The 57,671-nt window shown below is 68.9% G+C and carries 46 protein-coding genes and 2 pseudogenes (1 of these 48 running past the window's edge); 9 read left to right on the plus strand and 39 right to left on the minus strand.

Annotation, left to right across the window (positions count from 1 at the left end):
* The first annotated feature begins 567 nt into the window (after nucleotides 1-567).
* Both ACFZCD_RS30035 and ACFZCD_RS30040 read left to right on the plus strand, forming a co-directional pair.
* Nucleotides 568-1,107 carry a DEAD/DEAH box helicase family protein gene (locus tag ACFZCD_RS30035; protein ID WP_391836208.1) on the plus strand — a complete coding sequence of 180 codons (540 nt, stop codon included), beginning with the start codon at nucleotides 568-570 and terminating at the stop codon, nucleotides 1,105-1,107.
* Nucleotides 1,104-3,059: a Helicase associated domain protein gene (locus ACFZCD_RS30040; protein ID WP_391836209.1), complete on the plus strand. Its 1,956-nt coding sequence runs from the start codon at nucleotides 1,104-1,106 to the stop codon at nucleotides 3,057-3,059. Before ACFZCD_RS30035 ends, ACFZCD_RS30040 begins: the two co-directional genes overlap by 4 nt.
* Before the next feature lie 48 nt (nucleotides 3,060-3,107).
* Here the strand turns inward: ACFZCD_RS30040 and ACFZCD_RS30045 are convergent, their stop codons facing one another.
* From ACFZCD_RS30045 to ACFZCD_RS30195, 31 genes and pseudogenes are all read right to left on the minus strand, one after another.
* Entirely contained in the window at nucleotides 3,108-4,097 is a 990-nt protein-coding gene (locus ACFZCD_RS30045; RefSeq protein ID WP_391836210.1) for a BtrH N-terminal domain-containing protein, read from the minus strand.
* Between the two features lie 89 nt (nucleotides 4,098-4,186).
* The gene (locus ACFZCD_RS30050; RefSeq protein ID WP_391836211.1) at nucleotides 4,187-5,965 is read right to left on the minus strand and encodes a carbamoyltransferase; all 1,779 of its coding nucleotides are present in this window, start codon (nucleotides 5,963-5,965) and stop codon (nucleotides 4,187-4,189) included.
* A 15-nt stretch (nucleotides 5,966-5,980) separates the two neighbouring features.
* Nucleotides 5,981-6,376 carry a pentapeptide repeat-containing protein gene (locus ACFZCD_RS30055; protein WP_391836212.1) on the minus strand — a complete coding sequence of 132 codons (396 nt, stop codon included), beginning with the start codon at nucleotides 6,374-6,376 and terminating at the stop codon, nucleotides 5,981-5,983.
* A 15-nt stretch (nucleotides 6,377-6,391) separates the two neighbouring features.
* Nucleotides 6,392-7,429: a DUF4872 domain-containing protein gene (locus tag ACFZCD_RS30060; RefSeq protein ID WP_391836213.1), complete on the minus strand. Its 1,038-nt coding sequence runs from the start codon at nucleotides 7,427-7,429 to the stop codon at nucleotides 6,392-6,394.
* 4 nt (nucleotides 7,430-7,433) lie between these two features.
* Nucleotides 7,434-8,186: a DNA alkylation repair protein gene (locus ACFZCD_RS30065; RefSeq protein WP_391836214.1), complete on the minus strand. Its 753-nt coding sequence runs from the start codon at nucleotides 8,184-8,186 to the stop codon at nucleotides 7,434-7,436.
* Nucleotides 8,183-9,682, minus strand: coding sequence for a B12-binding domain-containing radical SAM protein (locus ACFZCD_RS30070; protein ID WP_391836215.1), 1,500 nt, complete (start codon nucleotides 9,680-9,682; stop codon nucleotides 8,183-8,185). The genes ACFZCD_RS30065 and ACFZCD_RS30070 overlap by 4 nt, the downstream gene beginning before the upstream one ends.
* Nucleotides 9,683-9,697: 15 nt before the next feature.
* Nucleotides 9,698-10,531, minus strand: a complete 834-nt coding sequence (locus ACFZCD_RS30075; protein ID WP_391836216.1) for a carbon-nitrogen hydrolase family protein — start codon at nucleotides 10,529-10,531, stop codon at nucleotides 9,698-9,700.
* On the minus strand, nucleotides 10,531-11,235 hold the full coding sequence (locus ACFZCD_RS30080; RefSeq protein WP_391836217.1) for a class I SAM-dependent methyltransferase: 705 nt from the start codon (nucleotides 11,233-11,235) through the stop codon (nucleotides 10,531-10,533). Before ACFZCD_RS30080 ends, ACFZCD_RS30075 begins: the two co-directional genes overlap by 1 nt.
* The gene (locus tag ACFZCD_RS30085) at nucleotides 11,225-12,604 is read right to left on the minus strand and encodes a coproporphyrinogen-III oxidase family protein (protein ID WP_391836218.1); all 1,380 of its coding nucleotides are present in this window, start codon (nucleotides 12,602-12,604) and stop codon (nucleotides 11,225-11,227) included. The genes ACFZCD_RS30080 and ACFZCD_RS30085 overlap by 11 nt, the downstream gene beginning before the upstream one ends.
* Nucleotides 12,601-13,575 carry an ABC transporter ATP-binding protein gene (locus tag ACFZCD_RS30090; protein WP_391836219.1) on the minus strand — a complete coding sequence of 325 codons (975 nt, stop codon included), beginning with the start codon at nucleotides 13,573-13,575 and terminating at the stop codon, nucleotides 12,601-12,603. The genes ACFZCD_RS30085 and ACFZCD_RS30090 overlap by 4 nt, the downstream gene beginning before the upstream one ends.
* Nucleotides 13,568-14,344 (minus strand): ABC transporter permease, encoded by a 777-nt coding sequence (locus ACFZCD_RS30095; protein WP_391836220.1) that lies wholly within the window; start codon nucleotides 14,342-14,344, stop codon nucleotides 13,568-13,570. Before ACFZCD_RS30095 ends, ACFZCD_RS30090 begins: the two co-directional genes overlap by 8 nt.
* Entirely contained in the window at nucleotides 14,344-15,195 is an 852-nt protein-coding gene (locus ACFZCD_RS30100) for a carbon-nitrogen hydrolase family protein (RefSeq protein ID WP_391836221.1), read from the minus strand. Before ACFZCD_RS30100 ends, ACFZCD_RS30095 begins: the two co-directional genes overlap by 1 nt.
* Nucleotides 15,192-16,373: a tyrosine decarboxylase MfnA gene (mfnA, locus tag ACFZCD_RS30105; RefSeq protein WP_391836222.1), complete on the minus strand. Its 1,182-nt coding sequence runs from the start codon at nucleotides 16,371-16,373 to the stop codon at nucleotides 15,192-15,194. Before mfnA ends, ACFZCD_RS30100 begins: the two co-directional genes overlap by 4 nt.
* A 1-nt stretch (nucleotide 16,374) precedes the next feature.
* Nucleotides 16,375-17,163: a carbon-nitrogen hydrolase family protein gene (locus tag ACFZCD_RS30110; protein WP_391836223.1), complete on the minus strand. Its 789-nt coding sequence runs from the start codon at nucleotides 17,161-17,163 to the stop codon at nucleotides 16,375-16,377.
* Nucleotides 17,160-18,098: a carbon-nitrogen hydrolase family protein gene (locus ACFZCD_RS30115; RefSeq protein WP_391836224.1), complete on the minus strand. Its 939-nt coding sequence runs from the start codon at nucleotides 18,096-18,098 to the stop codon at nucleotides 17,160-17,162. Before ACFZCD_RS30115 ends, ACFZCD_RS30110 begins: the two co-directional genes overlap by 4 nt.
* Nucleotides 18,099-18,167: 69 nt before the next feature.
* Nucleotides 18,168-19,220 (minus strand): hypothetical protein, encoded by a 1,053-nt coding sequence (locus ACFZCD_RS30120; protein ID WP_391836225.1) that lies wholly within the window; start codon nucleotides 19,218-19,220, stop codon nucleotides 18,168-18,170.
* Nucleotides 19,217-22,249: a flavin reductase gene (locus tag ACFZCD_RS30125; protein WP_391836226.1), complete on the minus strand. Its 3,033-nt coding sequence runs from the start codon at nucleotides 22,247-22,249 to the stop codon at nucleotides 19,217-19,219. Before ACFZCD_RS30125 ends, ACFZCD_RS30120 begins: the two co-directional genes overlap by 4 nt.
* Nucleotides 22,246-23,748, minus strand: coding sequence for a 4-hydroxyphenylacetate 3-hydroxylase N-terminal domain-containing protein (locus tag ACFZCD_RS30130; RefSeq protein ID WP_391836227.1), 1,503 nt, complete (start codon nucleotides 23,746-23,748; stop codon nucleotides 22,246-22,248). Before ACFZCD_RS30130 ends, ACFZCD_RS30125 begins: the two co-directional genes overlap by 4 nt.
* A gap of 11 nt (nucleotides 23,749-23,759) precedes the next feature.
* Nucleotides 23,760-25,229 carry a hypothetical protein gene (locus ACFZCD_RS30135; protein ID WP_391836228.1) on the minus strand — a complete coding sequence of 490 codons (1,470 nt, stop codon included), beginning with the start codon at nucleotides 25,227-25,229 and terminating at the stop codon, nucleotides 23,760-23,762.
* A gap of 7 nt (nucleotides 25,230-25,236) precedes the next feature.
* Nucleotides 25,237-25,485 (minus strand): ferredoxin, encoded by a 249-nt coding sequence (locus ACFZCD_RS30140; protein WP_391836229.1) that lies wholly within the window; start codon nucleotides 25,483-25,485, stop codon nucleotides 25,237-25,239.
* Nucleotides 25,475-26,854 carry a phenylacetate--CoA ligase family protein gene (locus ACFZCD_RS30145; protein ID WP_391836230.1) on the minus strand — a complete coding sequence of 460 codons (1,380 nt, stop codon included), beginning with the start codon at nucleotides 26,852-26,854 and terminating at the stop codon, nucleotides 25,475-25,477. The genes ACFZCD_RS30140 and ACFZCD_RS30145 overlap by 11 nt, the downstream gene beginning before the upstream one ends.
* Entirely contained in the window at nucleotides 26,851-27,837 is a 987-nt protein-coding gene (locus tag ACFZCD_RS30150) for a BtrH N-terminal domain-containing protein (protein ID WP_391836231.1), read from the minus strand. Before ACFZCD_RS30150 ends, ACFZCD_RS30145 begins: the two co-directional genes overlap by 4 nt.
* Nucleotides 27,824-28,501 (minus strand): hypothetical protein, encoded by a 678-nt coding sequence (locus ACFZCD_RS30155; RefSeq protein ID WP_391836232.1) that lies wholly within the window; start codon nucleotides 28,499-28,501, stop codon nucleotides 27,824-27,826. Before ACFZCD_RS30155 ends, ACFZCD_RS30150 begins: the two co-directional genes overlap by 14 nt.
* Nucleotides 28,498-29,187, minus strand: coding sequence for a class I SAM-dependent methyltransferase (locus tag ACFZCD_RS30160; protein WP_391836233.1), 690 nt, complete (start codon nucleotides 29,185-29,187; stop codon nucleotides 28,498-28,500). The genes ACFZCD_RS30155 and ACFZCD_RS30160 overlap by 4 nt, the downstream gene beginning before the upstream one ends.
* Nucleotides 29,180-31,237 (minus strand): molybdopterin-dependent oxidoreductase, encoded by a 2,058-nt coding sequence (locus ACFZCD_RS30165; protein WP_391836234.1) that lies wholly within the window; start codon nucleotides 31,235-31,237, stop codon nucleotides 29,180-29,182. The genes ACFZCD_RS30160 and ACFZCD_RS30165 overlap by 8 nt, the downstream gene beginning before the upstream one ends.
* Before the next feature lie 11 nt (nucleotides 31,238-31,248).
* Complete coding sequence (locus ACFZCD_RS30170) at nucleotides 31,249-32,277, minus strand: BtrH N-terminal domain-containing protein (protein WP_391836235.1); 1,029 nt, start codon at nucleotides 32,275-32,277, stop codon at nucleotides 31,249-31,251.
* Between the two features lie 55 nt (nucleotides 32,278-32,332).
* Entirely contained in the window at nucleotides 32,333-33,604 is a 1,272-nt protein-coding gene (locus ACFZCD_RS30175; RefSeq protein ID WP_391836236.1) for a TrpB-like pyridoxal phosphate-dependent enzyme, read from the minus strand.
* Between the two features lie 422 nt (nucleotides 33,605-34,026).
* On the minus strand, nucleotides 34,027-34,959 hold the full coding sequence (locus ACFZCD_RS30180) for a ParB N-terminal domain-containing protein (RefSeq protein WP_391836237.1): 933 nt from the start codon (nucleotides 34,957-34,959) through the stop codon (nucleotides 34,027-34,029).
* A gap of 559 nt (nucleotides 34,960-35,518) precedes the next feature.
* Nucleotides 35,519-35,917 (minus strand): annotated as a pseudogene (locus ACFZCD_RS30185) (transposase family protein); the annotation flags it as partial.
* A 259-nt stretch (nucleotides 35,918-36,176) separates the two neighbouring features.
* Nucleotides 36,177-37,597, minus strand: a pseudogene (locus tag ACFZCD_RS30190) (NF041680 family putative transposase).
* Nucleotides 37,598-37,632: 35 nt separating this feature from the next.
* Nucleotides 37,633-38,109, minus strand: coding sequence for a GNAT family N-acetyltransferase (locus tag ACFZCD_RS30195; RefSeq protein ID WP_391836238.1), 477 nt, complete (start codon nucleotides 38,107-38,109; stop codon nucleotides 37,633-37,635).
* On the opposite strand from ACFZCD_RS30195, the gene ACFZCD_RS30200 reads away from it, so the two are divergent.
* Nucleotides 38,099-38,752 carry a WD40 repeat domain-containing protein gene (locus tag ACFZCD_RS30200; protein ID WP_391836239.1) on the plus strand — a complete coding sequence of 218 codons (654 nt, stop codon included), beginning with the start codon at nucleotides 38,099-38,101 and terminating at the stop codon, nucleotides 38,750-38,752. The two genes, ACFZCD_RS30195 and ACFZCD_RS30200, sit on opposite strands and share 11 nt — an antisense overlap.
* A 75-nt stretch (nucleotides 38,753-38,827) precedes the next feature.
* On the opposite strand, the gene ACFZCD_RS30205 is transcribed toward ACFZCD_RS30200, so the two are convergent.
* Entirely contained in the window at nucleotides 38,828-39,196 is a 369-nt protein-coding gene (locus ACFZCD_RS30205; protein WP_391836240.1) for a hypothetical protein, read from the minus strand.
* Nucleotides 39,197-40,345: 1,149 nt separating this feature from the next.
* Here ACFZCD_RS30205 and ACFZCD_RS30210 point away from each other — a divergent pair.
* Nucleotides 40,346-44,233: a helix-turn-helix domain-containing protein gene (locus ACFZCD_RS30210; protein ID WP_391836241.1), complete on the plus strand. Its 3,888-nt coding sequence runs from the start codon at nucleotides 40,346-40,348 to the stop codon at nucleotides 44,231-44,233.
* A gap of 239 nt (nucleotides 44,234-44,472) precedes the next feature.
* Here the strand turns inward: ACFZCD_RS30210 and ACFZCD_RS30215 are convergent, their stop codons facing one another.
* The 5 genes from ACFZCD_RS30215 to ACFZCD_RS30235 all read right to left on the minus strand — a co-directional run bounded on the left by ACFZCD_RS30215 (nucleotide 44,473) and on the right by ACFZCD_RS30235 (nucleotide 51,040).
* Nucleotides 44,473-45,969 carry a M1 family metallopeptidase gene (locus ACFZCD_RS30215; protein ID WP_391836242.1) on the minus strand — a complete coding sequence of 499 codons (1,497 nt, stop codon included), beginning with the start codon at nucleotides 45,967-45,969 and terminating at the stop codon, nucleotides 44,473-44,475.
* A gap of 783 nt (nucleotides 45,970-46,752) precedes the next feature.
* Entirely contained in the window at nucleotides 46,753-47,955 is a 1,203-nt protein-coding gene (locus tag ACFZCD_RS30220; RefSeq protein ID WP_391836243.1) for a methyltransferase domain-containing protein, read from the minus strand.
* Nucleotides 47,956-48,228: 273 nt separating this feature from the next.
* The gene (locus ACFZCD_RS30225; protein ID WP_391836244.1) at nucleotides 48,229-48,606 is read right to left on the minus strand and encodes a toxin Doc; all 378 of its coding nucleotides are present in this window, start codon (nucleotides 48,604-48,606) and stop codon (nucleotides 48,229-48,231) included.
* Between the two features lie 5 nt (nucleotides 48,607-48,611).
* A complete protein-coding gene (locus tag ACFZCD_RS30230; protein WP_391836245.1) occupies nucleotides 48,612-48,866 on the minus strand; it encodes an antitoxin MazE7 in 255 nt (84 codons plus the stop codon).
* A 1,679-nt stretch (nucleotides 48,867-50,545) separates the two neighbouring features.
* The gene (locus tag ACFZCD_RS30235) at nucleotides 50,546-51,040 is read right to left on the minus strand and encodes a transposase (RefSeq protein ID WP_391836246.1); all 495 of its coding nucleotides are present in this window, start codon (nucleotides 51,038-51,040) and stop codon (nucleotides 50,546-50,548) included.
* Between ACFZCD_RS30235 and ACFZCD_RS30240 the strand changes: the two genes are divergently transcribed.
* The 4 genes from ACFZCD_RS30240 (at nucleotide 51,039) to ACFZCD_RS30255 (ending at nucleotide 55,175) form a co-directional block, all read left to right on the plus strand.
* Nucleotides 51,039-51,971, plus strand: a complete 933-nt coding sequence (locus ACFZCD_RS30240; protein WP_391836247.1) for a hypothetical protein — start codon at nucleotides 51,039-51,041, stop codon at nucleotides 51,969-51,971. The two genes, ACFZCD_RS30235 and ACFZCD_RS30240, sit on opposite strands and share 2 nt — an antisense overlap.
* A gap of 367 nt (nucleotides 51,972-52,338) precedes the next feature.
* Nucleotides 52,339-53,817, plus strand: coding sequence for an MFS transporter (locus tag ACFZCD_RS30245; RefSeq protein WP_391836248.1), 1,479 nt, complete (start codon nucleotides 52,339-52,341; stop codon nucleotides 53,815-53,817).
* A 268-nt stretch (nucleotides 53,818-54,085) separates the two neighbouring features.
* Nucleotides 54,086-54,211 (plus strand): hypothetical protein, encoded by a 126-nt coding sequence (locus ACFZCD_RS30250; protein ID WP_391836249.1) that lies wholly within the window; start codon nucleotides 54,086-54,088, stop codon nucleotides 54,209-54,211.
* Between the two features lie 835 nt (nucleotides 54,212-55,046).
* The gene (locus tag ACFZCD_RS30255) at nucleotides 55,047-55,175 is read left to right on the plus strand and encodes a hypothetical protein (protein WP_391836250.1); all 129 of its coding nucleotides are present in this window, start codon (nucleotides 55,047-55,049) and stop codon (nucleotides 55,173-55,175) included.
* A gap of 165 nt (nucleotides 55,176-55,340) precedes the next feature.
* Here ACFZCD_RS30255 and ACFZCD_RS30260 read toward each other — a convergent pair whose 3' ends face one another.
* A complete protein-coding gene (locus ACFZCD_RS30260; RefSeq protein ID WP_391836251.1) occupies nucleotides 55,341-55,994 on the minus strand; it encodes a hypothetical protein in 654 nt (217 codons plus the stop codon).
* Between the two features lie 540 nt (nucleotides 55,995-56,534).
* Nucleotides 56,535-57,110 carry a hypothetical protein gene (locus ACFZCD_RS30265; protein ID WP_391836252.1) on the minus strand — a complete coding sequence of 192 codons (576 nt, stop codon included), beginning with the start codon at nucleotides 57,108-57,110 and terminating at the stop codon, nucleotides 56,535-56,537.
* Between the two features lie 334 nt (nucleotides 57,111-57,444).
* Here ACFZCD_RS30265 and ACFZCD_RS30270 point away from each other — a divergent pair, with 334 nt between their 5' ends.
* On the plus strand, nucleotides 57,445-57,671 hold the beginning of the coding sequence (locus tag ACFZCD_RS30270) for a hypothetical protein (protein ID WP_391836253.1). It continues 481 nt past the right edge of the window; the window shows 227 of its 708 coding nt (coding positions 1-227); the start codon lies at nucleotides 57,445-57,447; the stop codon falls past the right edge of the window.

Below are 57,671 nucleotides of genomic sequence, written 5' to 3' on the forward strand. Positions count from 1 at the left end.
CGCGCGGTCTGCTCCGCAGACACGACGCGCCGTCGCTACGCGACGGAACCCCATTGCCATCACTCCGTGATGGCCCGGGACTCCGTCCCGGAAATCCGGGCCACTCCGTGGCCCGGGAGGCCAACTCCGTTGGCCTCGGGCTCGGATCGCTCCGCGATCCGGCCAGGCGGAACGCGCTCCGCGCGTTCCTGATGCCGGCAGCAAGGGGGTGGGGTAGCGGCTTGGAGTTGATGAGGATTCAGGGGGCCTGTCTTATCCGGCCGTTTGAATGGGCACGGACAGGAGCAGCAGACAAACGCTCGCCGCAACCACTCCAGGATATTAGAAACGAACGGATTAGAACACTTGAACCCAACGGGTGCGTCATCCTGCTTGGCCCGCTACCTTATGGAGAAATAAGGCACATCCACCGCGACCTGCGGAGCCATCAGAAGGCCACGGGTAATCGCCCACAAAACCGATTCTGAGGACTCAATAAAAGCCTACTGGCCAGCTCCCAGACTTCCAGAACAACCAGATTACAGCGGCCTCGAAAAATACGTCAGACAACGACGAATGGAAAATTGCATGCCGGGTGCAGAACTGTTTCCGCATCAGGTGGAAGCTGTCGACGCCGTCCTCCGTGTTCTTCAGACGCCCGCCGACGGGCGCCTGCCGGCCGAGGGGCTGCGGGCCCAGGTCATCGCTGCGACCGGCTCGGGCAAGACACTGATCGCCACCGAGGCCGCCCAAAAGCTCGCTGCCCGGCGGGCCCTGGTCCTCGTGCCGACTCTGGATCTCCTGGCCCAGAACGCAGCCGCATGGCGGGAGGCCGGCCGTACCGGGGCAATGGTCGGAGTCTGCCGACTAACAGCCGAGGACGCTGACGGCATGCCCTGTACGACGGATCCGGGCAAGCTCGTGGCCTGGGCACAAGGGCTGGAACGGGTGACGGTGTTCGCCACCTACGCTGCCGTGGGCCTCGGCATCCTCCAGCGCGCCCATGCCCAGGGCTTGGGTGTGTGGGACCTGATGGTCGTGGACGAGGCGCATCGGACCAGCGGGGACGCGGGCAGGGCAGCAGTGCACGATCAGGGCAAGATCCCGGCGGCCGCCGGCTCTACATGACCGCCACAGCCAGAATCTGGGAGGCCCCCGAAGGCAGCCGCGACAAGGTACCCCGGCTGATCGCAAGCATGGACCCCGACTCTCCGCTGTTCGGGCCCGTGGCGTTCAAACTCACCCTGTCCGAGGCCATCAGCCGCGGCCTGGTCGCGCCCTACCAGGTCGTGTGCGTCGACATCACCGACCCCGAACTCCACCAGGCGCGCCAAACGGCCGGACCCGGTTCGGACGCGGTACGCGGAGCCAGGCTCGCAGCGCTGCAGACCGGCGTCCTCACTGCAGCGGCGCAGGAGCGGCTGCGGAAGGTCCTGACGTTCCATAGCAAGATCACCGAGGCCGAGGCCATGGCCGAAGGCGTCGTCGAGGTCGCGCAGCGGCTCTGGCAGGACGACCGGCGCCGGTTCCCGACGCCGGAACGGGTCTGGGCCGACTGGCTGTACGGCGAGCACTCCCCCAGTCACCGGCGCGCCGTGCTCGCCGAGTTCGCCTCCGACGTCATCGAGGACGAGGACGGGCTGCGGCCAGCCGCACTGCGCGTGCTCAGTTCCGTGAAGGTGCTCGGCGAAGGGGTCGATACAGCGAACTGTGATTCCGTCGCCTTCTGCGATGCCCGGGGGTCGATGGTCGACATCGTGCAGATGGTCGGCCGCGCACTCCGCATGAAACCCGGCGAGGGAAAAATCGCATCGTTGATCGTCCCGGTATTCCTCGCGCCGGGTGAAAGCCCCGGCGTAATGCTGACCTCACCGGCCTACGAAACCCTGGCAAAGGTTCTCGGAGCGCTCCGCGCGCACGACGCCGACACCATCGAAGCCCTCACCGACCCCCGTGTGCGCAGCGGGAGCTACGGGCCGGAGGAGGAGGCCGGTGAAGGCGACCATGAGCGGCCGGATGGGGAGCAGGGGCCGCGTGCGCCCGCGCGGGAGCTGCTGAGGTTCAGCACGCCCCGGGATCCGGCGCTGCTGGCCCGGTTCGTGAAACTGCGAGTGATCGAGCCGGAGAACGCCTTCTGGCGGCGTGGGATCGAGGCGTGCGTGCGGTATGTGAAGGAGACCGGCGCGGAGCAGCTGCGGGTCCCGTACGACTTCGTCACGCCGTCGGAGTGGTCGCCTGCGGGGTTTCCGCTGGGGACGTGGCTGGCGGACCAGCGGCGTTTCAACATGGCCGGACGCCTCGCCGCGGCCCGCGTCACCGAGTTGGACAGGCTCGGGATGGTCTGGTCCCATCAGGACGTCGCGTTCGAGGAAGGGCTCACTGCCGCTCGGGCTTGGGCTGCTGTCCACGGGCACTTCCTGCCGCCGGCTACCGCCGTCTGGGATGGCTACCCGGTCGGGAGCTGGGCGAAGAACCAGCGCACCGCAGCCCGGCTCGCGGACACCGTCGCCGAGCGGCTCGAAGCCGGCCTCCCTGTCGCCTCCAGTGCCAAGGCACTCACCGAAGCGCGCCGGGAGGCGCTGGACGAGATTGATCCGGGCTGGTGCCCGGTGTGGGATGCCGGATGGCAGCGCTGCTTCCGCCTCGCCCAGGCCCGCTTCCAGGCCGGCGGGGCGGTACCGACAGCGCCGGGCGAGGTGATCGTGCAGGGCGAAGACCTCGGCCGCTGGGCCCGGGCGTGCCGCCTCGGCTGGGACGCGCTCCTGCCCGTCCAGCAGTGGCTCCTCGAGAACGTCCTCGGCCTCGCCCCGGCTGAAGGGCACGAGCGGCCCGTGAAACGCACGCAGGAGGACAGGTGGGCCCTCAATCTCCGGGCGGCACGTCAGTTCCACGCCCGCGAAGGCCACCTCCAGGTGCCTCGGAAGCATGTCGAGCGCCTGGAGTCAGGAGGCCGCCGGGACAGCGCGGAGGAGCTCCTGACGGTGAAGCTCGGCATGGTCCTCGACAACATCCGCAAACGCGCCGACAAACTCATCGAACAACGTCGCGCCGACCTCAATGCCCTCGGCATGCGTTGGTGAGGCCAGGCCGGGTGGAAGCCGCGGTCGGGGACCGCGCCGGCGGCTCTCTCAGCTGGACAGCTCCAGCAGGCGTTGCATCAGCCGCTGCTCTTTGTCCGCGGCCTCACGAACGATCTTCGAGGCGCTGTTGAGGGATTCCCGGGAAGACGAGGCTCCCGCCTCGTTCACGAGGGCTGCTACCTCGGTCCATTTCTTCGACACGTCATGGTATGCGTCCGAGGCTTCCTGGAATTGTTCGATCCCGGTGATCTTGGCGGTTTCCGCGAGGAATTCCGCCCACATCTTGCGGAACAGGCCTCCGCCGGTACCGGCGTCTTCCATGATCGTGGCGATTTCCGCGAGCCCGTTGGCGGGCGATTCGAGGTCGTCCAGCCACTGGGGCATCAGGTCGGCGACTTTGTGTATGCCCTTGTAGCCGAAATTGGAGATCGGCGGATTCAGGAAGGTCTCCGCCGCCGTTCTGATTCCTTTGCGGGCCGCCTTTCCGAGATCGGGAAGGCCATCCTTCGGGAGGTCGAGCGTGAATGCGCGATTTTGGGAACTCATTGGGCCGCGCGGGTTACGTGCGCTCGCGAGGGATTCGGCGGACGCCCATTGCAGGCCGAGCGGCTGCGTCTCGACCAGAGCGAAGCGGTCCTTGTCGTCATGCCCGACGCAGGCGACGTAGTGGGCTGCGAAACGGAAGTCGTCGGTCGAGTAGTCGAGGCAGTAGCGGTCGAGCTTGAGTCCGACAACGGTGCCGGAAGCAAGCTCGGCCAGCAGATGGTCCCTCGCCCGCTTCGCCGAGGACGTCTCGTGCACGGACAGCCGGAGTTTCAGAGCCTGCGCGAGGTTTTCCGTCAGCGTATCGGGTTTGATGCGGCCACCGACGAACGGCGTAGGCATCTGTTTCGTCCGCCAGTAGATGAACGACAGGCCGCCGGCAAGGCCGAAGACGAACGGCTCCGAGATGTCGACTTCCCGCTGCCGCAGCAAATTCACAAGCGTGGTCGATTCACAATGCTGACCGGTGTACGGTTCTGCTTCTAAGAGCGCCATCTGTTCACGTCTCCCTTCCGTCGCGTAGAGCGTAGCGCAACCTGTGAAAGTTCGATTGCGGACGCATGGATCAGGGAGGCTTCGTCAACTCAGACGCGGGACACCAGGTAGTTGCCCAGGAACAGGTGATCCATTTCCGTTTTGAGGAAGCAGGACAGGGCGTCCGCGGGCGAGCAGACGATGGGTTCCCCGGCGACGTTGAACGAGGTGTTGATCAGGCAGGGGATGCCGGTCAGTTCGTTGAACTCGCGCAGGAGCCGGGCGAGCAGGGGGTTGCTCTCGTCGGTGACCGTCTGGATCCGTGACGTGGCGTCGACGTGGCAGGCGCCCTGGATCTTCTCCTGGTACTCGGGCCGTACCGGGACCACGAACGTCATGTAGGGCGACGACGTCTTCTTGCCGAGTTCGAAGACTTCCGGTGCCAGGTGCTCCAGCACGACGGGGGCGAAGGGCCTGAACTGCTCGCGGTGCTTGATGCGTTCGTTGATGATGTCCTTGATGTCGGGGAACTTCGGGTTGGCCAGGATGCTGCGGTTGCCCAGGGCGCGCGGCCCGTACTCCATACGCCCCTGGAACCACCCGATGACGCACCGCTCCTGCATCAGGGTCGCTGCCTCCCGCGGCACATCGGAGGGGGCCAGCTCCCGCCAGACGACCTGGTCGGGGAACTGCTCGAGCGCCGCCCGGATCTCCTGTCCGTCATAGCCGGGCCCCAGGTAGGGAGAGGTGCTGATCCTGGGCGGTGTACCGGCCTGCCCGCTGGCGAACAGAGCCGCCCCGATGGCCACGCCGACGTCGCTCGCGCCGAAACTGACGTCCATCTCGGTGAAGCGTGAATGCTCCAGCAGTTTGCTGTTGTTGACGCAGTTCAGGGCCAGACCGCCTTCGAAGATCACGCGGGGGAGATCGCTGCGGGCTTCGAGTGTGCGCATCTGCCCTGCGGTCACCGTCTCGAGCATGTGCTGCGCGGCGCCAGCCACGCGGACCCGGTAGTCGAAGTCCTCGCGGCTGTGCTCGTCCCCGCCGAAGATGCGGTCGAAAAGTTCGTAGTAGGCGGGTACGGCGTTCGCCGGGAACGGGATCCGGTAGGTGCCGTCGGGGCACGTCTCGACCACGTGCTCGAGCAAGGGGTTGGGCTCCGGGGGCGTGCCGTAACCGGCCAGGCCCATCACCTTGTACTCGTCGTTGTTCGGGACGAATCCGAGGTAGCGCGTCACCACGGAGAAGAGCATCGCCAGCGAGTGCCGCGAGTCGATGGTCATGTCGTCGAAGATCTTCACCTCGCCGTCGCGCACCTCCCCCGTGATCGCGGAGAGCCATTCGGCGCGGCCGTCGCTGACCAGGAAGGCCGCGTCCCCGCCGCCTGCGAGGTGGTACCCCGTCATCAGGTGCGCGAGGTGGTGCGGGACCCGGACGAGCTTGTCCGGGTCGAGCCGGTGTCCCGTGTGCTCCAGGAAGTCAGCCCGGGTCGCGGTCTCGCTGAACATGGCGGTGTGCGTCTGCGCCAGGCGCTGCAGGCGTGCGAACTTCTGCTCGACGGATGCCGCGGGATCCTCGGTGATCTCGGTGATCATCTTGTTCAGCACGTCCTCGGAGAACTGCCAGGAGAACGCGAAGGTGTCGACGTCGTCGAACGATATCCCGGCCGAGTCGAGGCACCAGCGCATCGCATTGACCGGGAAGCTCGACGTCTTCTTCTCACGGTTGAGCCGTTCTTCCTCGACGGCGGCTACCAGCTCGCCGTCGACGAGGAGGGCGGCGGCGGAGTCGTGGCCGTAGAGCAGATGGCGGTCGATGCCGGTGGCGCGAAAGAGGCGTCCGAAGATTTCCGCAGACTTGCCGAACCCGTTGTAGCCCAGAACGATCATGAGGAGCTCCATTCGCTATGGCCAGATCGTGAGGTAGTCCGAGATCACGGCGGACCGCCGGAAGTCCGGGTCGAGGACCGCGCCGGTCAGATCGGCGCCGCTGAGGTCCGCGCCGTCCAGGTTCGCGCCCACTAGGCGGCAGCCGGTCAGCTCGGCCAGGATGAGATATGCCTCGCACAGATCGGCGCCCTCGAGGTTCGCGCCCCGCAGATCCGCGGAGATCAGGTACGACTCGGTCAGCACCGCGTCGGTGAGGTCCGCGTCGGCGAGTTCGGCGCGCTGCAGATCGGCGCCGTGCAGCACCGCCTTGCGCAGATCGGGACGGAAGGTGCCCCGTGCCCGGCGCCGGCGGGCGTGCTCGTTCCAGTGCCGGGGCCCCTGGAGCAGTATGGTCTCGTCCTCGGTGGGCATGTCTCGACCTCGCGTCTACAGAGGGGTGAGGGCGGTCAGCGCCCGCTTCTCGACATCCAGCGCGGATCGCGCCGTGTCCGACACGGCGTCCACGAGCGTTTTGAGGTCGCTCCGGGCGGCGACGGTTCCCGCCGTCAGCAGCGCGGAGCCGAGGTCCGACCACAGTCGGCCGCTGTCGGCGAACCGCCCGGCCGCCTCGGCGTAGCGAGCCTCGCCGGTGCTGTCGGCGACCCTGTTCAGGTAGCGGCCGATCATCGGGCGGAACAGGCCGCCTCCGGTTCCGAAGGACTCGATCTGCCGTCCCAGATGCAGCAGTTGACGCGTCAGGGCGTCGGTGCGTATCACCCGGCCGGTCAGGTCCACGTCCTCGACCTCGCCGCGTTTGGAGTCCGGCCAGGACGGGGCAGTGGCGGCGAGCTGCTTCATCCCGGGTATGCCGAGGTTCCGGCTGCCGGGCTTGAGGACCTCGCGGCACAGGGTGCGTACGGCCACGGGGCCGACGCGGTCGAGCTGCGGGGTACGTCGCGGTGCGCCGAAGACGTAGACCTTCCTGTCCGGGTTGAGCGGTGGGGAGTTGCGGCTGGACCGGGCCGCCTGCAGCTCGGCCGTGGCCACGGTGACGGGCTCGTCGAACGCCGGGTCCGACACCTCGAACGCGTCTGCTCCGAGGGGACGGACGACGTTGACGAAGTACCCGCCGAAGGAGGAGCGCCCCTCCAGTCCCCAGTACGGCAGCAGGCCGAGGTCGACCCGGGTCATGACGGCCGGCGCCGACTCCAGCAGCCCGGCCAGGCCTGCGCCGGACTTCGGAGTGTGCGTGAGGACCTCGACTCCCATCAGCCGCGCGGCCCTGAGCGGCATGACCGCTTGCTTGCCTACGGCGAGGTCCGGGGCGTTGCCGGCCGCCGGGAAGAACGAGAACCCAAAGCCCCCGTCCAGCCCGAACACGGTCTCCTCGTCCACCTCGTACCCGCCGGCCGCGAGGACGGCGCACTGGCAGGCCGACTCGCAGTGGATGCCGCGCCGGTGGACGTAGCGGCCGGTCGCGTTCATGACGTCACCCCTGTCCCAGTTCCATCAAGGACCGCCGCAGCCGGGGGTCCATCTTCTCCACCGCGTACCGGAACGTGTCGCGGGGCATTTCCTTGTGCCAGGTGCGCAGGAACGCGGCCACCTCGTCGGGATGGACCTCGGCGGTGACCTTGAGCAGCCATCCCGAGCCCTTCTGCACATACGTGTCGCCGTCGTGCATCAGCCGCACGCAGTTGTCGAAGACGTGTGAGGTCGGCAGTTCGAAGACCCTGCGGCCCACCTTGCGCCGCACGAACTTCACGACGGACACGTTCGCCGCGCGCCGGACCCACGGGGAGGCGGAGCCCGTCCAGTCCCGGGTGCGCCGGATCAGCTCCAGGTGCCCGAGGAAGAACGGGTACAGCAGCTTCAGGCACATGTCGTCGCACTGCGCCCAGTTGGACACGTACGTTCCGAGCCAGTGCTCACAGCGGTCGAGCAGTTCGGGTCCGAGCCCGGTTTTGGCGACCTTGTGCAGGACCGCGAAGCCCAGCAGCACCTCCTCGTGGTACGCGGCGCGCGACAGCACCTCCTCCGCCAGGTGCAGTCGCGTGGCCGCGGGGATGCCGGGCCGCTGGCGGAAGTAGTGGCCGGCGATCTCGTCCACTGCGGCGTTGCTGACGCCGAGAGCCCGGATCTCGTGCGGGAAGTACCGCTGCATGCGCACGGCGAAGTCAGGGTCGGCGCGGGCCGCCAGGGCCTTCACCAGTTCGTCGGCGGCGGCTGGAACATTGGTCACGGGGTGCCGATCGTGAGTTTCAGGGTCTGGGTCGGGAGCGGTTTCGGTGCGCGTTCCAGCCGGGGCTTGCCTTGCATGACGTACTCGTACTCCTGTTGCATGTCGGCCACGGCCTGGATGGTGTCCTTTGAGCGGTCCGTCAGGTTCTGCCCGCCCAGGCCCCACCACAGGTACCAGTTCTTGTGGCTGAGGTAGGCGTTGCGGACGAAGTCCAGCGTGTCCCGGTCGGCGAGGATCGCGGGCTCCACGTAGAAGGCCGGGACGAACGTGCCCTGGCCCTCGCGCAGGATCCCGGTCTTGACGGCCTGGCGCTGGAGTTTGGTGCCGCTGAGGATGCGGATGCCGAGGTTGGCGTAGATCTGGGCCGGGTTGAGGTACTGCTCGGTGAAGCGGATGGACTCCCTGAGCGCCTTCGGGGTCTCCCCCGGCCCGCCGAGGAAGATGCAGTGGGTGTGCTCGATGGGGCTGGCCGTGAACAGGCGGTCGATGTCCAGGACGCGGGCCATGTCGAAGCCCTTCATCAGGTCCGCCAGGGCCTCGTCGGTGAGCGCGTCGGTGCCGAGGTCCACGCGGATGCACCCCGCCGCGTGCAGCAGCTTCACGAACTCCGGTGTGACCGCGTTCGGCGTCAGCTGGCAGTACCAGGGCACGTCGAGCTTGGCGCGGATCATCTCCTCGCACACCTCGGCGGCGTACTCCATCGGGTAGTTGAAGGTCGCGTCGACGATCTCGAACTCCCGCACGGCCGGGTTCTCGGCCATGGCCCGCTGGATCTCGCCGACGACCTCGGCGGGTTCCTTGAAGCGGTCGCCCTTGCCCTCGGTCTTGCGGATGATGCAGTAGGAGCAGAACAGCTTGCAGCCCCGCTTGGTCTGCAGCGTCTCGATGGCCGGCTGGTGGTCGCGGGTGAGGTCGGAGGCGGCCGAGACGCCCTCCTCGAAGTACCGGGGGTCGTAGACGGTACGGTCGGGCTCCAGTGCACCCAGGTCGAAGGCCTGACTCGACTGGTTCTGGCAGAACTTGCCGTCATCGTCGAGATAGCAGAGTCCCGAGATCGACTCGGGCCGTCCGCCGGACTCCAGGTAGTCCAGCAGCTGGACGATGCCGGCCTCGCCCTCCCCGGCGATGCCGTAGTCGGGCTGGGCGTACTCGAAGAACGACAACGGCTCGACCGAGAAGCCCGATCCGCCGAGGACGACGGTGGCGCTGGTGTACTTGCGGACGCACTGGACGATCTTCTCGGTCATCGGGCCGAAGAACACCGGGTCGATGAACGTCAGGTTGTCCAGGTTGCGCACGGCGATGCCGACCACGTCGTACGTCTCGGCGGTCAGCTTCTCGCGGACCGCCTTCAGTTCGCGTGACTCCCAGAGCAGGTCCAGGACGTCGACGTGGTGCCCGGCGTGCTTGAGCGCGGCGCTGATGTAGGCCATGCCGATGGGCAGCGCGGGCCGCGGGACCCGGATCTTGTTGGTGGAGATGAGCAGTACGCGCATGGGCCTTCACTCTCGTCAGGGCTGCCAGTACGTCGCCGGCTGCAGATCGCCGCTCAGGGTGGCCTTGGCTCGGTAGCGGCGCATGCGCTCCAGGTCGACCTCGGCGACGCCGACACCGGGCTCCTTGCCGAGGTCCACCATCCGTTCGTCGCCGTCGACGAAGTCGAACCGCTCGGCCTCCAGGAACAGCGGGTCCGCCAGGATCTGGCTGCGTCCCATGTAACCGAATCCGGCGTAGAGGTTGTTGCCGATGCCGGAGGCGAACGCGACGAGGCACTCGGCGTCCACGGCCCTGACCGGCAGCCGCATGTTCGCCACGTAGGCGAACATCTCCGGCACGAGCGCGGAGCACACGATGATGTCGACTCCGCGGCGGCAGTACTCCCGCGCGACCTCCGCGAAGTTGATGTCGTACCCCTGCATCAGGCCGATGCGGCCGAACTCCACGTCGAAGACCGGGTATTCCGATCCGCTGGTGAGGTAGCGCGCCTCCAGTTCGTGGCAGTGCACGCGCCGGTAGCGCCCGAGCACGGTTCCCTCGGGGCCGCACAGGACCGAGGTGCTGTAGTACTTGCCGTCGTCGCCGCGCTCCAGCAGGCCGGCCACGAGGTGCACGCCGGCCTGTTTCGCCTGCTCGCACAGGAACTGGGTCTCCGGCCCCGGGACGGGCACCGACACGTCGGCGACCTCCAGGATGTTGCCGGAGGTGGAGAACGCCTCCGGCAGGCAGATCAGGTCCGCCCCCTGCGCGGCGGCCTCACCGATGTAGTGCTCGGCGCGGCGCAGGTTCTGGGCCGGCTTGCCGAGTTTGGACTCCATCTGGACCACGGCGATCTTCGTCCCGGGCATCACATGCTCACCGGTTCGAGGGGCCGCGAGGAGATCACCAGGCCGAGGTCCTCCTCGGCCACCTGCCAGTCCGTCAGGCCCGCCTCTCGCAGGAGTGCGGCCGCCTCGTCGGGGGTGTAGGCGGCCTGCAGCGAGCGCATGAACTCGTCGCCGCCCTCCTTCACGAACTGCAGGATGAAGGTGATGTGCCCCTCCTCGGCGTGCCGGTTCATGTCCTCGATGATCACGATGCCGTCGGGCTTGCAGATGCGGGCGCACTCCTTCAGCGTCTCGACGGGCCTGCGCCAGCGGTGCAGCGAGGAGAACGAGAAGACGATGTCGGCGGAGTCGTCCGGGAAGGGCAGCCGGTTCAGCTTGGCCATCTCGAACTCGACGTCGCCGGCGCTGTTGGCCCAGACGGCCAGCGTCAGGTTGTCCTCGGCGACGTCCACGAGGTTCTGGTTCTCCTCCGCGCCGGACACGGCCAGGTCCGGCAGCTTGCCTGCCACGTGCAGCGACAGCAGGCCGGTGTTGAAGCCGACCTCGACCAGGTCGGTCATGCCCTTGCGGACGTTGGCCAGGATGCGGTCACTCGGCCGCTTGTACGCCATCAGGGCCGAGCGGCGCATGCCCAGGTCGTAGAGGCGCACCTTGTCGATGTCGTCGTGCGGTGAGGCCTGCGGTACGCGCTCGCTCAGGTTCAGCAGTCGGCTCTCAGTGGTCACAGCCGGCCTCCTGGTCCTTCGGGCGCGTGGTGAGCTGCAGGGGGATCGGCTGGCGCGAGATGAAGTTGGAGATGTCCGCTCCCAGGTGCTGCGGGTAGCGCCGGTACTCCGGCGAGTAGAACGCCTTGGATATGTTGTCCAGGTAGTACCAGCCTTTGGGGCCGGTCACCTCAATGCCGTTCTCGTCTGCGGTGATCAGTTCCTTCTCGACGAGGTCGTCGATCTCCGCGCGGAACATCTCCGTGAAGTCCACGCCGTGGAGGCGCCGGAAGCGCTCGCGGTTGACGCGTCCGGCCTTGACCCCGAGGACCATCGAGCGCCGGATCGACTCCGCCTTGGTGATGTGCTTGCCCATGGAGATCGGCAGCCGGCCTTCCATCACCGTCTGGATGTAGCGGCCGATGTCGGGCTCGTTGAAGTACCAGTGGTCGCGCAGGTGCCCGGTGGCGGTGGGGCCGAGCGGGATGATGGGGATGTCCTCGCTCCAGGACGTCTCGCCGTACTTGGGCTGGTAGCCGGGCTTGGCGAAGCAGTCGCCGTAGTAGCCCAGGAAGCCGTTCTTGGACAGCTTCTGCGCGGCGAACAGGAACATGTCGTCGACCACGGCCTTCTCGGGCACCGGCGGCAGCTTCCTGCGCTTGGTGGAGACCTGGGCGAACTCCATGTACGTGTAGAACGAGATGCAGGTGACCCCGAGGTCGATGGCGACGTCGAGGCTGTGTTCCCAGCTCTCCATCGTCTGCCCGTTGATGCCGTGCATCAGGTCGATGTTGATGTTTTCGAAGCCGCAGCGGCGCAGCAGCCGGATGCTCTCCTTGAGCATCTCCGGGTCGTTCGGCCGGCCGATGTTCTTCAGTTCCTCCGGTACGAAGGTCTGCACGCCGAGGCTGATGCGCCGGATCCCGTGTTCCAGCAGGACGTTGGCCTTGCGCTCGGTGATGTCGACCGGTGTGGTCTCGATGGAGAAGTCGGCGCCCTCCTCGACGTCGAAGCTGCTGAACATGTGGCCCAGCAGGTCGTCGAGCTGGGGGGCGGTCAGTGCGGTCGGGGTGCCGCCGCCGATGTAGCCGAGGGTGATGACGTGGTCCTGGATGTAGGGGCGCTCGGCATAGTTGGTGATCTCCGTTTTCAGCGCGTCGAGATACGTGCGGGTCAGGTCCCGGTCCGTCTGGTGCTTGATGTAGGGGCAGCTGAAGCAGAGCCGGTTGCAGAACGGGATGTGGACGTACACGCCCATGGGTTTGCGGGCGAACACCTCGTCCTCGTTCACCGGCACGTGTTTGGTCGGGTACTGCCGCACCCACTCGCTGTCGCGCTCCGGGTACTCCTTCCAGAACGGCATGCTCGTGGTCGTGGTGGTGATGCTCATGCGATGTCCTCCGGTTCGACTCGGTCGACGATGGAACGGACGACGTCCGCCAGAGTGGGCTGGAAGTAGGACGCGGAACGCAGTGCGAGGCCGGCTGCGTGGGCCCGGGCGACCACCTCGGCCAGGGTGTCCTGGTGGTCGCCGTCGGCCAGGTCGAGCCGCACGCCCTGGTCGGCGGTGTCGGCGGAGCGGATGAGGCCGCCGGCTCGCGCCTGCTGCTCTGCCCAGTCGCGCAGCCGCACGAGGTGCGTGTCGGTGAAGGCCTCGAGGATCAGGCTGGAGCGCTCGCCCCACCGGGTGACGGCGTCGAGCGAGGCGTCCTCGATCTGCCGTCCCTGGTGGAGCACCACGACCGAGTCGGCCAGCGCGACCAGTTCGTCGCGGTGATGGCTGGCGAAGAGCACGCCGACGCCGTCCTTCTTCAGGCCGGCCAGCAACTCCAGCAGCGTCTCGCGTGCCGCCGGGTCGAGGCCGGTGGTCGGCTCGTCGAGGATCAGCAGGTCGGGCCGGTGCGCGACGGCGCAGATGACGTGCAGCTTGCGCTGGCTGCCGCCGGAGAGGCTGCGCACGTACTGGTGTCGGTAGCGCTCCAGGCCGGCCAGGGCGATCAGCTCCTCGTACCGGCCGGGGTCGGCCCGCCGGAGCTTGAGCTGGTGCTTGACGTAGGTCTCGACGCTGACGCCGTCCGGGAGGTCCTTGGCCTGCTGGACGTAGCCGATGTGGCGGCCGACCTGGCCCCAGCGGCGGGGCGGGGTGCCGCAGATGCGCACCTCGCCGCCGGAGGGGCGCAGCAGGCCGGCGACGAGGCGGATGAGCGTGGTCTTGCCGGCGCCGTTGGTGCCGATGACGGCCACGCCCTCGCCCGCGTGTACCGAGAAGGTGAGGGAGTGCAGGGCGAAGTCGGGGCTCACCCGGTGGTCGAGGCGGGTGACCGACAGGACCGGTGCTGCGGTGCTCGTGGGGTCAGCCATGACCGATCCTCCTGCGGAAGGCCCATGCGGCGACGGACAGGGCCAGGAACGAGTAGGCCACCGCCAGCACCGACGCCCCGGTGGCCGAGACGTTTGGCGAGGTGGCGGCGCGGAACATATCGACGTGCACGGCGAGGGGCAGCTTGTCGAAGACGTCGCCCAAGGTGCCGAGGTTGCCGAGGGGGAAGAAGATGCCGGCGAAGTACATGAGCGGGATCACGATGATGTTGACCACCGCCGGGAAGGAGATCTCGTTGGTGTAGGTGGCGATGAGGATCCCGAGGCCGGCGAAGGCCGTGCAGGCGGTGAAGAAGCCCAGCGTGACCATTGGCACCGACTCGATGCGGGCGTCGAAGACTCCGACGCCGAGCAGCAGCACCAGCACGAACTGGAACAGGCACTTGAGGACCACGCCGGTGATCCGGGCGAGCAGGAATCCCGAGTACGACAGGGGCGAGAGGATGAGGTCCTCGATGGTGCGGCGGTTGCGGTCGATGATGACCGTGTAGCCGACGGTGTACGTGCAGCTGAACATGATGCCGGCGCCGATGATGCCGGGGAAGACGAAGCCGAAGTAGCTGGCGGCTGTCGGTGCCGGGCTCGCCATCTGGTCGGTCGCCGCCCCGAAGGCCAGCACCATCGAGACGGACGTCAGCAGTGTGGATACCGCGAACAGACGGTTGTCGAAGAACTGTCGCATGTCCATGACGACCAGGCCGAGCACGTCGCCGAGCCACCCCGACTCCGGCTGCATACGCGTTGCCCTCATCAGGCGTGCCCTCCGTGGATCGTGGTCCAGGTCGAGCGCAGGTCGTCGTGGAAGGGCAGCCCGGCGCGGATCTTGCGCCGCTGCCTCCAGTGCACGTCCGCGTGGATCACGGTTTCCTGACTGCCCGGGGCGGCCTCGGCGAGGATGTCCGTGTCCTGGTCCTCGCGGGCGTCCTGCACCAGGCCGTCGACGATCATGCTGCGGCCGACGTAGGTCATGTTCGCGAAGCGGTTCTCTCCCACTCCGCTGGCGAACACCAGTGCGCACTCGTTGTCCGCGGCCCGGGCCCGGCACAGGGAGCGCAGCGGGTGGGAGAACGGCCCGAAGAGGTTCGCCACACAGACGACGAGGTCGGCGTCCTGGGCGAGGTATTGCCGGCTCGCCTCGGGGAACCGCAGGTCGTAGCTGACCTGCAGGCCGATCCGCCCGACGGGGGTGTCGATCACCTCGCCGGGCGAGCCGGTGGAGATGTAGTCGAGCTCCCCCGCCCACACGCAGGCGCGGTGGTACCAGCCGAGCGGGTCTCCGCCGGGGCCGACGAGCACGGCGGCGTCGTAGACGTCCCGCCCGGCGGAGAGCAGGACGCCCGCGGCGATGTGCATGCCGAGGGTGCGGGCCTGCTCGGCGAGGAACTCGACGACCGGACCGTCCTCGGGGGTCGCGTCGGTGCGCAGGGTGGGGAAGTTCAGGCCGGTGGCGAAGGTGGCCGGCAGGCACGCCAGGTCGGCCTCGCTTTCGCGGGCGGTGGACAGCAGTTTCGCGGCCCGCGCCAGGTTGCCGTCTCGCTGCCCGGGCTCGGTCCGCATCTGCAGGGCGGCGAGCCGGGTCCGGGCGCCACGGAAGAGACTCATCGCGGTGCCACCTCTGCAGCCACATCCCGGCAGGCCCGTTCCAACTCGGGGAGGAACTCGTCCACCGTTTTCGGTGTCACGTGCCGGGTGACGACCAGCCGCAGGGTTTCACCGAACCGTTTCGACGTGGAGACGATCCAGCCCCGCGACTCCAGCAGCTGGGAGATCCGCACGGCGTGCGGCATCGTGACGACGACGATGTTCAGCTGCGGTTCGGTGAACAGCTCGTGTCCCGCCGCGCGCAGCCCGTCCACCAGGTACCGCGTCACCTCGTAGTTGGTGCGGGTGAGGCCGAGGAAGCCGTCGCGCCCGAGGTGCTCCAGCACGGCGTAGGCCGACACGGCGGCCGAGCCGGGGCGGGTGCCGAGCAGGGTGTTGTGGACCGGTGTGTCGATGAAGAAGGAGTCGACGGCGAAGCGTCCGGCGTCCTGTGCGCCGCGGAACAGGATCGCCCCGGCCGGGACGTTGGCCAGTCCGTACTTGTGCGGGTCGATGGTGATCGAGTCGACGCCTGCGACGGTGAAGTCGAACTGCGGCAGGTCGTGTCCGAGTTCGCGGGCGAAGGGGATGATGAACCCGCCGGTGGCCGCGTCGACGTGCAGGTGCACGCCCCGTCCCGCGATGACCGGCCCGATCTCGTCGACCGCGTCGACCACGCCGAACTCGCTGCTGCCCGCGGTCGCGACGACCGCGACGGTGTGCTCGCCGATGCTCCGGGCCACCTCGGCGGCCGGCAGCCGCAGGGACTCGTCGACGGGCACGACGACCGGCGTGAGGCCCAGCAGGGAGAAGACCTTGGTGAAGGAGAAGTGCACGGTGCTGCTGACGACGACTTCGGGCCGGTCGGTCAGCCGCCCCCGGGCACGGGCCGCCTCGCGGGCCACCAGCATGGCGATCAGGTTCGCCTCGGTCCCTCCGGACACCAGGCTGCCGGATCCGCCGGGGTTGCCGAGCAGGTCGAGCAGCAGGCCGACGACCTTGCGCTCGATCCTCTTGGTGCCGCGGAAGATGCGCACGTCACCCAGGTTGGTGTGCGCGGCGGCGGAGGCCATCTCCACGCCCAGCGGATGGGGTTCGGTGCAGATGGAGTTGAGCACCCTCTCCCACGGCACGTCGTCCGCCATCTCGGCGGCGATGCGCCGCCGGACGTCGGCGGCGGGGGCACCGGCTGCGCGCATCTCAACTCACCTGCGCCGTCAGGCCCGTGTACAGCTCGGTGCGGCGCGCCCACAGCCCGAACCACAGGGTCTGCTGGAAGCGCAGGTCGGGTTCGCGTAGTCGCCGGATCTTGTCCACGTCCCAGGGCGCTTCTACGACGCCCTCAGCGGTGCCCGCCTCGGTGACGAATCCCTCGGGCACCGCCACGGCACTGCCCCCGCCGCACCGTTCGCTCAGCGCCCCGGCGAACGCGACGGCGACGGTGTTGAGGGTGGCGATGCCCCACACCGCGGCCCGCTGCGACTCCTGCTGCCTGCCGTCGAGCGACCCGGCGACCAGCAGCAGTTCGGCACCGGCCAGGCAGGCGATGCGCGGCGGTTCGACCAGCCAGAAGTCCGGTCCCAGGAACACCCCGACCTTACCGAAGGGCGTCTCGACGACCGGGAAGTCGTCGCCGGTGCCGGTCGTCCCGTCGGCGAGGACGGGCCGCTCGACCCGGGCGCACTCCGATCCGCTCGGATCCAGCAGTCTGGCCACCTGCACCAGGGCGCCTTCCGGCCCTTCCTCCGCCCAGGAGCCGGTGAGCACGTAGGTGCCGCGGGCGCGCGCCAGTGCCGACAGGCGGGCCAGGCAGCGCTCGCGCAGCGGCAGGGGCAGCGCCCGGACGTCGCCTTCGGCGGTGAACGCGTTCTCCGGCAGGACGACGAACGACGCCTCGTCGGTCACCAGGCCGTCCAGATCGTCGAGTACGGCGGAGGCCGTCGTCTCCGGTGTGGCCCGGCGGGCGTGCTGCGCTATGAAGATGGTCACGAACGAGTCCCCTCATGTGTGCTGGTCGCGGCGACGGCCCGGCCCTGCTCGGGACCGCCGCCCCCGGTCAGGCTCGCCCGCAGTTCGGCCGCGAGGTCCCGGTCCGCTCCGGCGTACGGGGTCAGCAGCGCCCGGTACGCCTCGGGCCTGCGCAGTTGCTGCCAGCGGCGGCCGTCGCCGGCTGCGGGCTCCTCGATGTCGACGACGAGGGTCTCCGGCTCGTCACTGCCGGCCTGCGCGATCACGCCGTCCGGACTGGCGACCAGGCTGGTGCCGGCGAAGTGGATCTCCACGAGCCTGTCCCCGCGCTTGCCACGGACGACGCCGACCGAACTGGCGTAGACGATGTTGACGTCGTTCAGGTAGGCCGCCGTGCGCAGGGCGTTCACCATGAGCGGCTGGTTCTGCCCGAGCGTGCCGCCGGGCACGAAGACCGTCCGCGCCCCGGCCAGCGCCAGTATCCGGACGACCTCGGGGATCCAGAAGTCCGAGCACACGGCGATGCCGATCTGCCCGAACTCGGTCGACAGGACGCCGAGGGAGTCGGTCTGGCGGCACACCACCATCTCGTTGCCGAAGGCGTGTGCCTTGACGGCGCGTCCGGTGATGACGCCCTGCCGGCCGATCAGCAGGGACGTGTTGCGGTAGGTGCCGTCCTGCAGGTCCTCGACGAGCGAACCGAGCAGGATGTGTGTGTTGAGCTTGCGGGCCAGGGACTGGAAGCCGTCGACGACCGGTCCCGGGATGGGTGTGTCGGTCAGCCCCCTCCGCCCGTCCTGCCCCGGCATGTACCACGGTGGGCCGAGCAGGAACTCGGGAAAGCACACCAGGTCGGTGTCGCCGGCACCGCAGACGTCCTCGATCGCCTGGTAGGCGTTGCGCACGCCGTCTTCGTGATCGTCGGCCCACTGGGTCTGTACTACCGCTACCCTCATGCGTCTTGTCTCCTCGGGATGCCACCGGTGGATCGGCCGCGGCGGCTGCCTGCCGCGGCCGGGTGCGGGTCATGACGTGGCGGTGCTCCAGTCCTGCACGCCGACGACGGTGACCTCGGCCTCGACTCCGAGTGCTTCGCCGATGCCGCCGCGGACGGCCCGGCGCAGCGCGCCCACGTCGACCGCTCGGGGGTCGGGCACGGCGCAGGTCACGTGGAAGGTGTCGTCCCGGAGGACGCAGACGAAGTGCGGCGCGAGTCGTCCGTGGCCGAACACGATCCGCTCCACGTCCAGCGCCGTGACCAGTCCGTCCGGTCCGCGGACCGCCGAGGTCATGCTGCCGAGCGGCACCAGGACCGGGCTGGTGGAACCGCAGTCACAACGGTGGTCCGCCGGGCACAGCTCGACAGCCTCGCCGGTCGGGATGCCGTCCAGGAGCAGTTCGCCCCGCCAGCCGCCGCGCACCTCCGCCCGCAGCCGGTGGTCGCACAGGTGCAGCGCGCCCTGCTCGCAGGTCACGGCAACCGTCGGTGCCGTAGGTGTCCCGTAGAGGGCGCAGGTGCGCGCCGCCCAGGTGGTGCCGATGCGGTCGAGGCGTTCGGCGGAGGAGACCTCTCCCACGCAGATGATCCTCCGTATCGCCGTGTCCTGCGGCCGCTTGCCGAGGGACTCCGCGAGGCCCGCCAGCTCGGCGGCAAAACGCGGCGAGCACACCAGGGCCGTCACCTCGTACTGCTCGATCAACCCGAGCAGGCGCGGCATCGGGCAGATGGTGCCGCTGGTCCCGACGCTGATCACCGAGGCGCCGACCATCTCGATCACGCGGTCCACCTCGGCACCGATGAATGACAGCTCGTAGGGGACGGCCGAGACGACGACGTCATCCTCGGTCAGCAGCCGGTCCAGCGCGAGTGTGAGGTCGATCTGGTTGCGGATCCATTCGTCGCGGGTCAGCACGATCGGTTGTGTTCCGCCCGAGGGGTCGACCCGTTCGCCGTAGCGGGCGTGGACCGTGTCCCGGCTGTCCGCCGCGGCGGGGGTCCGCGCGGGGCCGTGGGCGTCCCGGGTCAGCAGGCTCAGGAAGTGCTCGTAGTGCGTCGTGATGGACGCGGCCGTCGTCACCGGGCCTCCGCTTCCCGGGCGAACCGGCGCCACCCGTAGTCGTCGAGAGTGCTGTCACCCTGTTCGGCCCGCAGCAGGGGCCGGCGTCCGGTGCCGGTCTCCATGTCGACGCCGGCGACTGTCGCCAGCACGAATTCGTGGTCGCCGATCCGGTAGGACGACTTCAGGTCGCAGTCGATGGTGCCGAGGGCATCCGAGAGACGCGGGCATCCGTTGGCCGAGGGTGTCCAGGTCAGGGCGTCGAAGCGGCTGTCCGGCCTGCCCTGCGAGAAGGCCTCGGAGACGGTGCGCTGGTCCTCGCCGAGGATGTTGACGCAGAAGCGGCCCGTGTCCGCGATGGCGTTCCAGCTGGTGCTGCCCGAGCGCACCAGGAAGCCGATCAGGGCCAGTTCGTCCGAGACGACCGTGAGGGAGCCGATCACCAGTCCGTACGGTGTCGGCCCTTTCCGCTCGGACTGCCGGGTCGTGCCGGCGACCACCGTGACGGCCCTCGGCAGGAGTTCACCGATGACCCCGAGGTCCGGGGCCGCACTGGCCGGTGAGCCTTCCTCGGGTGCGGGCAAGGGCACCGCCGCGGCGGGTTCGTCGCGCAGTCGGCGTACGAACCGGCCGGTCACGCTGGCCGGGTCGGCCGCGAGTTCCCCGGGTGTCCCGCTGTGCACCACACGGCCGCCTTCGCGGCCGGCGCCGGGTCCGAGGTCGATGACCCAGTCGGCCAGGGCGATCACCTTCACGTTGTGCTCGATGACCACGATGGTGTTGCCGGTGGAGATCAGCCGCTCGAACAGGGCGAGCAGATGGCGGATGTCGGCGGTGTGCAGACCGCGGGTCGGCTCGTCGAAGATGAACAACGTGCGGCTGCGGCGCTGTTTGAGTAGTTCGCTCGCCAGGTTGAGCCGCTGCGCCTCGCCGCCGGACAGGGTGGTGGTCGAGCAGCCGAGCTGCAGGTAGCCCAGGCCGAACTCGCTGAGGACACTGAGCGCCTGGACGACCTTGGGACTGCTCTGCGCGTCGAACCACGCGAGGGCGTCCTCGACGGTCATCGACAGCACGTCGTGGATGTTCCTGCCGTTCAGCCGCACGTCGAGGACGTGCTCCTGGAAGCGGCGGCCCTCACACTCGGGGCAGACGATGAACTCGCTCTTGAAGAGGGTCATCTCGATCTCGGCCAGCCCGAGTCCCTTGCAGGACTCGCACCGGCCGCCGGCGACGTTCGGGCTGAACTCGCCGCGTCCGAGCCCGCGTTTGACCGCCTCTTCACTGGCGGTGAAGGCGTCGCGGAGGTGGTCGCTGATGCCGATGTAGGTGACGAGCGTGCTCCGGCTGGAGCGGCCGATCGGCCGTTGCTCGACGTGGATGACGTCGTCCAAGAACTCGGCGCCCTCGATGCCCGCACTCTCGGCCGCGCCGGTCGACCGCTGGGTGATGGCCCGGGAGACGGAGGCGTGGATGCCGGCCACCAGTGAACTCTTGCCCGCGCCGGACACCCCGGAGACGCAGGTCAGTGCGCCGAGCGGGAATCTCGCCGTCTGGTCGAGCACGTTGTTGCGGGTGATGCCGCGCACCTCGAGCCAGGGCGCGCCGGACAGGTCGGTCCTGGTGCGCGCAGGTCCGTGCGAGGCCATGGCGGCCGCGGTCGGGGAGTCGCCGCACTTCAGCAAGTCGGCGAAGCGGCCCTCGAAGATGATCTCACCGCCGCGGGACCCGGCGCCGGGTCCCAGTTCGACGACCCAATCGGCGGCTCGGATCACCGATTCGTCGTGCTCGATGACGATGACGGTGTTGCCGAGGTCGCGCAGTCGCCGCAGCGAGTCGAGGATCCTGCCGGTGTCGGCCTCGTGGAGACCGGCGGTCGGCTCGTCCAGCACGTACATGACCCCGGTCAGGTCGCTGGCCAGGTGCTGGGCGAGCAGCAGCCGTTGCAGTTCTCCGCCGGAGAGGGTGGTCACCGGCCGCCGCAGCTGGAGGTGCCCCAGGCCGACGTCCTCGATGTTCGCGCTCTGCCTGACGATCGCGGTGGCGAGTTCGCGGACCTGCGCCGGTACGTCGCCGGAGGCGAGTCCTTCGCGCAGTCGGGCGATCGAACGGGACAGTTCGTCGCCCTGGAAGTCGGGGAAGGTGTGCCCGGCCACTGTCGCGCGGAGCGATTCGGGACGCAGCCTGCCGCCGTGGCACGCGGGGCAGATCTCCCGTCCGAGGTAGTTGGTGAAGGCGTTCTTTCGGGCGGCGGACGAGGCGTTGCGGTACGCCCGCTCCAGGAAGCCCAGGATGCCCTCGAAGCGGAAGTCGTTGGTGACCTTCCGGATCTTGAGGGTGTAGACGGTGTCCGAGCCATGCAGCACCCGCTCGGTCTGCTCCGGACTCAGCTTCTCGAAGGGCACGTCGAGGTCGAGGCCGATGTCCGCGGCCATCGCCTCGAAGGCCTTGCGGACGTTGGGGACGGCGAAGGTTCCGGGGTCGGCCCCGTCCCAGATCTCGGTGAGCGTCTTCGACCGGTCCGGGATGATCTTGCCGAGGGAGAAGCCGACGAGTTCGCCGATGCCGTCGCACCGGAGGCACTTGCCTTCCTTGCGGTTGGGGCTGAAGTGCTTGGCGGAGTGCGGTTCGGCGAAACAGCCGCAGGCGTCGCAGAACAGGTCCGCACCGGTCGGGCCGAGACAGGCCGGGCAGACCGGACGCGAGCCGGCGCCGAACAGCAGCCGGTACAGGCCGTCGAGTCCGGTGAGGGTGCCCACGGTCGAGCGGGGGTTGGAGGAGGCGCCGTCGCGCTGGCGCAGCGCCACCGGCGGCTGCGTCCCCGCGATCCGGTCGAACTGGTAGTCGCCGTCGCCCATGTCGAGTGACTTGCTGGACAGGGCCCCCAGATAGAGCGTCTTGGAGTGCTCGAAAAGGGTGTCGATGACCAACGACGACTTGCCCGATCCGGAGACGCCCGCGGCGACGATCAGTTTTCCCTTGGGGAGGGAGACGTCGACCGACTTGAGGTTGTGGGTCGTGACTCCCTCGAGCCGGATGCTGTCGAGACTCATGTGTTGTCGTTCCGCCCTTCGGCCAGGTCGCGGGCCTGGGTTTCGCAGCGCCGCAGGTCGGGGTAGCGGGTGTAGAGCATCGAGCGGACCCTTGCGAGGTCGCCGCGGTTCCACGTCTCGTACAGCTCCTGGCGCATACCGAACCGGTCGACGGCCAGGTCGGCGGCGAGCCGGAAGATCCGCGACTTCTCGTCCACGCCCATCTCGCGCCCGCACATGTAGGTGTCCAGCACCGCGCGCAGCTCGGACGTCCCCAGATCGGCCTTTGAGGGCTGCATGATCAGGCCCGAGGCCCCGATCTGCCGGATGATCTCCGAGGCGCGTGTCGAGAAGTGGCCGGCTACGGCGTCGAGTGCGGCTGTGGAGCCGGGGGCGAGCAGCCCCGAGGCGGTGGGCCGGCTCTCGGCGTCGACGGCGGTGAGACCGAGCCGGACGATCTCCACATAGGAGGTGAGCTCCCCGAGCAGGCCGGTGACCTGCCGGAACTTGTCGACGCCGATCGCCTGCGCCAGCAGCGACGCGACCCCGAGCATGGTGCGCAGCCGGTGGTAGTAGCGCACCTGGCCGGTGTAGAGGGACCATTTGTTCAGCTCGCCGAAGCCCCGGACGGCCGTCTGGGAGTCGTCGAGCAGGAACACCCGGTCCATCGGGACGAACACGTCGTCGAACACCAGCATGGCGTCCTGCTCGTCGTAGTGGGCCGAGAGGCCGCCGGAGCCGTCGGCGTACGACGTGCGGCACAGGACGCGCAGGCCCGGGCTTGCCAGGGGTGCGGCGAACCAGCAGACGTAGCTCGGGTGCTCGCGCAGGTAGTTGGCGGGAGATAGGTAGATGAGCACTTCGTGGGCGTACGGTGCCAGGGTGGCGATCTGTTTGGCGCCCCGCACGACTATGCCGTCGGCACCGCGCCGCACCACCCTCAGGCCCAGTTCCGGCCGGTCGGCGGGTGTCGAGGAACGGTCGATCTGCGGGTCGCCCAGGCCGTGCGTGAGCGTGAGGTCGTTCTCGCGGCAGTGGTGGTAGTAGTTCTCCGCGTTGCGTCCGAACTCGGCGCTCACTTTGGCTAGTTCGAACCGGAAGTCGTACAGGCCGACCACGACGTTCGACATGAAGTCGGGGATCCGGGAGAGCTGGCCGTAGGAGGCCTGTGCCCACCGGTGGGAGTTGGCCCACTTGCGGCTGAGGCCGTCCCGGTCGGTCGGCGCCAGGTACGAGAGGCTGACGGGGTTGCCGGAGGTGTCCGACCGGTACAGCATCTCGTCCGCCCGGTCGGGCAGGTGCTGGGCATCGTACAGGCCGGCCAGTGTGGTGAGCATGGGCCGGAACCCGGGGTCGCCGGTCACGTCGACCCGGCGCCCGTCGCTCCAGATCTCCCGCTCGTCCTTGAGGCTGGCAATGTACTCGGCTCCCCGCCAGGCCCCGGTGAGCGAGCCCGGCGGAGAGGTGATCTCGTCGGTGGGCATGATGTTGTCAGAGGCCGTGGGTCCTGTTGTGGTCACCGTCCGCGCTCCTACGGGTTCCGCTCGGCCGCACCCGACCGGAAGGGCTGGTAGCTGCGCTCCTGTACCTGCGGGAAGTACTCGCGTGTCGCCTCGCCCACGACCCGCATCAGCTCGGAGTCGAGGGAGCTGGGGTCGGTGATGAGCTTGGCCAGGGGCGAGTCCGGAACGGCGTTCGTCAGGGGCGTGCGGCGTGCCCGGTGGATCGTGGCAAGGGCTTGCTGGGCGTTGGCCGCGTCCCGCATCTTGTAGACCGCCTGGGGGCCGTCCGGAATGCCGATCATGGACTTGGTTCCGCCGCTGCCCAGGCAGTTGCGGGGCATGTGCAGATGCTCATGCCGCCACTGCTGGTGGGCGGAGTGCAGTTTGAACGCCTGGTCGACCACGGTGTGCCGCAGCCAGGCCTCCGGGTCGTCGTGGCGGCGTGCGTCGATGTCCCGGAGGGTCTCGTCGAGTGAGGGACCGCCGAGCGAGTGCAGCCAAGCCTCCAGGTCGTTCCACAGGTGCTTGAACAGGTCCCGGAACATGTGCTGTTTGATCGACAGGGAGTGTGTGCCGCTGGCGGGCCCCAGGTTGGTGCGGAAGCCGTGGTACTCCCCCGTCGCCAGGTGCTCGGCCATCACCCGCTGCGCCTCGATCACCGGGTCGAGCAGTTCCCGGCAAGCCGTCAGGTGCTGCGCCGCCCGGCTGAGGGCCCGGCCGCGGATCGCCCGGATTGCGACCTCGAGGTGATCGTTCGCCTCGGCGCACAGGATCTCCGGGACCTGGTGCAGGGCGACGAACTCGCCGTGCAGGGTGGTCGCGTTCAGCTCGGTCGCGGCGACGGCGCGGGCCAGGGTCTCGGCGGAGATCAGCTCGTCGGTGTTCCGGCTGACCCCGACGGGCACTCCGGTGAGGTCGCTCTCCCACTTGGTCGCGTCGTGGCAGCCGGTCCGGATGCCGTGCAGCAGACGGTACAGCGGGTCGTCGATGCTCTTGGTGGCGATGGTGGTGCGGGTCAGCTCGGGCGCACCGGCCAGCAGCGCGCCCTTGGCGACGTCCTCCAGGCCCCGCAGTGACTCCACGTAGGCCGCGTAGCCGGCCGACCCGGAGATGCTCACGACCGCAGGTCCCGTGGCCACGCCGGTCCCGAAGACGCTGCGCACGTCGCACATCACGGTTCCGAGCCTGCGCAGCAGCCGGTGGAAGCCGACGGCCCACTGCACGTAGCGGGAGGCGGCCGGGATGCCGCCGGTGAGCAGGCACTGCTGTGTCCTGCCCGCCAGCCGGGCGAGGTTGAGCAGACACACTTCCGACGCCTGGAGGACGGCACACACGGTCGAGTCGTAGGTGCCCTCCGGCACCCCGCGTGCGGCCCGTGCCTCGCCGAGCAGATCGATGCGGTGCAGCTGGTCGTAGGTCTCGGCCACCGGTCCCAGTTCGGTCGTCTTCCGTCCGGCGGCGCACATCTCGGCTGTCACCGGGTCGTCCAGGCTTGCCATTGCGCCATCACTCCTCGCTGGGTGCCGCTGAGTACCGGATCGATTCGGTGGGACATGAGTCGAAGGCGTCGAGAACCCGCTCCAGTTCGTCGGGTGTATCGGGTTGTTTGCACACGTAGTGGACGTCGTTGTCGAGATCCGCGTCGAAGTTGTCGGGCGCCAGGTCGTTGCAGAGCTTGCAGTCGATGCAGGTGTCGTCGATCTCGAAACGCCCGTCGATCGGAACGCGCGTGGGAAGCGGCAGTTCAACTCTCACCGGCGGCTCCTCCTCCCCCGTGGGGACTGAAGTTGCGCATCGTCGGTTTGGCCGAGGTCCGCAGCGCGGTCTCGAACCGCTCGGTGTCCAGCAGGCCGAAGCGGGTGGACGCTCCGAGCCGGTCGCGGACCCCGGCCGTGACGGCTGCCCGGGTCGCGTCGCCGGAGCTCGACGGCGGCAGGGCGATCTCCAGCACGTCGCCGTCGACGTCGAAGGCGAAGTAGTAGGGGCCTGTGGTCATGGCGCCCAGGACGATGTCCTCGATCTCCAGCTGGGACGTCCAGCGGTCGCCGACCGGGATCCGGTCGCCGATCCGGCCACGGTGCTGCAGCCGGCGCAGCGGGGACCCGCACGCGCAGGGTGCGGCCTCGATCCGGCACATGTCGCCGGTGCGGTAGCGCAGCAGCGGCATGGCCCGGCTCGCCAGGGTCGTCACGGCCAGCTCCCCGACGGAGCCGTCCGGCAGCCGTTCGCCGGACGGCGGGTCGACCACCTCGAAGTAGGTCCGGGTCTCGACCAGGTGCAGCTCGCGCTCGCGGCAGAACATGGCCAGCGTGTTGGTCTCGGTCATGCCGAACATCGAGTACGCGACGGCGTCCCACTGGTCGGCCAGGCGACGCTTCTTGGCCGGCGACGCGCCCTCGCCCGCCATGAGGATCTTCGTGACGCTCAGGCCGGCCCGCGGGTCGATGCCGCGGCGGCGGGCGGTCTCGCCGAGGAAGAGGGCTCGCGTGCCGGAGCACACCAGTGTCGTCGCGCCCGAACGCTGCAGGGCGTCGACCATCCGGTCCGGCGTGCAGGACGGTGAGGCCGCGCCGAGGGGCACGATGGTGCAGCCGAGGATCTCGACGGCCCGGTCGAGGTCCTGGCCCACTCCGGCCAGTTCGTAGGGGACGGCGATGGCCGCGACGTCCCGCTCGTCGAGCACGGCGGACAGCAGCCCGGCGACGGTGAGGTTGTTCTCCAGCCAGTCCGCCATCGTGAAGAACGCCGCGATCGGGCGCCCGTTGCCGGTGCCGGAGCTCTCGTCGAACCGGATCACCTCGCGCCGCGGCACGGCGAGCATGCCCAGCGGGTAGGCGGCGGAGAGGTGCTCCCGCCTGGTGAAGGGGATGGCTTCGAAGGCGTGCGGGCGGCCCTGCACGGCCGCCCGGGCGGTCTCGGCCGGGACGAAGGCCGCGTAGAAGGGTGAGTTGCGGCAGGCGTGCTCCACGGTCGCGGCGAGTGCCTCCGCCGCCCAGGCGTCGAGTGCCGTGCGGTTCAGTGCGGTGACCGCGGCGACCTTCCGTGCGATGTCGACGCGGGAGACGAGGGTGTCGCGCAGCCTGGTGCGCGGGTCGTGGCCGGCCGGCCGGGCGAGCGTGGTCATCGGGAGGCCTCCTCCAGCCGGGCCATGGCCGTCCGCTCCTGGGCTGCCAGGCCGTCCACGATGGACGCCGCTTCGTGGAGTGCGCGCCGGGCGCCGGAGTCGTCGGTGTCACGCAGCAGGTTCGCCACGTCCGTCCAGCGCCGGGCGATGCGGCGGTACTCGACGGCGAGGTCGTCGTAGGCTGCGATGCCGGTCAGCTCGTGCGCCTCCTCCAGGAACTGCGCCCACAGGGTGCGGAAGAGTCCGCCGCCGGTTCCGCCTTCCTCCATGCTGGTGCCGACGGCGGCCATCGCCTGGACGGGACGGGCGAGTCTGTCGTGCCACCCCCGCATCAGCGAGCCGGCCTTCGCGATGCCTTTGTGGCCCATATTGGTGATGGGCGGGGCCAGGAACTCCCGTGCGGTGGCGAGGACCGAGGCCTGGCAGGCCTTGGCGAGGATCGACTCGTCGTAGCCGCGTGGGTCCACCCGCACCGACAGGTTGCGCGAGGACATCGGTCCCTTGGCGGCCCGGGCCCGGGCGAGGCTGTCCCGGGAGGTCGACTGGACGCCGAGCGACCGGGTCTCGACGACGACGAAGCGGTCGTCCTCGTAGCCGATGCAGGCGAGGTAGTGCGCGGCGAAGTGGTGGTTCTCCCGCGCGTAGTCGAGGTGGTAGCGGTCGAGTTTGAGTCCCACCACGTGGCCCTCGTCGAGGGCCTGGACGAGGGTGGCCTCGGCCTTCGCCGGGGATGTCGTCTCCTGCGTGCGCAGTTCGAGGGAGAGGGCACCGGCGACGTTGCGCATGAGGTGGTCGGGCTTGACCCGGCCGGCGAGGAACGGGCTCGGCATCTGCTTGGAGTGCCAGTACAGGAACGACAGGCCTTGTCCCAGGCCGAAGATCAGCGGCTCGCTCAGCTCGATGTCGTGATTGCGGAGCATGTTGAGCAGGGCGGTGGACTCGCAATGCTCGCCGGAGTACGGCGAGATCTCAATGACCGCCATCGCCGTGCCCCTTTCCGCCGCGCGGCGCCTCGTAAACGATCTCGAGCACGGAGCCGCTGTCGTTGTTGCGCAGGTGCCCGTAGGTGTGGCCCAGTTCGTCGGCCTCGGTGAACGCGATGTTCTCCAGGTGGTCGACGTCCCGGTCGAGGACGTCCAGGAGGTAGCGCACGTCGTCGTCGGTGTGCACGTCGATGGCGACGTGCGACATGAGCCGCCCGCGTTCGCCGGCGGGCCGTTTCGCCCATGGGCCGAACCGGCGGCAGGCGAACATCTCGATGACGCGTCCGTCGGCAAGCGTGATCGAGTTCCACCATCCCGGCGTGCCGTACTGGCGGGGCGAGATGTACGACGGGCCCATCTCGACGGTGGTGAGGAGGCCGGACGCCCGGTGGCCGTTCAGGTAGGCGTTCCAGTCGAACACCTGCTCGTCGCTGTCGTAGTCGCCCATGTAGATGCCGACGTGGTTGACCCCGGCGAGCTTCTCGACAACGTGGTCCGGCGCGTATCCGCACCAGGCCGCCAGGTACTGGCCGCAGTCGAGGTCGTTCCACATGCTTGACGTCTGGAGGACCTCCTCCCAGGTCCGGTCGAAACCGGCGCGGTGGGGGAAGCGACCGTCGCGTGTGGCGGTGATGGCCGGCGAACTTCCCGCGAGTGCGTTCATGGTGCTTCCTTCCTGCCCGTGATGACGAGGCCCATCTGCACTTCCGTCACGACGGCCGTGCCGAGCTCGGTGCCCTCCAGCAGGTCCTCGATCTCGCTCTTGACGTACGAGGCCCGGATCGAGGTGCGAAAGCCCGGGCGCATGTCGGCCGCGATGTTCGCCTTCATGAACTGGAACGTCGTCCGGTCGACGTCCCGGCGCAGGTCGGATATGCAGTAGCGGCCGCCCGGCCGGAGCACGCGGTGCATCTCTGACAGGGCGGTCACCGGGTCCGCCCACTCGTGCAGCGAGGAGGCGCTGATGACGTGGTCGAAGCGGTCGTCCTCGAACGGCAGGGCCAGCACCGTGCCGCGCTCGTAGGCACAGTGCTCGGCGACGCCGTACTCGTCGGCGTTGGTGCCGGCCCGGCGGAGCATCGCCGGTGAGATGTCGAGGCCGACGAGCCGGGCGGAATCGTTCGCCTGGCTGATCCATTCCAGGCCCAGGTAGCCCGGGCCGCATCCCAGTTCCAGGACCTCGCCGGAGTCGATCCCCGCCGCCAGGATGTCGTCGATCTTCTCCTGCAGCCAGCCGTTGTCGCGAATGTGCCGCTGCATCTCGTCGTATTTGAGGGCCAGTGCGTCGCCCTGGAGGCCCTCGTCCGTCTCCGGCACCCGGGAGGCGACGGTGCCCCGCGCGCTAGCCACGATCCGGTCCTGGCCGCCGTATGCCCACTGCTACACCTCTCATCGTCGCGCTCCCCATGTGCACGTCGGTACGGTCGTTGGTCGTCAGGAGATTGACCGAGGATCTGAGCGACTCGTCGATCGACGGTTCGCCCGGATACCACCAGCCGGCGTCCGCCATCACGACGTTCGGTGCGACGGAGTCGGAGATCTTGACCGTCATGCGCACCCCGCGCGCAGCGGCCCGGGTGAAGAGTTCCGCTTCCTCACCGTCCGCGAGCCCTTCCCGCTTTGCGGTGTCCGGGTGGACGGTCACCCGCGCCGCGGTCTGGCTGCGCGAGGTGATCGGCAGCTGGTGGAACTCGGTGTTGTAGAACTGACGCGGATGGGCGCTGGTCATCACGTACGGCAGCGCCGGGTCCGCCTGCGGCGGGTGGCGGTAGACGGGGAACGGCTCGTAGCCCATGGCCCGCAGACCGGGGTGCATCAGATTCACACGCCCGGACCGCGTGCGGAACCCGGCGTCGCGGTACTTGCGGTACCGCTTCTCGTTCCGGATGTAGCCGATCTTCGTGAACTGCTCCCAGGTGAGGCCGATGCCGGACAGTTTGGCGCCGAGGGCGTCTGGGACGGAGGGGAAGAAGTGCCGGGCGAGGCCCAGTCGTTCGGCCAGCGCGAGGATGATTTCCTCGTCCGATCGGCAGCCCTCGACGGTGGCGATCTTCTGCCGGGCCGCGATGTAGGAGTTGAACTCGACGACCTGGTCGCGTTCCAGCCAGCTGGAGGCCGGCAGGATCACGTCGGCGTACCGGGCGGTCGGCGTCATGAACAGGTCGCAGACGACGACCAGGTCCAGCTTGCCGAGCGCGGCGCGGACCAGTTCGGTGTTCTCGTGCGAGGCCAGGATGTTGCTGCCGAAGATCACCAGTGAGGTGACCGGGTAGGGCGTTCCGGTCAGGATGGCCTCGTGCAGGTCTCCCGGCGCGACCCAGCCGGACATCGACAGGATCTTGTGTTTGTCGCTGCCGATCCGCTTCCTCGCCTGTTCCTCCGGGAGCAGGTCCGAGCGGGGGAAGGCCCGCCGGCCCTCGATCGGCATCGGCTCCCAGATCACGTCACCGCCGGGGGCGTCGATGTTTCCGCAGATCGCGGCGAGGAGGGCGATGGCGCGATGGGTGTCGAAGGAGTTCTCGTTCTGCGACAGCCCGGTGCCGGCCTCGATGCACGCCCGGGAGGCGAGGGCGTAGGTGCGGGTCGCCTCGCGGATGAGCCCGGGTGCGAGCCCGGTGATCCGCGCGACCCGCTCGGCGTCGTATGCCTTGACGTGCTCGGCAAGTTCGTCGAAGCCGGAGGTGTGCGCGGCGACGAAGTCGTGGTCGTACCAGCCCTCGTCGATGACGATCTTGATCATGCCGAGGGCGAGGGCACAGTCGGTGCCGGGCTGGACGGGCAGGTGGAGGCCGGACCGGGCGGCGGTCGGGGTCCGTCGGGGATCGACGGCGATGACGCGGCTGCCCCGTTCCACGGCACGCAGGAACTTGATGCCGATCACGCCGTCGGAGTGGGTGCTCGGCTTGTTGCTGCCCCAGAGCAGGATGACCTCGGGGTCGCCGTCATAGTCGCAGAACGTGAAGGCGCCATAGGTCATGATCGAGGCCATGACCCGCGGGTAGAAGCACACGTGTGCCGGGCCGACCACGTTCGGTGTGCCGATCGCGTTGGCGAGCCGGAACACCCACTCCTGGTAGTTGCGGTCGGTCCCCTGGCCGAGGGCGACGGATTCGGGCCCGTGCCGGTCGATGGCCGCGGTGAGCTGCGCGGCGACGCGGTCGAGGGCGGCTTCCCAGCCGAGTGGTTCGAACGTCCCCGAGCCGCGTGGGCCGGTCCGTACCAGGGGTGTCGTCAGCCGGTCCGGGCTCTTCAGCAGGTCCAGTGACGCCTTGCCCTTGATGCAGAAGTAGCCCTCACTGGTGGGGTTGTCCGGGTCGCCGTGGATGTCGACGGGCACGCCGTCCACGAGTTCCACGATGGCGCCGCATCCGCCGTGACACATGCGGCAGATGGATTTCACGCGGGTGACCGTCAAGCCGGATCACCCGCCCGCTTCGCGGCCGGCACGAGCAGCCCCTCGAAGAGGGCCTGTTCGGCGTCGGCGATGGCCTCCAGCCGTGCCGCGACGGCTGCCAGCTGCCTTCGCCCGTCCGTACCGGGGTAGGCCGTCAGCATCTCGATCGCCTGGTCCCACTGCCGCTCGACGTCGCCGAACTCCTCGGCGAACGCCTTGAGTTCGTTGTCGTCACACCGCTGACCGGCCTCCTGCAGGAACTCGCGGTAGAGCTTGCGGAAGTTGGCTCCTCCGGTCCCGGCGAAGCGCCAGAAGCGACCGACCCCGGGCACCGTCTCTTCGGGGGAGGAGAGGGTCTCGTGCCATCCTTCGACCTCCGAGGCGGCACGACGCAGCGCCGGAAGGCCGTAGCGCGGTCCGCGGTCCGCGGTCATCCGCTCCGCGGTCAGCCGGACGGCGTTCCAGATCTGCTCGCGCAGCACCGCGTCGGGGTCCGTGGCCAGCCGTTCCGGCACCTGTTCGACGTACAGGTAGAGGTGAGGCGACGGCATGAAGCCCTCGTCGGAGGCGCGTGCGCGGCGCAGCGACGCCGCCGGCAGTGTCTGCGCTCCGCCCTGCTGTTCGGTGTCGACGACGTGGGCGTGCGTGTCGTCGAGTCCGTACAGCGCGAGGTAGTGCGCGGCGAAATGGCTCCGGGACGTGAAGTAGTCGAGGTAGAAGATGTCCACGGACACTCCCACGACATGTCCCGATTCCAGCAGTTCCGACGCAGTGGTGCTCGCCGTTTCCGCGTCGGGTGCTTGTAGCGCGCGCAGTTCCACGCCCAGGGCGGAGCAGGCGTTGCGGGACAGCTGGGCGGGCTCGATCCGGCCGGTGAGCATCGGTGTGGCGCGGCCGGGGTCGGGGGCGTCCCAGTACTGGAAGTCGATCCCCTGGCCGAGGCCGAACAGCATGGCTTCCGACATGGCGGCTCCGGCCTGGTGGAGCATGTTGCGCAGGGTGGTCGTCTCGCAGTGGACGCCGTGCTGGGGCTGAAATGTCGCCAAGCGCATATGGCTTCCCAATCGCAGGGTGCGAAGAATGCCGTGAACGGGGGTGCGGCTATGCGTCGAGCAGAACTTCGTTGTATCCCTGCAGATCCAGGAAGCCGGAGCCACTGGCCAGGACCACGATGACCGGTTCGAGGTTCTCCGCGTCGGCCTTGGCCACGACGTCCAGGGCCGCGGCGACCGCGTGACCGGTTTCCGGGGCGAGCAGCAGGCCCTCGGTCTGCAGCAGCAGCCGGCCGGCCTCCAGTGCGGTCCGCTGTTCGAAGGCGACGGCGTCCAGAACGCCCTTGTGCCGCAGCAGGCTGACCAGGGCTGAGCTGTGGTGGTTGCGCAGGCCGCCGACGTGGTTGGGCGGGGGGATGAAGCTTTCTCCCATCGTGTAGCCGAGCACCTCGGGTGTGAGGCCGCCGAGGTCGGTGCGGGCGTATGTGTAGACGCCCTGGGTGAGACGGGGCGCCGCCGTGGATTCGGCAGCGAGGAAGCGCAGGTCCGCCCCGTCGGCCTTGGCCCGCAGGTGGGGGCCGATGAGACCGCAGAGGTTGCTGCCGCCGCCCGAGCATGCGATGAGGTGGTCGCCGCGTCCGTCGACGCCCAGGTCCTCGCCGTGGACGTCCTTGAGCTGCTGGGCGACTTCGAGCCCGAGCAGCGTCTGGTGCAGGTACACGTGCGGCATCCCGCTGCCCGCGAGGTACGCGGCGGACGGGTTGCCCAGAGCGTGCTCGATGGCGTCGCTGATGGCGGTGCCGAGACTGCCGGGGTGGCCCGGGTTCTCCGCGAGGATCTTCCGTCCGCTCGCGGTGTGGGGCGACGGCGACGGCCGCACCTCGGCTCCCAGCAGCTCCATGTAGTGCCGTCGGTAGGGCTTCTGCTCCAGCGAGCACTTCACCATGTAGACCTCGGCCCGCAGACCGAACATCTGCGCCGCGAGGGCGACACTCATGCCCCACTGGCCTGCCCCCGTCTCGGTGACGAGAGTGGTCCGCCCTTCCTCGGCCGCGTAGTACGCCTGGGCGATCGCGGTGTTCAGCTTGAAACTGCCGCTGGGGAGGACGTCCTCACGCTTCAGGTAGATCCTCGCGCCCGTGCCGAGATGCTCCTCGAGCCGGTGCGCGCGGTGCAGCGGCGTCGGCCGGCCACAGTGCCTCAGCCCTTCCGCGACCGGTTCCGGTATGGCGATCCACCGGTCTTCGGGGGCGTTCTGTTCGATGAGGACCTGGGGCCGGATCTTCGCGGTTGTTTCCGCGGCGGTAGGGCTTCCGGAGTCCCTGGCTTCGGGCATCGGGCCCGGCAGGTCCGGAAGGAAGTTGTACCAATGGGCGGGCATCCCCGGCAGGGACCGGCCGCCGGGAACTGCGGGCCGGGAATCAGGCGTTTGCTCACGCCCGGCCCGGCCTGGGCTGTACGAAGTCACATTCCCCCCGCTCCCCCACTCCGGAATTTTGTGGGAGTCAGCGTGCGTAGCACCACTCGGGCCGCGCAACCGTTCGAACATCAGATCGCAATTCTGCCATCACACGCCGTGAATTCGCCACCGGGGATGCGGAATTCACAAGGCGGTAGATCCGTTTCCGAAATCACCGGGACCGCAATTCTTGGCCCACCTCCCGTAAAGGGGCAAGGCATGCCGCGGTCCCCGGAGGAGATCACCGAAGGAGTCCGCAAAGGCAGGGACGCCCTCTCGGCGCATTCAGCAGTGGACATCGATCGGGAGGCACCGGCTGGGGCACGATGCCGGGCAGGCCGCCGTTACGGGTCGGCGTCCCGGGAATTGATCCGTTCCGTCAGCGAGTCGGCGAGGAGCTGCCAGCTCTCGGCGTGGTGCCGCGCGAGCTCCGCGACCAGCGGCGCGCAGTGGATGGGCAGGCTGCTCGCCATCGCAGCCCAGTCGTGGGGCTGGGTGGCCGAGGGATCCAGGGTCCGCAGCAGCTTCCGGCCCACTTCGGTGAACCGCAGCGAAGGATCGGCCCTCAGGCGCCGGATCGCCGACGGCAGGTCCCCGCACGGCGGGTGAGCCCTTGGACGTTCCGCCGGTGCGGGGCGGTGGCCGGCCCCGTCCTCCCGGACCGGTTCGTCATCGGGCCGCACCACGGCCCGCGGTTGCGGTTCCCCTCGGTCTTCGCGTGCCCGCTTCCGGGCGTCCTTCGCCGTGGTGAGTGAAATATTGGCGGCCCGCGCCACCTCCCGCGCGGACGCGTCGGGGTTTCGCGCGAGGTACCCCAGCGCGCGACCGCGGCCCTCGGCCGCCGCCAGCGGGTAGGCCACCCCGTTACGACCCACCCGTACGGCGGTCGGGTGCGGAATTTCCGCACCCGACCGCCGCCTCAGCGCTGCGACGGTCTTGTCCGACAGACCGACGACACTCGCCAGCCGGCGGTTGGACCACTCGGGGAAGTCGGCGAGCATGCGGAGGGCCGCGGCCTTGCGGTCGGCCAGCGACAGGGGCAGTCCGTGGTTGCTGTTCAGCTTGACGGCGAGGACGAAAGCCTGTCGCTCGCCCCCGTTGAAGAGGACGGCGCTGATGTGCGAGGCGCCGCTCTTGGCCACCGCCCGCAGCCGGTGCACACCGTCGATGACCGTCATCGTCTTCCGGTGGATCACTATGGGCGGCAGTTCGGAACACACCTCGGCGAGCGCGGTGATGTGTCTCGGGTCCTCCCCGGCCGCCCGGAGCGAGCCCACGACCACAATGCTGTTTATCGGTACTCGCGTGATCTCCGATAAGAGTCCGCTGAAGTACAATTCTGAACGACTTAAGTGCTGCTGCATCGGCTGCTGTGCGGCTGCCGAGACATGCTCCCCCACTCTTCCCCCCAGCGAACTCCGGCGGACCTGCCGGCCGCCGCACGGCTATCTGGCTGCGGATGACGTCAGGCAGCGCGGCGAATCAGGAACCAAGGAGGGAAAGGGCTGTCATGGGCCATCGGAAAGGTGAGCAACATCGAGTTTCCCCCGCGACGCAATGCCGAACCGACCTCAAACCCTGCCAGCAGGATCGATTCCACGCAAGAGTCCGTTCACGCACACCGGTTGGCATTGCCAATCGATTCTTGATCGATTCTTGATCGCCCGGTGGTGTCGCGGCGGCGGTGCAAAGACGGCCGGATAGACGGAATGAGCAGCTCCCCGCAGGAGGCGGAGAATGCCTTCGCTGCTCGGCGCTTGATCCGTTCCGGTCGTCCAAAGCGTGTTGCATAAGGCTGTGACCTGGCAGGTCAGGGCCCGGCCCGGACGGTTCTGCTCATGTTGCCAGGGCGAGACAGTGCAGGTGGGCGACTGCCTGGACAGCGTGATGGAGGCCGTCGCCACTCTGCCGGCAATCGCGGAGGATCGTGTAGCTCTTCACCCTTGTGAAGGCATGTTCCACACGGGCGCGGACCTTGCGGTGTCCGGCATTGCCCCTCTCCTCGCCCGGCAGGAGCGGCCGCCCCCGGCGTTTGCAGTGCGGGACGGTGAGCCCGGTGTGGATACAGGCGCCCTTACCGAGCACCGTGACGCCCTGGCAGTGCGCAGGCAGGCCGGAGTCCCGCCGGATTCGGGCATCGGCTGTGTTGCCCGGAGCGGGCCGGGCAGCGGCGACCACCAGTTTGGTGCCGGCGTCGATGATGCCCTGCACGTTTACGGAGAAGCGGTAGTTACGGCACCAGCCTCACCCTGCGCCGACTCGCCCCGCTGTGCGGAGTCTACAAGCCGGCCGCCGACCGCATCACCGACCACCCCGCACCCTCGCTCGCGCTTCAGTCGGGTACCGGCGGCGAAGTCCAGGGGGACGAGAGTGCAAAGTGGGATTGCGGGGGGGCCGGCGCAGGCAGCCGGGCACCCGTCGGAGTGCGCTCGGCCGGGGCCCGTCCCGCGCCTTGGTCCAGCGGGTGTTGCCCCACCGTGGTTGAGCTTGCCGTTTATCCGGTGCGGCGCGGTTTGGTGCCCACCTTGTGATGAGTGGGTCGGCTGTATGCCTGGCCGGTGGCTAGGACGCGTCCCACGTCATAGCGGGTGGCCGACTGCCGGTTCTTCGAGCCGGGCGGGCGCCCGGGGCCGGGCCGGGACGGTTTCGGTGCACGCGCTGGCGAGGGCGTTTTCGTGCGGAGGTTTCTGAACCCTCGCCGGACCCTTGCCGGGGTGAGCTTGTTCGGTGGCGTCGGCTTTTCCCAGGGCCGCCGGAGGTCGGTGGCCAGTGGGCGGGCAAGACCGAGCTGAGTGTGGGCAGCAATCACGAGCCACGTCCAGCGGTCTGCCGCAGCGGAGTCACGGAGGCGAGGCTTCGTCCATCCCAGGGCCTGCTTGAACAGGCGAAATGTGTGCTCGATGTCGAAGCGTCGCAGGAAGGACTGCCAACAGCGGTCGATGTCCTGAGCCGTGGCTGCGGTTCGCGACCACCAGAGCCAGACCGGCTTGTTGACTCCTCCTGAGGACAGTTTCTCGACGGCCAAGCGGATGACGGTTCCCTCAATGATGGGCAGTGGCCCTTCATGGTCGAGCCAGGCTGCACGGCGGGTGAGCCGGGGGTGGAGCCGGTCCCAGGCTTGCGCGGTGGCTCTTCCGTAGAGCCGGGTGGCCGTGGTCGTCACGGCCTGCTCGGTGCCCCACGTAGAAGGGTCGCCGAAGACGAACTCGCCGCCGTGCTTGGGCGGGCGCCCGCCTCTCGGGTCGTAGACGCGTGGTGGTGTCGGTCGTCGCATGACCCGGTCGGACCGAAGCCGCCCAAGGATCTGCACCGGCAGGCCGGACAGGAGGTGAGCGATGCGAGGTGCGTCGTATCCGGAGTCCAGAACGACCAGGATCTCCGGTCTCCTTCCCGCCACTGACCAACGGCGATGAGCCGCTCGGTGACCTCACGGATCTGGGTGGTGGTAACGGCCGCGAGATCGGCACCCGGCTCCAGGCGGACCGCGTCCAGCACGGCGGTCCAGGAGGTGCGGCCGGTCTCCAGCGCGGCCACGACCGAGTACGGCCAGCCAGGGATCATCCGGTGCTCGTTCTGCCCTCTGCCGTAGGTATGGCAGAAGGAACGGTCCGCGCAGGTCGCCGCGTCCGGCCTCAGCCAGGGCGATACGTCGACGGCCAGGACCAGCCTGCCGTCCGCGGCTCTCGGCAACGGCAGGCCGGCCAGTGCCCGACGGAGCCGACCGTAGTCGATCCGCCGCTGGTTGAGCCCCCCGTACAAGGCTCCGTGACCTCGCCGGTGCTCTGGCGCGAGCGCGAGATCCACCAGCGTTTTGACAGGGCCCTCCGTGCAAAGGAGGGCGTCCGTCAGCTCGAACAACGCATCCGAGCGACTCGTGAGGCACCCATAGAAGTCCGCCCGGAACTGCGACAACATGGCCAGCGACTCACCCCGGCCACCGGTCAGAGGACTCACCCCGCGCGACCCTGCCCAACCTCGACCTGGAGCAGACGCGGAGAAACCTCGAAGCCATGACGGGAATACGCCGAAATCGCCCGGTCGCTGGAGTGAACGGTCACCCGCTCAAGACCGAAGTCCCTCGCCCACGCCAAGACCGCCTCGATCAGCTCGCCTCCCAGGCCGCGGTCACGCTCCTCGGGCACGACGTATGTGCACTGCACGTCCCCCGACATCCGCTCGAACGCGCGCGGATGCGGCACACGCTGCGTGATAGCCAGCCAAGCCATGCCGATCACAACGTCGTCACGGACCATCACCATGCACCGATGCGAGGACTGGGTCTCCCGGGCCCATGCCACGAACCGGGGAACGAACTCGTCCAGCTTGATGTCGGGCGTTCCGTAGAGCTCCTGCACCCACCGCCACCGCAACTCAGCTACGGCGGCTAACTCATGGTGCTGGGCAGGGCGGCACACGATGTCATCCACGGCTTCATCCTGGCGCAGAATCACCAGCACGACAGCCGCTTCCACCACTCCCGCACCCGCAGAGCGGCGGTTCCAGGGACCCGCTTCGTTAAACGACAAGCTCAGCCCGGACGGGCGCACTCTGACCACCGGCAACGCCAACGGCTCCGTCAAGCTGCTGGACGTCGCCTCCCGCCGCCTCGTCGCCACCCTTGCCGGGCAGGCGGCCACGACGTGGGCCGTCGCGTTCAGTCCCGACGGGCGGACCCTGGCCACGGCCGGATCCAACGGAGACATACGCCTGTGGGACACCGCCACCCACCGCGGGATGCGGACTCTTGCGGGCCACACGGGGGTCATCAAGGCCCTGGCGTACTCCCCCGACGGCCGCACGCTGGCCAGCGGCAGCGCCGACCGTACGGTCGGCCTGTGGGACACCGGCAGTCACCGCACCACCGCCGTCCTGGCGGGCCACGACGACACCGTCGTCTCCCTCGCCTACGCCCCCGACGGCCGCGCCCTCGCCACGGTCGGCCTGGACCGGTCCAGTCGCTTGTGGGCACTGGACGCCGAGGGCATCGCGGGCCATGTCTGCACCCTCAGCACCACCCAGGAGTGGCACGCCCTGGTGACGGGACTGCCGCGCGGGGCGCCCTGCCCGTGATGTCCGGGCAGCCGGTCCGGCCGCACGTGAGGGCGGCGGTCCGGCCGCCCGGACGGGGCGGCATTCCGCGGACCGTCAGCCGATGTCCGGAGTGCCCGTCCCCGGCTGCATCGTCTTCTCCGCCATGGGCACCTGAAGCTCGCCGTTCGTGTCGTAGAGCGCCGCGACCGCTCGCGCGGGGGTGTTCCTGTCGAGTGTCTGGTTGGTCCACTCGACAAAGCTCGCGTGCTGTACGCCGTCACAGCGCAAGTCGCCCTTGGCCTTGGTCGCCTTCAGGTACGTGGCGGGGGCGGGAAGAGGCGGAAAGGAGGTGAGGGTGACATCCAGGCGCTGCGTCGCCGATGTACAGGCATAGTCGAAGGAGACGAGCACCGAGGGGACCGTCCCCTGCCCGTTGAAGATCTTCTTGACACTTACGGACGGCTCCGTGGCGACGGTCCTCACCGCCTCTGCGGCCGGCCTGCCCGCCGTATGGCCGCCGGCGGCGGCCGCTATGGGAACCGCTGTGCTGAGAGCAGCCGACACGAGTGTGAATACCCCTGTCGCGCGAAGAACTGTGCGTTTCACTGATGTTCTCCTCAATATGTCGGGGAAGAAGGGAACCGGCCTGTATTTCGGGTCTGCTGGTGAGACGGTTCAGGGCTGACCCCCGCGCGGCCCCGACCGCCCGCCGGTTCACGCCTGCCGTATCCGGCGTCATGCACCGGTCGCTGTTCTGCCGGCCCGGGCTGACGGCCAACAGTGCAGCGCCTGGGACGGTTAGGGGTCCAGAGGTTTCCTGGTCTCCTGTATGCACAGGAGACCAGGAAACCGGAGCTGACCTGCACAGATGTGGTCAAGGAAGCCGCTCCCCGGTGTCCGGCAACCGCCGGGCTTCCCGCACCGTCGGACGGCGGTTACCCATCTCGCCCCAGGCTGTACTGCGGCCTGAAGTGCGGTTGCTCCCGGCGGTCTCCCACTGGAACGATCTTCCCGGGACGCTCTCGCCGGTGTCCTTGCAAGCGCCATCAGTATCGGAGGCACGAAGACTCTCCGTCCTCGGGGGTCCGCCCACGCGATGGACAGGGGGAGACCAGCAGTGAATGACAGAGACCAGGATCCTGGCGGCTCAAGAGCCGGGCCCCCTCTTCAGGACCCGCTCATGCTGGCGAAGGGTTACCGCAGGTGCGACTTGAGCAAGGTGCTTCGCTGGCGCATCTGGCTCGGTTCGCTTTCTACAGCAAGGGGTACCTCAGCAAAGCCGAGAACAAATAAAGAGAAGCCGCCGCCCCTGGCTCTGGCTCCTGTCTGCGATGGAACGCTGAACACGGGTGGGATGCCGGAACAACTGCTCCTGACAGCAGGCGTCGGCGGCGAGTGCATACCCCGGGGCGCGGAGTTGCGTCCGCACCCGGGGGTTGCCCCCTCCAGGTCCAGGGACGCACGGCGGTTCTCCGGGAGGAACGAGGCCGCCACAGACGCGGTCTCGCAGCCGAGGGAGCGGATACGAGTTTCAGACCCCATTCACGCCCCTCAAAAGCAGCACGCGTCGCCGAGGTTTGCGATTTCAATGTGCGAGATGACGCACCGACCAGATATTCAGGGATGGGAATAGTGAGTGAAAGTGAAAACCGTGACCCCGGCGGCCCGACCTCCGAGGCTCCGCCGCGCGGCTCGGCCCAGGCAGGTGAGCAGCTGCGCCGGCTGCGGCTCGAGCGCGGTGTATCGCTGGTCAGGTTGGCGAGCCTGGCTTTTTACAGCAAGGGTTATCTGAGCAAGGTCGAGAACGGTGAGAAGCCGCTGACGCTTGAACTCGCCCGTGCCTGTGATCAGGCGCTGGAGACTGGCGGCGCACTTGAGTTGCTCGTCCCGGTGACGGCTGCAGGCGGCGGCAGGGGGCCGTCGCGGGATGAAGGGGTATGTCCGTATCGCGGGCTGTTCTCGTTCGAGGCTGGGGATGCCCGGTGGTTTTTCGGTCGTGACGAAGCCACCGCTGGCGTGGTCACCCAGCTGACAGAGCGGCTCCGGGCCGGGGGGCCGCTGCTGGTGATGGCTCCTTCCGGGGCGGGCAAATCTTCCCTGCTGCGGGCCGGGCTGATGCCGGCTCTGGCTCGCGGGGTGCTGCCGGCCCGCGGTTCGCATGCCTGGCCCTCCCTGCTGCTCACGCCGGGCGAACACCCTGTGGAGGAGCTCCTGGGCCAGGTGGTCACAGCGACCGGGGGGTCTCGGCGACTACTGGAGAAGGCCTTGGAGGAAGGGCCTGACGCGTTTACGGCGGCGGTGCGTACTGCCGCGGGGAGTCTCCCTCGTCCCACCGGGGAGGCTTCCGGACCTGGACCAGGCACGGGTTATACGGACTCCGAGGTGCCGGCCTCGTTGGTGATCGTGGTGGATCAGTTCGAGGAGACTTTCACTCTTTGCCGGGACGAACGGGAGCGGGCGGCCTTCGTGGAGGTACTGCTCGCCCTCGCAACAGTGCGGCGCGACGGGAGGGGATCGCCCGCGGCTCTCGTCGTCCTGGGTGTACGTGCCGACTTCTACGACCGTTGCCTCGCTTACCCCGGTCTGGCGGCCTCCCTGCAACGCGGCCACGTCACCCTGGGGCCGATGAACGACGCCCAATTACGCGAAGCCATCACTGCGCCCGCCCGCGCAGCCGGCCTTGAGGTCGAGGCCGGTCTCGTGGAGGTCTTGCTCCGCGACATTGGCCTCATGCCCGGAGATGCGGCAGACGCGGCAGATGCCAGCATCTCCCGTGCCGGAGCCCTGCCCTTGCTCTCGCACGCACTCCTCAGCACCTGGCAGCACCGCGAGGCCAGCACTATGACGCTGGCTGGCTACCAGCTGACCGGAGGCATCTCCGGGGCCGTCGCCGCGACCGCAGAACGCGCCTACACCGGCCTGCCCCCCGAGCTGCGCACGGTGGCCCGGCGCGTTCTGCTCGAGCTGGTCCAGGTCGGAGAGGACAAGGAGACCAGTCACCGCACCCTCCGAATAGGCCTGCTGGACAGCAGCCCCTCACCGGAGACGGTCGAACGTGTCCTTGAGGTGTTCACCCGTGCCCGCCTGCTGACCATGAGCGCCGATCACGTAGAGCTCGCGCACGAAATCCTCCTGCGCGCCTGGCCCCGGCTGCGCCAGTGGATCGAAGACGGCCGGGCCGATCTACGCACCCGCCAGCTCCTCACAGAATCCGCCGCCATGTGGGAGAGCCAAGACCGCGACGAGAGCCTGCTCTACCGAGGCAACCGCCTGACCGTAACTCTCGAGTGGCTCAAAGCCACGGAGGACACGATCGAGCTCAGCCCGGTGGCACGAGCCTTTCTCGAGGCCGGCATCGCCCTCGGGACGGCTGAGAAACGCAGGGAGCAGCGCCGTGTCCGGCGCCTGCGAATCCTGGCGTCCAGCCTCGCAGCCCTGCTGGTTCTTGCTCTTGTGGCCGGCACCTTGGCCTTGCAGCAGAACCAGTCCGCGCAGAGTCAACGTCGCATCGCCATCTCCCGCGAACTCGCCGCCCGAGCGGATGCAATGCTGCAGGACCAGCCGGAAACCTCGATGCTCCTGGCTTTGAACGCGTACCGCCGCTCCCCGACGGCCGAGGCTCGTAACAGCCTGCTCAGCTCCTACGCCCAGTTTCCGGGCAACCAGCTCACCGGGCATACGGATGACGTCTATGGGGTGGCCTTCAGTCCCGACGGCCGTACCGTGGCTACAGCCAGTGTCGATCACACGGTCAAGCTCTGGGACCGGGCCTCACAGCGGCTCCTCGCAACCCTGGCCGGACATACCACGCAGGTCGTCACTGTGGCCTTTTCACCAGATGGCCGAATCATCGCCACGGCGAGTAAGGACCGGACAGCAAAGCTGTGGGATGCAGCTACGCACCAGCTCATGGCCACGCTCACCGGCAATCCCGGCGGCGTCTCCGGAGTTGCCTTCAGCCCCGACGGGAAGACGTTGGCCACTGCAGGGGATGACGGCGCTGTTCGCCTGTGGGATGTCAACCGACGTCGCCAGACAGCTGTACTCGCCAGCGGAAGCAGCCCGGCATGGCGGGTAGCTTTCTCACCCGACGGCCGCACAGTGGGTGCCACTTATCACGACAAGGTGGCCCGGTTGTGGGACACGACGTCGCACCGGGAAGTAGCCACTCTCACTGGGCATAACGACACTGTCACGGGTGTCGCGTTTTCCCCTGACGGGCGCACGCTGGCCACCTCATGCACCGACGCAATCGTGCGTTTGTGGGACGCACGGACGCACCGTCTCCTCGCTGCATTGACCGGACACAAACAGTCCGTTATGTCGGTGGCTTTCTCCTCCGACAGCCGCACCCTCGCCTCCGTCAGCTACGACCACACCGCCCGACTGTGGGACACGACCAGTCACCGCAGTACCGGAACGCTGACAGGAGCGACCGGCCTGTCCGGCGTGGCCTTCAGCCCGGACAACAAGTTCATGGTGACCGGAGCAGTTGCCGGAAAAGGTGGCCCCGGCCCGGGCCCTCAGTTGTGGGACGTCTCAACACTTCAGCAAGTAGGAACCTTCACCGGCACCGACGAAGGCCTGGCGGCAGTGGCCCTGTCCCCGGACCGACGCACTCTGGCCGCTGGCGACGTCCGCGGAACTCTCACCCTGTGGGACACCACCACCCGCAGTCTTCTCGCCAGGCTCACCGGACACACCGATGGGATCACCAGGCTGGTCTTCTCGCCTGACGGCCGGATGCTTGGCAGTACCAGCCGCGACCGTAGTGCACGGTTGTGGGACATGACCACACGCCGGGAGACCGCCACTCTCACTGGGCACACCTCGAGCATCCTCGCCGCAGCCTTCAGCCCCGACGGCCAGACCCTGGCCACCGCAGGCAGCGACCGCACCACACGCCTGTGGGACACACGCACACACCGTGCCATCGCCGTCCTCGGCCCCGAGCCTGACGGCATCTCGGCCCTGGCCTTCTCCCCCGATGGGCGCACCCTCGCCACCGGCAACTACGACGCCACCGCACGCCTATGGGGCACCCGCTCCCACAAGCTCACCGCCACCCTGCCCCGCACAGACCAGACGTGCAGCATCCACTCCCTCGGGTTCAGCCCCGACGGCCGCACACTTGCCGCAACCAGCTGCGACGTCATGCTCTGGAACGCAGAAACCCGCACATACATCACGAGCCTCTCCGGCCACGCGCAATCCACACAACAGCTGGCCTTCTCACCGGACGGACACGCCATAGCCACCTCCGGCATCGACCGGTCCATCCGCCTGTGGGACACGGACAACCACCGCTCGGTGGCCACCTTGACAGCACCATTCGGTTTCTTCTCCGCGCTAGCCTTCTCCCCCACAGGCCACTTCCTCGCCACTGTGAACACAGACCCCACCATTCGAATATGGGAACTCGATCCGAAAACCGCCGCCGAGCGCATCTGTGACCTGAGCCGAACGCACCGCTGGCACCAGACCATCCGCAACCTCCCAGCAAACACCCCCTGTCGCTGAGGGGGCCCGGCGAAGCACGGGGTCCGGAGCGGCATGCCGACCGCAATGCAAAGGGCATGCCCGGCCAGGCTTCAGGAGGTCCGGCATACCCGCCCCGACACCTCTCAAGCCGCTCCGGACCGCCGACCCGACGCAACGGAATGGGCCCGGGTTGAAGTTAAGCCGAACGTGAGCTGCAGCCGGACCGTACGGTGAGCGCCGGCGTCAGGCGTCAGCCTCTGGAATAGCCCGTTGCAGGGTCAGTGCCGCAGGGAGAGCCGGGCCTGTTCGAGTTTCTTCCAGGACTTCGGCTGAGCCGGCCGGCTCAGCTGTGCACTCCGGCCGGCGGTGCCGGCCGTCCCCGGGGCCTGCGCCGGCTTGTTCGGGGTGTACAGCCAGGTCTCGAACAGCCGGTGCAGTGGCTTGCCGGAGACCTGCTCAGCGAGGCGGGTGAAGTCCTCCACCGAGGCGTTGCCGTAGCGTCCCTGAGCCTGCCAGCGTTTGAGCACGGTGAAGAAGGTGCTGTCACCGACCTGCTCGCGCAGTGCCTGGAGTGCCATGGCCCCCCGCACGTAGACCGCGTTGTGGAGCGGGTGGTCCTTGCCCGGGTCCGCAGGACGGACCTTCCAGAACGGGTCGTCGGCGGGCAGGGAAGCGTATGCGTAGGCGGCCAGTTCACGGGCCGTCCCCTCGCCTTCCTTCTCCGACCACAGCCACGTCGTGTACTCAGCAAACCCCTCGCTGAGCCAGATGTCGCGCCAGTTGCGCACCGAGACGCTGTCACCGAACCACTGGTGCGCCAGCTCGTGCACGACCACTTCCATCGCAGCGCCGTTCTGAAACGCCCCGGAGCCGTACACCGGTCGCGTCTGGGTCTCGAGCGCGCCGCGTCCGCCGCGGTTCGCCACGTAGCCGCCGGCTGCTTCGAAGGGGTACGGGCCGAAGAGCGTGCTCGCCCAGTCGATGACCTCACCCGTGCGTTCGATGCTCGCCTTGGCCGGTGCGAGCCTGTCGCCCAGGTCCTTGCTGTACGCATTGAGGACCGGCACGCCGCCGGACGTGGCGCCCTGGGTGATGTCGAACCTGCCGACGGCCAAGGTGGTGAGGTAGGTGGCCTGGGGCTTGGTGGAGCGCCAGGTGTCGTGCGTCCAGCCGCCCTTGGTGGCGTGCGAGGTGAGAATGCCGTTGCTGACGGTCTGAAGGCCCTCCGGTACGGCGACGGAGATGTCGTACGTGGCCTTGTCACGGGGGTGGTCGTTGCTCGGGAACCACCAAGCCGCCGCGGCCGGCTCCCCGGCGACCACTGCCCCGTCCGGAGTGCGGGCCCACGAGGAACGCCCGTCGATCTTCTTCTCCGACGGGGTGTCGCTGTAGCGGACCACCACGGTGAACGGACGTCCCTTGGCCAGAGGGGTACGGGGCCGGATCTGCAGCTCCTGTGCACCGGCTCTGGTGAAGGCAGCTTTCTTGCCGTCGACCAGGACGTCCTGGACGTCGAGGACGAAGTCGAGGTTGAAGCGGCTCAGATCCTGGGTGGCGGTGGCGAGGAGCGTCGCCGTGCCGTCCAGCCGCCCCGACGTCGGCTGGTACTTCAGGTGCAGGTCGTAATGCGAGACGTCGTACCCGCCGTTGCCGGCGTAGGGAAGGTACGGGTCTCCGATACCGGCGGTTCCGGGCGTGGGCGTCGCGGCCGAGGCCGGGACGGCGAGGAGCAGACAGGCGGCGAGAGCGCCCACAACGGTGGTTCGACGGCGCAAGGGAATCACTTCCTTTGACGAAGGTCTTCGCAAGAACGCAGGGCTCGCGGCGACGGGACCGGGAAGCCGGAAAGGCACGATGCACGTGTCAGCCCCGGGAGGACGGACAGCCTCACCGGGCGAAGGCGCACGTCAGCCGGCGCCGCCCTGCCGTATCACTTCAAAGGAACAGGGCCGCCTGATCGAGAGGTTTACCGTTTCCTCTTCGACCCCGGGCAGGGAAACCCCGCCGATGAAGCGCGGTCCAGCGGCGCAGGGCTGTGTCAACGACGCTTCCGAGAAGCTGTCTGACTGCCTTGTCCGCCGGCTGAACGTCGGTGATCGTGGCGTCAACGGCACGCCCGGCGTGACAGCGTGGCGATCGTCCCGGACGCGGTGATGCACAGTCCCGGGGCCGGCCTTCCCCCGGGGCAGGTCCGCGCCCCGGGTGCTCCGGGGAAGGCCACCCGGCACCCCCTCGCCCGGCAGTGGCCTGTGATCGCACAGCGGCCTGTGGAAGGGCCTGTTCATCCTGGTGTCGGTGTCCAGTTGACGCTTGTGGGCGTCGTCTGAAAAATTTCGCGCGTCCCCGACAGGCGGGGGGCGAGGAGCGGACAGACCAGCCCGTGCGAGAACGGCCAGGCAGGCGGACAGGGGGCACCCGTCGCAGACCAGCACACACCTCGCAGCGCACCAGCGAAAGGCAGAAGGTCGGCCAGCCCCACTTCGGGAGCCCTGCAGGCCCACCCCGGGCGCCTCAAGCCGATGCGGACCGCCGATCGGGACCACAGCGTACGAAATTCGTCATCGACTCTTCCCCTGCTCTCCCGCCGATACCGACACGGCGTGTCCTACAACGTGGTCTGGGGTGTCCACCCACACCTGCTGGCCGTGGTCGCCGACGGTCAGGCCCAGGCGGCCGAGACCGGGCCTGCCCTGTTCCTGCCACCACGCGTCAGCCGCCTCGACCTCGTCCCACAGTCGGCGGATGCCGTACTGGTACACCGTGGACGGTCTTTCGTCCTCACGAAAGAGGACGCACGCCCAGGAGCGGTCGTCGCCGAGGCCGCACAGCCATACCGGCCGCCTGCCGCCCTGCGGCGTGTCGAAGACGACCGCGCAGTCCGGGACGAGGAGGCCGAGGACGAACCGGGAGATGTCCCACTCATTCGCGAGCGTCTCGCCGAGAGTCAGCGCCGTCGTGCCCCGGTCGGCTTTCTCCCGGGACTCGGCGGTCACATAGTCGGCGTACGAGGGGAGGTCCTGGCGCTGGGCGCGCAGGCTCATGAACTGCACCAGCATCGTGAACGGACCGCTGGCACTGCGCCCGTCCTCGGCGACGGTGAGTGCCACTGTGGCTTCCGTGCGGGTGAAGCGGGTGCCCCACGGCGCCACGATCCGGCCCCCCGGCCGGCACTGTCGCAGCCAGGCAGGGGGAATCGTATGCACGCCGCACGTGGCGATCACCCGGTCGTACGGCGCCCTGGGGCGGTGACCTTGGAAGCCGTCGCCGTGCACCACCGTGACCGCCCCCAGGCCCTGCCGCTCCAGGGCCGCGCGGGCGGCATCGGCGAGATCCCGGTCCACCTCGACCGTGGTCACCGCCTCGGCGCCGAGGCGGCGGGCCAGGAGGCCGACGTTCCAGCCCGTGCCGGTGCCGACTTCCAAAACCCGCTGCCCGGGGCGTACATCGAGGTCTGCGAGCATCGCCGCGACGACGGACGGGGCGGACGCCGACGACGACGCCACCCGCCCTTGCTCCAGCCCCTGGTGCTCGCCGTCGTCCCACTGGGTCACCAGCGGATCGCCGGACTCGGCCGCCATCTGCCACCGGTACGGCTCCCGAGTCCCATCGACTGCTTCTACGCGGCCGGTGGGGACGTGGTGCCGCCAGATGACGCCGGGCAGGAACCCGCTCCGCGGCAGGGCCTCGAACACCGGCGTCCACTCGGCGGTCAATGTGCCGTCCGCGGCAAGCCCCGCGACCAGCTCTCGCCAGGCGCTCACTTGCCGTGCTTTCCGCCGCCCCCGGGGGAACCGCCGTCCGTTGTGGGCGGCTCCTTCGGAGGCGTCCACGGCTGACCCGGCAATTTATCGCCCTTGCCGCCCCCGTCGTCCTGCTTGTCATGCCGACCCACGCGCGCCCCCATCCCTCGTATGAGACCGACCACGGTAGGGGCGGGCTGTTACTCCCGAAAGACCACCCGGCGGAGGGCAGGGTCCCGACAGTGCGGGGGCGCAGTCGCCACGACTGTGAGCCCGAGGAAGGTCGGGTCGCCGTCAGGGTTTTCCCCAGGATCGAAGGCGGTCGGCGATCTGGTAGGAGTCCAGGCGCAGGGAGGCGATGTCCCTGATCAGGTCGTGCCACGGCTCGTAGGAGGTGTCGACGCGTTCGCCGGAGGCCTCCAGATAAGCGAGAGCCAGGCCGTATCCGTACGCCTCGTTGCGCGCGGGCAATGGCCGCAGCAGGACGCATTCCTCCAGGAACACGGCGGCGCGCCAGTAGGCGTCGGGATGCTCTTGGTCGAGGCGCGGCGGGTCGACTCGGTGGCGGGCGGCCATGCCGACGAGCACGGACAGGTCGTTGACGGTCAGGTCGGTGCGGAGGATGTCTTCCTGGCGGGCCAGGAGCCATCGGTAGTCGACGAGGAGATCCACTGAGGTCAGGCCGCCTGCGGGGGCTGGTGCACGACCGGCGGGAGGCCGCCGAAGTCGGCGTCGAACCGGGCGAGCACGTCCGGGGTCAGCACGCGTCGGAACGCTTCGGTCGCGGTGTCCAGGGCGCGCTGCTGCTCTTCGCGCATCGCGAGGTCCGCGAGGAATTCCTTGAGCGGCTTGTCCCCGGCGAGCGCCTTGAGGCGGGCATGGGTGACTTTGTCGACCTTGACGCTGGTGTCCTTGCCGTTACTGTCGTCCATACACTGAGTATGCCCATTGGTATACCCGCTGCGCTACCGCCTTGCGCCTTCTCATGGCAATGCCGCACGAGGCGCCGCCTCCATGGTGCAGCACGGGTCTTCGGTCCCAGGGTAGGAGACCTGCATCGACGGGGAGGGCCGGCTGGCCGACGGGGTGGCGGTCAGGGGCGCTGATCGCACTGTATCGCCCGGGTTGCGGCCTCAAGGGCGGTAATCAAGTCGGCGGGATGCAATGGCTCGGTGAGCTCAACGGGCTTCATGTCAGCCTGGCCGGAGCCGGATCCAAGATCGCCCAAACCGGCTTCGCGTCAACGCGTGGACCTGTGAACCTCTGGCACCTGGCGGCAGGGGGGCGAACGTTCCCTCCGACCGGCTCATGCCGGTCCCCAGGACGGCCGTCGAGCGGATCAAGCAGGCGCAGCGCGGCGAAGTGCCAACCGCATCGGCCCGGTAGGCCCCCGAGAGGCCTCCCTCGAACACTAGCGGGCGGCACTGACACCGATACCGGCGATCCCTGGACGCGGGCATCCAATGCCGCCCTCACGCCTGTGCCTACGGGGGCGGCTCGACCTCCAGCCAGCGGTGCCTGCGCGCTCCGCGGTACTCCAGGACCTGCCAGCCGACGTCTCGAAGGGCTTGCGCGCAGGCCTGCTAGATGATCAAACCATCCGTTGTGATGAGACAGAGCCAGACTACGGAGAGAAGACCTGGCGGATCGTGAGCGGCAGCTGCGCTGCGTACCGGGCAAGGACCCGGTCCACCGCCCACGAGCAGCTCGACCGTACGGGGACGGCGGCGCCACCGAGGCTGGTAACCCCACGGCCGCTTCTCCGGCATCGCCCGCACCTCCCCACCCGGGAAAAGGACGCCTTGGCGCCCCTTTCAGGGTCGCTCACCCGGGCGGCCTGCACAACGCCCCGATCGGTTCCGAGGAGGCACTCCCCGAACGCCGGAGCTGGTCTTACTCGGGGAACTACAGGAAGGCGGCCTGACCCGCAGCAGGTGGGTTTCGGGTTGGGTTGCCTCATAGCGGTCCAGGACCTTCTGCCAGCGGCCGGCATCAAGTCACGGCAGGCCTGCTCGTCCTCGGCCAGCTCGCAAGCCAAGCGCGCGGGTTCCCGGAATCCTGAGCGTTGGGAGGCCGGAACCTGCATGTCAGCTGATGGCAGTGGTGGTCCTGCGCGTGGGTTCGCCGGGGTTTACGGGCTTTGGCTTCCCGAACGTTCGCCGTGCCGCATCCGAGTGGCTATCTCGCAGGCCAGTGCGGGTTCGGCATGCCGTCATCGCTCATGTGTGCCCGCCGCCAGAGCCCGTTCCAGTTGAATGGCGTCTCCGGTACGCACCGATGCCGCCGGCCGCACGGGCATGGCGCCGGCGCCCAAGCGCACCCACGGCACAGTTCGATCCAGCCATGCCCGGTCGAGCTCAGCACTCGCGGTCCCTCGTCCCCGCAGGCCGGGCAGCCGGGGAGATCGACGCCGTCCAGGATCGCGTTCTGTCGCCGGACGTACTCGGACAGTCGCAGCGACGGGTGGCGGAACGGGTCGTCGTACCAGGCCCGGTCCGGGCCGTCCCACCTGCTCCGCAGCCACCACGGTCGCGGGTTCGCTACGGCCCGCTTCTCCGCCAGGCGCTGCATCGTGTACTGCTCCGCCCGCGCGAGCCACAGCACCCGCGCCTCATGCAGTTCCTCCACCGCCCGTTCGACAAGGTGGGCAATCGGCTCGCGTTCCTTGAACCTGTCCGCGATTGCTGACGTCACATGAACAGGGCCTCTTCTTCTTCCTCCAGTGGCTGGTGCGGGGGCTTATGCGGGTGATGCGTCGGGGCATCACGGTGATGAGTGCCCATTTCAGATGGGCTTCGGAGTGCTGGAGCAGCCGCCCATAGTCGCGTGCGTTGCGGTGGGCGTTCATACACCAGCCGATCGCGCGCTCGGCCTTCCAGCGTCGGGGCATGACGACGAAGCCCTTGACGCATTTGGGCCTGGAGACGATGCGCAGGGTGTGCCAGAGGCGTTCGCGGGCCCAGCTGACGAGGTCGCCGGCGTAGCCGCGGTCGGCCCAGGCCCAGATCCCCCAGTGGGAGCGTCCCGGCGCCGTCCGCCGCGCCGTCGTCCCCGAACGGCCCGCCGCGCTGACCGGCCGCAGCGTCCACGTCCTCGCCGGGGCCATGCCGGAGCTGCGCGACCCGCCGCCGGACCGGGAGATGTTCCGTCACCAGCCGCAGACCGGCTGCCACCTCTGCGACGCCCGTCATCTCAGCGGCCGGGTGCACCGGCTCCTTCCCCACTACACCTACGTCTGCCTGCGCCACGGTCGGTGGATCGGCCCACCCGGCATCGACCACCCCGCCGTCGATCTCGCCCGACTCCCGGACAGCATCGACGCCCAGCGACGCCACCTGCCCGTCCTGCGGCGCTACGACTGGGCCGCCACCAACGACGGGGTACTGACCGCCCTCATGATCTGCGCGCACACCTGGTCCGTGGACGGGCACCCGGAGCCGTTCGACACCTGGGACACCCGGGACGACCGCCTCGACCTCCTGATCCCCTTCGACCGGGAGAAGCAGGACTACGTCGACTACAGCACCACCCGGTTGTCCGCCGCGGTCTATCCCCAAAGCCGTCACCCTCGCCCCGATGATCGCCTCGTCCTACTGGCGCCGGATGGCCGACGGCTCCGAAGCCGGGCAGGCCCGGTTCTTCGCGGAGGCCGCCACACACGTCACCTATCCCTACAGCCCGCCCGACCGCGGCGGCGACGCCATCGCGCACTGGCGCTCGCCGACTCCTGGCGGCCGCCCAGCCGGCCACTGACCACCTACACCCCCGGCCGCGTCAGCGGCACCCTCCCCAGCCTCGCCGCAAACCGGCTCGCCCGGCACGAGAAGAGCGCGATGTGGTTCAGCCGCCGCAGCCCCAAGGGCCAGGGCAGCGCACTCCTCTTCCACGGCCACCTCCAACCCGTCCTCCTGCGTGACCGCGACCCTCGATACGTGAAGTGGGAAGGCACCATCTGGCACAGCACCCGGACCGACGACCTCATGAAGCAAGAAGTCGCGAGAAAACGACAGAAGCTCGAACGCACAGCAGCGGCGTGAGCGGCGGGGCGTGCGGGCCCGGGCGGGGCGGGTGCCGCAGGGTGTGTGAGTTATCGCGTTGCATGGGCGCCAGAGGGGCCTTTACCCTGTTTCGAATTCCGCCTGTGCCCATGCCGGGGCCTGGCGCTGTGATTCGAGGTGACGACTTATCTCCCAGGCCAAGTAGCCGTCCGCAGTTCCCCACGTTCTGATCGTTTGAACGTGTCCGGGGGCGGACGCCGCGCTGGCCTGAGTTGCGTCACCCACCCCCGCGTTTCCCTGTCGTTTTCCGGGTGCAGCTCTGCCGACTGCCCCGGGTTTCGTGTTTTCCGGCCCCGGCGCGGCTGACGGCAGGGCTCCCCGACTCCTTGCATCAGGAGCCCCCACAGTGCCTTCCCCCGCGCTCGACAACGAGCCACAGCCCACCACCCAGCCCCCAACCCACCCCACACCCGGACCGTCGAAGACGGCTTTGGGAGCCTGGATCGCCCTCTTGGTGCTGCTGGGCGCCGAGCTGATGGACATGCTCGACCAGTCGGTCGTCCTGACCGCGCTGCCCGCGATCCAGGAGTCGACCGGCGCCGGACCGGCCGCAGTGCAATGGCTGACCACCGGCTATTCACTGCCCGTCGCCGTCGGACTAATCACCGGCGGACGCCTCGGCGACCTCCACGGCCGGCGAAAGATCCTCCTCATCGGCACCATCGTGTTCACCGCGGCCTCGCTGCTGTGCGGTCTGGCCACCGGGCCCGGCGTGCTGGTCGGTGCCCGCATGCTCCAGGGCATCGCGGTGGCCCTGATGATCCCGCAGGTCCTGGCCACTCTCCACGTCACCTTCGAGGGACGAAACCGCAGCAAGGCGTTCGGTCTCTACGGGGCGGTCCTCTCCCTCGCCAACGTCCTGAGCCCGGTGGTGGGCGGCCTGCTCACCGAGGCCGACCTGTTCGGGCTGTCCTGGCGGCCGATCTTCCTGATCAACGTGCCCGTCGGCCTCGCCGTGCTCCTCCTGGGACGCCGGTTCATCCCTGAGTCGACCGTGAAGAAGGCCGACCGGCTCGACCTCACCGGCATGCTGCTGTCCGCGCTGGCCATCGTCCTGATCGTCTTCCCGCTCAGCGAGGGGCACCTCCATCATTGGCCGGTGTGGTGCTTCGCCCTGCTCGCCGCCGGTCTCCTTGCGCTGGGCGTCTTCCTGCGCCATCAGCAGCGTAAGCAGAACAAGGCACCTCTCGTGCCCCTGTCCCTCTTCCGGGGCAGGCCGTTCTCCGGCGGCACAGCCGCGCAGCTGGTGCACGGCCTGCTGTGCGGGCTGTTCTTCATGACCTGGACCCTCTACCTCCAGCACGGATTGGGCATGAGCCCCTTCCATGCGGCCCTGGCCTTCGTACTGCTCTCCCTCGGAGAGCTGGCCGGCGCGACGCTCGCGGCGAAGAGCGGCGGGCGCTTCGCCCGCCGCCTTCCCCAGGCCGGAGCCCTCATTGCGGCCGCTTCCATGGCCGCCTACGGCCTCCAGGCCGCCACAGCCCAGGGGGACCTGACCTTGCCGGCGATGACCGCTCCGGTGGTACTGATCGGCTTCGGCCTCGGCATGGTCAGCGGCCCGCTCGCCGACCTGTCGCTGGCCCGCGTCCCGCACGAGAACGCCGGAGCCGCCTCCGGCCTGTTCAACACCGCAATCCACCTGGGCATCGCCCTCGGCACCGCCCTGACCGCCCTGGTGTTCTTCGCCACCACCGGCGGCTCGCCCGACGCCGGAGTCAACCGCGACGCGTTCGTCACCGTGCTGTGGTGGGTCGGCAGCCTCCTCGCCCTGATGTGGGCCCTGATGTTCTTCCTGCCCAGGCGCACGAAGAACCGGGCCGGCTAGGCCGGTTCCCCAAGGGGGCGGCACCTCCCCGTGCCGCCGCCCGTCGTAAACGACGCACACCAGCGCACCACTCCCCCGACCACCACCCACTGAGCACCACGTCACCGACGCCCTTCAACACCAACAGCCACCACCGCCCCCGGCCGCCCGGCCGGGGGCTTCGTGCTTCCCGGAGGAGTTCGTCGTACCCACGTACGGAGCCCTGCCCCGCTTCACCGCCGACCTGGACCGCCTCACCCCCGAGCAGCACTACCGTTTCCACCAGGCCGTGGCCGCCTGCGTCGAGAACCCGCGCGACGGCCGCACGTTCCGCCTCAGGCTGCGGGTCAAGGGCGTGCGGCGCGCACCCGGCATCTTCGAGCACACCCTGGGCGGCAACAGCCGGGCGACGTGACAGCACGGCCCGGAAATAGTCAGCGGCGAGCAGTACATCGTCTGGCACCGGATCGGCACTCACGACATCCTCACCGGCCCATGAGCCGAGCCTTCGGGCACATCCGGCATGACCCGTCGTCGCTCTCTTGGAGCCGGCGTGGGCGCCGGTCCCGGGGCTACGCGGTGAGGGCGGCGGAGCAACCGGACTCACCTGGGCCCCTTGGACGAGGCGCAGCTATTGTCAGCCGCGTTCCGGGCGCCCGGACAGAAAAGAAGCCAGAACGAATTCGCCGAGTCATTGGGAATCAGCCGGGCGCCACCGCATCTCAACGGCTGGCTCTTCTCAAACTGCAGCCGGATCTCCAGGCCGCCGTGGCCGACGGCACCCTGACCATCCAGCAGGCGCGCACCCTGGCATCTGTCCGCCGCAGTCGCAAACGGCCCGCGAACCGGCGATGAAGTGGTCACCGGTGGCACCGTGTGCACTGCCCCGCACAGTGCGCACCGAGAAGCCAGTCGCTCCACGAGCTGGTGCAGTGCGCGTCCGGGGCAAGGGCTCAGGAACCGTCATCCACGAATTTGGCCAGCAGTGCGGCGATCTCGGCCGTGCTGCTGCGGGTGGCCTCGTCCAGGGGATCCGCGGCGGAGGCCGCTTGCAGGACCCGGCGGCGGCCTGTACGAGAGCGGTGGGCAGCTCGACGCGGTTTCGTGCTGCCCCAGACTCGTGCCTTGGAGGAGGTGGCGAGCCCGGCCCAGCCGTATGTGCTGCTGGATGCCGGCGGGGTGGTGGTGGAGCCTGTGTCCGAGTTCTTCGCCGAGCTGCAGGCGTGCTCGCGGCCGCCCCGACCGGCGCCGTGGACGTTACGGAGGCCCTGCGGGCCACTGTCGAGCGTGCCCGCACACCCAAGGACACCGGCGAGACAGCCGCCACCGGTGCCGCCCGGGCCGCCCGCGGCGAGAAGAAGACCGGGGCCAAGACGTAGGCCAGCTGCACCGCGAGCTCCTGACCCGGCTACCGCGGAGCGTGGAGCCGATTCAGGGGTGGCCGCGGGGGAACGCTTCTCCCACCGCGGCGACGTACCCGACAGCCCCGGTCGGGCGGAGGAGTGCGGCCTTCCGTCACCCGGTTTCGGGCCTTCCGCAGCTCCTCACTGGACCAGAACGGTGTGCGGGTGGCCTCCGTTCGCCGGGCAGGCGTACAGCTGGAGGTGGTTGGCGTCCAGCACCGTGATGCCGGGAGGATTGGACCAGCTGTCGTCGGATGCACCGGGGCCCCGGTCCTCGTTCGGGATCCAGCTCGTGCTGTGGCGGTGCCATTCTGACGAGGAGATGGTCAGCAGCGGCGTCATCGCTGCACCGCAGGCCACACAGAACCGCGGCACGGGATCGGTCAGTCCCCAGGGGGCCCAGCCACCGATCTTCCAGCCAGGGGCGTAGGACAGCGCCTTGTCATAGAGCACCAGCGGTCCGGCATCGTCAATCGCAATGCCCGCCGCCCGCCAAGGCGCAGGGTCCGCAATCTGCTGCTTCACCTCCTCGGGGAGTTCCAGGGAATCGGGGTACTCGGTGACCTGCTCCGGCGCGAGCACGCACGGCTCAGGCACGTAGAGGTCCTCGTCCGCGTCGAACGGCTCGGGCGGCGCGGCCAGCACGTCGGTGACATCCGCGGCGGTTCGCCAGGACAACTCGATCGGAATGCTTGAGTCCGGCGCGTGCTCCGAGGGGCACCACAGGACCTGCAGCAGGTCGGTCCGCCCGGGCGGCTGCAGCAGGGGTATGTCCCGCGCGTACAACTGGGCCACGGGCACCAGGGGGTGGAGGCCTTCATGCTCGATGCGGCAGTACTGCCAAGGTTGCTGTGCGGGCCACAGCAGAGGCCCGCCGATCGAGCTGTCGTGCACTGTGGGAGAGCCGGGACGCGGGTGCAACCGGACTGCTGGGCGGGCCAGCGGGGCCAGCGCGGGGAAGACCGCGGCGATGTCGACCGGCCGTGGCGGGGTGGTACGTCTGCCATTCATAACGGTGATTTTGCCGACACCCTCTGACAGCGAGCCAACCCGACAGCCCCAGCCGCGTCCTTGCTGCGTGCGCCCCACCCCCTGGTGGCGCAGGGTGCGAAGCGGCACAACCGGCCTATGCGCAGCTGACGCCGTGCACGCGCCAGAGTTCAGAGAAGACACCAGTCCGAATCCGATCGCACCCGGCCACAGGGCATGTCCTCGCGGCATGCCACCAGCCTGCGGGAGCCCACCCTGCCCCGCAGTCCGGAGCATGCCTTCGGCGGGCGGACCGCGCCTCTGTCCCGCTCGACCGCCACGGCCCCCTTCTGTGGGGGCGCCGGGTCAGCGGCCGGCGCGGTGCTCGTAGACGGTGAGGGTCAGGTCCTTCATCGCGGTGTGGGCGTGCTCGACGTCCAGGCCCCGGTCGATGGCCTCCAGGGCTCCGGCCGCCGCAACCCGTACCCGCAGGGGCAGGCCGTCCAAGGCGCAGGCCTGGTAGGCGAGAGTGCGGCGGGCGTCGCGTTCCTCCTGGCTCACTCCATCCCGGGTGAGGGGGAAGACGGCCGCGTGGTAGGTCGCGATGCTCATCAGGACAGCGTCGGCGATGCCCTCCGCGTACCCGTCAGCCAGGACGGCCTCGGGCTGGAAGAAGGCAACTACCTGGCGGCGGGCGAGGAACGATCCGATTCCCGCGCCCAGACCGGCTGCACCCGCGGCCATCACCGCCGTCATGCGGCCGCCTGCGAGAAAGCCGAAGCAGGCTCCGCCCAGCACCGCGCACGTCACCAGCACCAAGGTGACCAGCAGGTGTATCCGGGTGGCGAGCGAGGACTCCATGCCGAGCAGTATGCCCGCAGCCAGCGCAGCCCCGGCCACCGTGACGGCGCCACCGGTTTTCCGCTCCGCGTGGATGAACACGTGCAGGAGCGTGACGGTGCCCAGGGCGTTGTCGTTGACCCTGACAGCGGCGGCCGTCTGTACGGACCCGGGTGCACATGCGCAGAACCCGGCCGCCGCACCATGCCCCGGCCGGTCCCCGGCCTCCCGACCGGCCGGCCCCCTGACACCCGCGCGGCGCGTCATCGCCATATGCCTGTTTCTGAACCCTGTACCAGCAGGTCAAGAGCCGTCAGGCCGAAATAGGAACGCTGCGCAAGAGTTCGGGGAACGGTCACCGCGGCCGTTCCCCGAACGGGAACCACTGCGGCTGGTGTGGCCCAGGTGAAAGAAGCGGCTGCAGTACTCTGCCCGCGTGGACGGTACTGATGAGATGAGAATTCTTCCCGACTGGCGGGTGCTCGTCATCGGGGGTGCGTCGGGGATGGGGAAGACCAGTGTCGGGCGGGCGTTGGCACGACGGTACGACGTCCCCGTCGTGGAGGTCGACGACATCGTGGAGGCCCTCCTCGCGGTGACACTGCCCGAGCACCTGCCGGAGGTCCACTTCTGGCGCACTCACCCGGAGGCCGCCCGCCGGAC

The organism is Streptomyces sp. NPDC008001, assembly GCF_042958085.1.
Taxonomy (GTDB): Bacteria; Actinomycetota; Actinomycetes; order Streptomycetales; family Streptomycetaceae; genus Streptomyces.

Coding starts and splice junctions, on each gene's coding strand:
- ACFZCD_RS30035 (WP_391836208.1), top strand. CDS start 568: ATGCCGGGTGCAGAACTGTTTCCGCATCAGGTGGAAGCTGTCGACGCC.
- ACFZCD_RS30040 (WP_391836209.1), top strand. CDS start 1,104: ATGACCGCCACAGCCAGAATCTGGGAGGCCCCCGAAGGCAGCCGCGAC.
- ACFZCD_RS30045 (WP_391836210.1), bottom strand. CDS start 4,097: ATGGCGCTCTTAGAAGCAGAACCGTACACCGGTCAGCATTGTGAATCG.
- ACFZCD_RS30050 (WP_391836211.1), bottom strand. CDS start 5,965: ATGATCGTTCTGGGCTACAACGGGTTCGGCAAGTCTGCGGAAATCTTC.
- ACFZCD_RS30055 (WP_391836212.1), bottom strand. CDS start 6,376: ATGCCCACCGAGGACGAGACCATACTGCTCCAGGGGCCCCGGCACTGG.
- ACFZCD_RS30060 (WP_391836213.1), bottom strand. CDS start 7,429: ATGAACGCGACCGGCCGCTACGTCCACCGGCGCGGCATCCACTGCGAG.
- ACFZCD_RS30070 (WP_391836215.1), bottom strand. CDS start 9,682: ATGCGCGTACTGCTCATCTCCACCAACAAGATCCGGGTCCCGCGGCCC.
- ACFZCD_RS30075 (WP_391836216.1), bottom strand. CDS start 10,531: ATGCCCGGGACGAAGATCGCCGTGGTCCAGATGGAGTCCAAACTCGGC.
- ACFZCD_RS30085 (WP_391836218.1), bottom strand. CDS start 12,604: ATGAGCATCACCACCACGACCACGAGCATGCCGTTCTGGAAGGAGTAC.
- ACFZCD_RS30090 (WP_391836219.1), bottom strand. CDS start 13,575: ATGGCTGACCCCACGAGCACCGCAGCACCGGTCCTGTCGGTCACCCGC.
- ACFZCD_RS30095 (WP_391836220.1), bottom strand. CDS start 14,344: ATGAGGGCAACGCGTATGCAGCCGGAGTCGGGGTGGCTCGGCGACGTG.
- ACFZCD_RS30100 (WP_391836221.1), bottom strand. CDS start 15,195: ATGAGTCTCTTCCGTGGCGCCCGGACCCGGCTCGCCGCCCTGCAGATG.
- mfnA (WP_391836222.1), bottom strand. CDS start 16,373: ATGCGCGCAGCCGGTGCCCCCGCCGCCGACGTCCGGCGGCGCATCGCC.
- ACFZCD_RS30115 (WP_391836224.1), bottom strand. CDS start 18,098: ATGAGGGTAGCGGTAGTACAGACCCAGTGGGCCGACGATCACGAAGAC.
- ACFZCD_RS30125 (WP_391836226.1), bottom strand. CDS start 22,249: ATGAGTCTCGACAGCATCCGGCTCGAGGGAGTCACGACCCACAACCTC.
- ACFZCD_RS30135 (WP_391836228.1), bottom strand. CDS start 25,229: ATGGCAAGCCTGGACGACCCGGTGACAGCCGAGATGTGCGCCGCCGGA.
- ACFZCD_RS30145 (WP_391836230.1), bottom strand. CDS start 26,854: ATGACCACGCTCGCCCGGCCGGCCGGCCACGACCCGCGCACCAGGCTG.
- ACFZCD_RS30150 (WP_391836231.1), bottom strand. CDS start 27,837: ATGGCGGTCATTGAGATCTCGCCGTACTCCGGCGAGCATTGCGAGTCC.
- ACFZCD_RS30155 (WP_391836232.1), bottom strand. CDS start 28,501: ATGAACGCACTCGCGGGAAGTTCGCCGGCCATCACCGCCACACGCGAC.
- ACFZCD_RS30175 (WP_391836236.1), bottom strand. CDS start 33,604: ATGCCCGCCCATTGGTACAACTTCCTTCCGGACCTGCCGGGCCCGATG.
- ACFZCD_RS30200 (WP_391836239.1), top strand. CDS start 38,099: ATGTCATCCACGGCTTCATCCTGGCGCAGAATCACCAGCACGACAGCC.
- ACFZCD_RS30230 (WP_391836245.1), bottom strand. CDS start 48,866: ATGGACGACAGTAACGGCAAGGACACCAGCGTCAAGGTCGACAAAGTC.
- ACFZCD_RS30240 (WP_391836247.1), top strand. CDS start 51,039: ATGCCGGAGCTGCGCGACCCGCCGCCGGACCGGGAGATGTTCCGTCAC.
- ACFZCD_RS30235 (WP_391836246.1), bottom strand. CDS start 51,040: ATGGCCCCGGCGAGGACGTGGACGCTGCGGCCGGTCAGCGCGGCGGGC.